Genomic DNA, 54,356 nt, shown 5'->3' on the forward strand with positions numbered 1-54,356 from the left:
CCTCGTCTTCAACGAGGAGCAGGGCTCCTACCTGGCCGGCGTCGCCGCCGCCAAGGCGTCCAAGACCGGCACGGTCGGCTTCATCGGCGGTGTCGAGGTTCCGCTGATCAAGAAGTTCGAGGCGGGCTTCGTCCAGGGCGTCAAGGACACCAACCCCAAGGCGAAGGTGCTCACCCAGTACCTGACCCAGCCCCCGAACTTCGACGGCTTCTCGAAGCCCGACCTCGGCAAGGCCGCCGCGCAGGGCCAGCTCGACAAGGGCGCCGACGTGATCTACGCCGCCGCCGGTCTCGCCGGCTCCGGTGCGATCGAGGCCACCGCCAAGGCCGGCAAGTGGGCCATCGGTGTGGACTCGGACCAGTACAACCAGAAGGGTCTGGCCGCCTACAAGGACCACATCCTGACCTCGGTCACCAAGGACGTGTCCGACTCCGTCTACAACCTGATCAAGTCGGTCAAGGACGGCAAGCCGCAGTCCGGTGAGGTCCGCTACGGCCTCGCGGCGGACGGCGTCGGCCTGGCCACGTCGAACCCGGCGTACTCCAGCATGACCGACCTCGTCGCCGCCGTGGACCAGGCGAAGAAGAACATCGTCGACGGCAAGATCACCGTCAAGACCGCGCCGTAACGGCACCCAGGTCCTGACCTGAGGCCGCGGGCCCGGTTCCAGTGACACCCACTGGAACCGGGCCCCGGCCCCATTCCCGTACGGGATTTCAATTTTCGGCAGTGCTACGCGCGTAGATGTCCCAGCGGCACGATAACTTCGCCCCGCCCTGCCCCTCCGCTCCGACTCCTTCCGGCCAAGGAGAGTGCGTCATCAACGCGTCCAGCCCCCCTGCCGTAGAACTTCACGGCATCACCAAGCGCTTCCCCGGCGTCGTCGCCAACAAGGACATCGCGATCACCGTTCGCAAGGGCACCGTGCATGCCCTGATCGGTGAGAACGGTGCCGGCAAGTCGACCCTGATGAAGATCCTCTACGGCATGCAGAAGCCGGACGAGGGCACCATCGCCGTCGACGGCGAGCAGGTCACCTTCTCCAGTCCCGGTGACGCCATCGCCCGCGGCATCGGCATGGTGCACCAGCACTTCATGCTCGCCGACAACCTCACCGTCCTGGAGAACGTCGTCCTCGGCGGCGAGAAGCTCTACGGCATCGGCGCCAAGGCCCGCCGGAAGATCCAGGAGATCTCCGACGCGTACGGCCTCGGCGTCCGCCCCGACGCGCTGGTCGAGGACCTCGGCGTCGCCGACCGGCAGCGGGTGGAGATCCTCAAGGTCCTCTACCGCGGCGCCAAGATCCTCATCCTCGACGAGCCGACCGCCGTGCTCGTCCCGCAGGAGGTCGACGCGCTCTTCGACAACCTGCGCGAGCTCAAGTCCGAGGGCCTGACCGTCATCTTCATCTCGCACAAGCTGGGCGAGGTCCTGAAGGTCGCCGACGACATCACCGTCATCCGGCGCGGCACCACGGTCGGCACCGCCGACCCGAAGACCGCCACCACCAAGCAGCTCGCCGAGCTGATGGTCGGCACCGAGCTGCCCTCGCCGGAGACCCGCGAGTCGACCGTCACCGACGTGCCGATGCTCCAGGTCCAGGGCCTCACCCTGACCGAGGCCGGCGCCGCCGCGGCCGCCCCGATCACCACCGCCGCCCCGGCCGACCCGTCCGCCGCGGTCACGGTGCACGAGGAGCCCGTTGCCGGCCGCAAGCTGCTCGACGACATCTCGCTCACCATCCACAAGGGCGAGATCCTCGGCATCGCCGGCGTCGAGGGCAACGGCCAGACCGAGCTCATCGAGGCCCTGATGGGCATGAACTCGCCCGACGCGGGCGTCATCACCCTCGACGGCCAGGACATCTCCAAGGTCTCGGTGCGCAGGCGCCGCGAGGGCGGCATCGGCTACATCCCCGAGGACCGCCACCGCCACGGCCTGCTCCTGGAGGCCCCGCTCTGGGAGAACCGCATCCTCGGCCACGTCACCGAGGCGCCCAACTCCAAGCGCGGCATCCTCGACCCGAAGGCCGCCCGCCAGGACACCGTGCGGATCGTGCGCGAGTACGACGTGCGCACCCCCGGCATCGAGGTCACCGCGTCCTCGCTGTCCGGCGGCAACCAGCAGAAGCTGATCGTCGGCCGCGAGATGAGCCACGCCCCGAAGTTCCTGATCGCCGCCCACCCCACCCGCGGTGTGGACGTCGGCGCCCAGGCGCAGATCTGGGACGCGATCCGGCACGCCCGCCGCGAGGGCCTGGCGGTGCTGCTGATCTCCGCAGACCTCGACGAGCTGATCGGCCTGTCCGACACCCTCAAGGTCATGTACCGCGGCAAGCTGGTCGCCGACGCCGACCCCGCCACCATCACGCCCGAGCAGCTGGGCTCCGCCATGACCGGCGCGGCCACCGGCCGGCTCGAAGGCACCGAGCAGCCCGAAGACGGTGACGCCCGATGAAGAAATTCGACAAGGACAAGCTGATCATCGGGGCCGCCGGCCCCGTGCTCGCGCTGGTCTCGTCCTTCGTGCTCACCGTCCTGGTGCTGCTCGCGACGGGCCTGGACCCGATCGAGCCGATCCGGCTGATGATCGAGAACGCCGGGTACTCCGACGTCCAGGTCCTCATCATCAACTACGCGGGAACCCTGTATCTGGCGGCCCTGGCCGTCGCCATCGGCTTCCGGATGAACCTCTTCAACATCGGCGTCGAGGGCCAGTACCGCCTCGCCGCGATGGTCTCGGCCCTGGTCGGTGCCGCCGTCGAGCTGCCCGGTCCGCTGCACATCCTGCTGATCGTGGTCGTCGCCATCGCGACCGGTGCCCTCTGGGCCGGTATCGCGGGCGTCCTGAAGACCACCCGCGGTGTCTCCGAGGTCGTCTCCACGATCATGCTCAACGCCATCACCACCTCTCTGGTGGCCTGGCTGATCCTGCCGAAGAACTTCGGCGTCCAGCCCGAGGGCTCCAACGACCTCACCACCGGTCAGATCGCCGAGTCCGGCTGGTTCCCCGGCATCGACATGGGCGCGGGCGCCGGCGAGATCTACGGCTTCACCTTCGTCGCGCTCGCCCTCGGCGTCGTCTACTGGTTCGTCCTCAACCGGACCCGCTTCGGCTTCGACCTGCGGGCCACCGGCGAGAGCGAGTCCGCGGCCCGGGCCAGCGGCGTCGACGCCAAGAAGATGATCCTCACGGCGATGCTGATCTCGGGAGGCCTCGCCGGTCTGGCCGGCATGCCGATCCTGCTCGGCGAGTCGCACACGTACAGCCTGGCCTTCCCGGTCAACGTCGGCTTCACCGCCATCACCGTCGCCCTGCTCGGCCGCAACCACCCGGTCGGCATCCTCTTCTCGGCCCTCCTCTTCGCGTTCCTCGACAAGGCGTCGTCGACCCTCGACATCGAGGGTTACCCGAAGGAGATCACGCAGATCATGCAGGGCATCATCGTGATCGCCGTGGTCGTCTCCTACGAGCTCGTCCGCCGTTACGGCCTCCGCCGCCAGCAGCAGAAGGTCGGCGAGGAACTGGCCGCCGGCGGCGCCCTCAAGACCGACAAGGAGGTGGCGGCATGAGCACCGGCACCGTTGCCAAGCCGAGCGCCGCGCCCAAGAAGGCGGGCGGCCGCCGCAAGCTGACCTGGCCCTGGATCCTGCTGATCGTCGCGGCCGGCCTCGTCCTCTTCTCGATGGTCCGGGTGATCTCCGGCGCCGACGACCTCACCTCCGTCGGCCAGGTCTCCGGCGCGCTCCAGCTCGCCGTGCCGATCGGCATGGCCGGTCTCGGCGGTCTGTGGGCCGAGCGGGCGGGCGTCGTCAACATCGGTCTCGAAGGCATGATGGTCCTCGGCACCTGGTTCGGTGCCTGGGCCGGCTACCAGTGGGGCCCGTGGACGGGTGTCGTCGTCGGCATCCTCGGCGGCGCGCTCGGCGGTCTGCTGCACGCGATCATCACCGTCACGTTCAACGTGAACCACATCGTCTCCGGTGTGGCGATCAACATCCTCGCGGTGGGCTTCACCCAGTACCTGTCGAACTTCACGTTCGCCGAGGCCGAGGGCGGCTCCTCCAAGCAGTCCCCGCGCATCGACCAGATCACCGACATCACCATTCCGGGGCTCTCGGACTGGCTGACGGACCTCCAGCAGAAGCACTGGTTCCTGATCTCGGACATCGCCGGCATCCTCGGCGGCCTGGTCACCAACCTGTCGCTGCTGACGGTCGTGGCCGTCCTGCTGGTCCCGGCCACCTGGTGGGTGCTGTGGCGTACGGCCTTCGGCCTGCGGCTGCGCTCCTGCGGTGAGAACCCGGTCGCGGCCGAGTCGCTCGGCGTCAACGTCTACAAGTACAAGTACATCGCCGTCGTCGTCTCCGGCGGCCTCGCGGGCCTCGGCGGCGCGTTCCTGGCGATCGTCTCCACCGGCATCTACCAGGAGGGCCAGACCGGCGGCCGCGGTTACATCGGTCTCGCCGCGATGATCTTCGGCAACTGGATGCCGGGCGGCATGGCGATGGGCGCCGGCCTGTTCGGCTTCACCGACAGCCTCAAGCTGCGCGGCGGCGCCGAGAACGTCCACGCGCTGCTGCTGCTCGTCGCGGCGCTGCTCGTGATCGCCTTCCTGTGGCAGCTGTGGAAGAAGAAGTACGTGTCGGCCGGCATCGCCGCCGCCTTCTCGGTCGCCTTCTTCCTCTGGTACGCGCTCACCGACGAGGTCCCGAGCCAGTTCGTGGACGCCGCCCCGTACATCACCACGCTGCTGGTCCTCGCCCTGTCGGCGCAGCGGCTGCGGATGCCGAAGGCGGACGGCCTGCCGTACCGGAAGGGCCAGGGCAAGTGACGACGGGCCTGGCCGAGGCCGACTGGGAGCAGCTGAGGGTCACGGCCCGGAAGGCGATGTCCCACGCCTACGCGCCGTACTCCGGCTTCCCGGTCGGCGCGGCGGCGCTCGTCGAGGACGGGCGGGTGGTCTCCGGCTGCAACGTCGAGAACGCCTCGTTCGGCCTCGGACTGTGCGCCGAGTGCGGTCTCGTCTCGCAGCTCCAGGCGACCGGCGGCGGGCGGCTCACGCACTTCGTGTGCGTGGACGGCAGCGGCGGCCCGCTGGTGCCGTGCGGCCGGTGCCGGCAGCTGTTGTACGAGTTCGGGGGCCCCGAGCTCGTCCTGGAGACGCCCGCCGGGTTCGTCACCCTGGCGGAGATGCTGCCGCAGGCGTTCGGCCCGGACCACCTGGCGAAGTAGTACCTCGGAGCGGCCCTTCCGGCACGATGGGAAGGGCCGCTCCTCCTTTCCCCCTCTATGCGCGTAGAAAGAGGCACCATCACATGGACGTCATCTCCGTCATCCGCACGAAGCGGGACAAGGGCGAGCTGAGCCCCGAGCAGATCGACTGGGTCATCGACGCCTACACCCGCGGGGAGGTCGCCGACGAGCAGATGTCCGCGCTCGCCATGGCGATCCTGCTCAACGGCATGAACCGCGAGGAGATCGCCCGCTGGACGGCCGCGATGATCGCGTCCGGCGAGCGCATGAACTTCGACTCGCTGTCCCGCCCGACCGCCGACAAGCACTCCACCGGTGGCGTCGGCGACAAGATCACCCTGCCGCTCGCCCCGCTGGTCGCCGCGTGCGGCGCGGCCGTCCCGCAGCTCTCCGGCCGCGGCCTCGGCCACACCGGCGGCACCCTGGACAAGCTGGAGTCCATCCCCGGCTGGCGCGCGCTGCTGTCCAACGAGGAGATGCTGCACGTCCTCGACACCACCGGCGCGGTGATCTGTGCGGCGGGCGACGGTCTGGCCCCGGCCGACAAGAAGCTCTACGCGCTGCGCGACGTCACCGGAACGGTCGAGGCGATCCCCCTCATCGCCTCGTCCATCATGTCGAAGAAGATCGCCGAGGGCACCGGCTCCCTGGTCCTCGACGTCAAGGTCGGCACCGGCGCCTTCATGAAGAACATCGACGACGCGCGCGAGCTGGCCTCCACGATGGTCGCGCTCGGCACCGACAGCGGCGTGAAGACGGTCGCGCTGCTCACCGACATGTCCACCCCGCTCGGCCTCACCGCCGGCAACGCCCTCGAGGTCCGCGAGTCCGTCGAGGTCCTCGCGGGCGGCGGCCCGAAGGACGTCATCGACCTGACGATCGCCCTGGCGGCCGAGATGCTGGCCGCCGCCGGCGTCAAGGACGCCGACCCGGCGAAGGCCCTCCAGGATGGCTCCGCGATGGACGTCTGGCGCCGCATGATCGCCGCCCAGGGCGGCGACCCGGACGCCACCCTCCCGGTCGCCCGTGAGCAGCATGTCGTCACCGCCCCTTCCACGGGCGTCCTGACCCGTCTCGACGCCTACGACATCGGCATCGCCGCCTGGCGCCTCGGCGCCGGCCGCGCCCGCAAGGAGGACCCGGTCCAGGCCGGCGCCGGCGTCGAACTCCACGCGAAGCCGGGCGACACGGTGACGGCGGGCCAGCCCCTGCTGACCCTCCACACGGACACCCCGGAGAAGTTCGACTACGCCCTGAAGTCCCTGACAGACGCCTGGGACATCGCGGAGCCGGGCGCGAAGTTCACGCCGAACCCGATCGTGCTGGACCGCATCGCGTGATGCCGTGATCGCCTCTGGCATGTGCCAGTGACACCTTCGGGTGAACGGGGCCGGTGGACCTGCACCGGCCCCGTTGGGCATGCTGGGATCGGTGACGACCGATTGAGGAGCACACCATGAGCGCACTCGCCGTCGAACCGGCGCCCGAAACGGGTGGCGGTTGGGACGAACTCGTCCGGATCTGGGAGGAGACGGACGCCCCCGAGGGCTGCAGGGTGGAGATCATCGAGGGGATCGTCACCGTGGCACCACCGCCCGCCAACCAGCACAACAGCGTCGCTGCCAAGATTCATCGGCGCTTGGTCCGGGGGATTCCGGAGGACTGGAACGTCTATCAGACTCTCGGCCTCGCCATGCCTGAACGGTCGGGCCTGTACATCCCCGACCTGGTCGTTGCTGCTGAGGCAGTCGTAGATGAGGATCCTGGGCACTTCGTCCCGGCTGCGGTGGCCGAACTCGTGGTGGAGATCACCTCGAAGTGGAACGCCAACCACGACAGGGTCGTGAAGCTGCAGGGCTACGCCACCGCGGGCGTGCCGCTCTACCTGCTCATCGACCGCTGGCACTCCGGCCGCCCCACCGCCACCCTCTACGGCGAGCCGAAGAACGGCCTGTACCGCGTGCTCGATGTCGTTGAGTTCGGCGGAGAGATCCACCTCTCCGAACCCTTCGGCCTCACGATTGACACCAGCGTCTTCCCGCTCGGCTGAGCTCCCGCCACGCCTCCCGGGCGACGGCGGCGACCTCCTCGTCCGGATGCTCCAGGAACTCCCGTACCCGGGACCGCAGTTCCGGGCGCAGGTCCAGGCAGTCCAATCCCGCCTTCACGAGGACCAGGTCGCCCGTGGCGTCCGCCTCGTCCCACAGGTCGACCTGGGTCTCCTCGTCCGCCGCCGCGTAGGCGGCCGTCCACTCCTCCGTCGGGGCCGCCGCCACCTCCGCGCGCAGCCGCTCCGCCTCCTCGTCGCCGATCCGTACGGCCGCGGCGACGTCCCGCACGAACGACAGCGCGAGCACCGGTGACTCCGCGATCCGGGCCGCCACGATGCGCAGCACCGGCGGGGTGGCCGGCCAGACCGAGCCCTGGTGCAGGATCGCCGACCACAGATGGCCCTTCGCGTCCCCCAGCGGGCCCGCCAGAACCTCCGGGGTGTCCGTCGCCGTGCCGTACGCGTGGAACACCCGCGACCAGTCGTAGGCGTGCGCCATGCGGTCGTTCGTCATGCGGGCCAGCCTAGGGCGTGTCCGGCGGCGGCTGCGCACCGATGAGTTCGGGGACCGGCGCGGGTCTGGTAGGTGTGGACACCCCTCAGCCGCCGTTCGTCCTGTATGTCTCCGGCCGGATCACCCGCGCCGACGTGCCGGGTCTCTGCGCCGATCTGGAGCGCCGGCTCGTGGGGCTCGGGCCCGGTGAGGTCGTGTGCGACGTGGGGTCGCTCGGGCAGGCCGATCTCGCCGTCGTGGAGGCACTCGCCCGGCTGCGGCTCACCGCCGTGCGGCTCGGGCACACGCTGCGGTTCCGGGGGGCGGGTCGGGAGCTGCGGCTGCTCCTGACCCTCGGCGGTCTGGACGGACTGCTGTGCTGAGCTACGCCTCCAGCCGCTCCGGCAGGTCGAACAGCGGGAACCAGCGCTTGGTGTCCAGGAAGAAGTCCATCCCGCCGACCTTGCCGTCGTGCAGCTGGAGCACGATCAGCGCCCACGGCGCGAAGCCGCCCTCCGGGTCCGGGTGGTAGTGGGCGAAGGCCGGCTGGCCGTTCGCCACGGTCGGGACCAGCTTCGAGCCGCGGCACACCTCGCCGACGCCGAGCATCCAGCCCACGATGTCGTCGTGACCGCGCAGCCACAGGTCGTACGGCGGCATGGACATCGTCGCGTCCTCGTGGAGGAGCGCGGTGAGCGCCTGCATGTCGTACCCCTCGAAGGCCGCCACATAGCGCTCCAGGAGGGCCTTCTGCTCCTCGTCCAGCGGGTCCGCCGCGTCCGAGGTGGCCGGGGCGTGCTCGGCGATGGTCGCGCGGGCCCGCTGCAGCGCGCTGTTGACCGAGGCGACGGTCAGACCGAGCAGCTCGGCGACCTCGGCCGCCTTCCAGGCGAGCACCTCGCGCAGGATGAGCACCGCCCGCTGCTTCGGCGGCAGGTGCTGCAGTGCGGCCACGAAGGCGAGCCGCACCGTCTCGCGCGAGACCGCGGTCTCCGCCGGGTCCGCCACCGAGGGCAGCACCCGCCCGTCCGGCACCGGCTCCAGCCAGGTGATCTCGGGCCGCTCGTTGAGCCGGGCCTGCGCGACCGGCGTCGGGTCGGTCAGATCCATCGGCCGGGCCCGCCGGTTCCCCGCGCTCAGCGAGTCCAGGCACACGTTGGTGGCGATCCGGTACAGCCAGGACCGCAGGGAGGAACGCCCCTCGAAGGAGTCGAGCGAGCGCCAGGCGCGCACCATGGTGTCCTGCACCGCGTCCTCCGCCTCGAAGGCGGAACCGAGCATCCGGTAGCAGTAACCGGTCAGCTCCGTACGGTACTTCTCCAGGTCGTCCGACTTCACGTCGCCGGTCGTCATGGCCATCGCGTCCACCCCGCTCGCCCCTCACCGGCGCCCGTTCGACGCCGATGAGGGGAAGCTATCGCAGCCCACCGACAGCCGGGACCGGTTCCGGCCGGACCGGTCGCCGGCCGACCGTCAGGTGCCCGGCTTCCGCCCGTACACGAACACGTCGTCACCGTTCCTGAGCAGGTTCCAGTACGCCTTCGCGTCGGCCGGCCGCATGTTGACGCAGCCGCCCGAACCCGGCGGGTTCCACATGGACTTGGTGGTCGAGTGGAAGGCCTGCCCGCCGTCGAAGAACTGCGAGTACGGCATCGAGACGTGGTAGAGCGTCGACCAGTGGTTGATGTTGCGCCAGTAGATCTTCTTGGCGCCGGTACGGGTCTCGGTCCCGTCCTTGCCGGTGCGCACCGGCACCGGGCCGTACTTCAGCCGGGCGCCGTCCTGGATCCAGCTGAGCTGGCGGGTCAGGTCGACGCAGGCGATCCGGCCCTTGTTCGTCGGACACCTGCGGTCCTTGTTGGGATTGGTCCCGGCCGCCTTCTGCGCCAGCATCGTCGACATGGTGCGCCAGGTGATCACCCCGGCGTACCCGGCGCTCGGCGTGATCCCGTGCTTGGCCTGGAAGGCCTGGATCGCCCGGCAGTCGGCGAGCGACTGGCGCCCGTCGACCGTCCGGCCGAGGAACTTCTCCACCTGCTTCTGGTACGGGCCGGTCGTCGTGTTGCAGTACGACGCCGCCTGCGCCGGGGCGGCGCCCAGGGCCACCGTCATCGGCACCACCAGGGACGTCACCGCGAGGCCGATGCCGGCTCTCCTCCGCCCCGTGCTTCCCATCGTCTTCATGATCGTCAACTCCCCCTAGAGTCCTGTCAGTCAAGACGACCGAGGGGGCCCGACGGTTGCGGTGCCGCATCCGGCCGATCGCGGACTGTCAGGCCGTCGCGAGGTGCTCGCGCCGCGCCGCGACGCGCGCGCTGTGCGTCCCGTACAGCGTGATCGAGACGACGCCGAGCACCGCCACCAGACCGATCACGACCGTGCCGGCCCAGCCGCCCGCGTGGAAGGCGACCGCGCCGAGCGTGCCGCCCGCGCTGCTGCCCAGGTAGTACGCGGACTGGTAGAGCGCCGAGGCCTGCGCGCGGCCCGTCTGGGCGGTCCGGCTCACCGAGGACGAGGCGACCGCGTGGCCGGCGAAGAAGCCCGCCGTGATGAGGACCAGGCCCGCCAGGACGGCCGGCAGCGCGTCGGCGAGGGACAGTAGCAGACCGGCCGCCGTGGTCGACACGGCGAGGTACAGCGCCCCGCGCCGGCCGAGCCGCCCGACCAGCCGGCCGGCCGCGGCCGAGGAGACCGTACCGACCAGGTAGACCAGGAAGACCGAGCCGACCACACCCTGCGGGAGCGAGAACGGGGCCTCGACGAGCCGGTAGCCGATCACCGTGTAGACCGCGCCGAACACCGTCATGAACAGCGCGCCGATCGCGTACAGGCGCACGAGCAGCGGGTCCGCGAGGTGCCCGCGCACGGTCTTCGCCAGCGCCTTCGGGTTCAGCGTCCCGGGCGCGAAGTGCCGGGCCTTCGGCAGCAGCGCCCGGAAGGCGAGCGCGCACACCGCCGCCATCAGACCGACCGCCGCCAGACCGGCCCTCCAGCCCCACAGCTGGGCGACCCAGCCGGTGACGATGCGGCCGCTCATGCCGCCGATGGAGTTGCCCGCCACGAACAGGCCGATCGCGGCGATCAGCGCCTTCGGCCGTACCTCCTCGGCCAGGAAGGCCATCGCCGAGGCCGGTACGCCGGCGAGCGCCGCGCCCTGGACGGCGCGCAGCGCGACCAGGGTCTCCAGGTTCGGCGCGAGCGGGACGAGCAGGCCGACCGCGACGGCGACCGCGAGGGAGACGGTCATCATCGAGCGGCGGCCGTAGCGCTCGGACAGCGCGCTGAGGGGGAGCACACACAGGGCGAGCGCGCCGGTCGCGGCGGAGACCGTCCAGGAGGCCGCCGACGCCGTGGCGCCGAACGCGGCCGAGACCGCCGGGAGCAGGGCCTGGGTGGAGTAGAGGAGGGCGAAGGCGGCCACTCCGGCGGCGAACAGCGCGAGGCTGAGCCGACGGAACTCCAGCTGGCCGGGGGAGAGGCGGGTGTCTTCGGTGGCAAGGCTTGCGTCGGCGACCGCGCGGGTGGCGGCCGCCTTGGTACTGGCGGAAGGCATGTCTCGAACGTAGGCCGCCCGGTTTCATGCGTCCAATGCACGGAACTGCTGTAATCGTTCCCATGGCGCATGAGTACAGGTCACAGCATCGGCTGTCATCGAACAGTAACGAAGAAGACATGGGACTGCTGCTCGCGCCCCGGCTCGCGTACTTCGCCGCCGTGGCCCGGCACGAGCACGTGACCAGGGCCGCGGCCGAGATGGGCGTGCCGCAGTCGACGCTCTCGCGGGCCATGGTCCGGCTCGAAGAGGACCTCGGCGTCGCGCTGTTCGCCCGCCGCGGGCGCACGGTCTCGCTCACCCCGGCCGGCCGCCGCTTCCTCACCGCCGCCGACCGCGCCCTCGCCGAGGTCGAGCGGGCCGCCGACACCGTACGGGCGGACGCCGACCCCACCGCCGGCCGGGTCGCCTTCGGCTTCCTGCACACCATGGGCTCCGAGACCGTGCCCGGCCTCATCCGGGCCTTCCGGGTCGACCACCCCAAGGTCCGCTTCACCCTGGTGCAGAACTACGGCGAGGCGATGATCGAACGGCTCCGGGCCGGCGACCTCGACCTCTGCCTCACCTCGCCGGTGCCCGACGCCCCCGACCTGGTCGCCCGCCGCCTCGACGAGCAGCGGCTGCGGCTCGTCGTCCCCGACGACCACCGGCTCGCGACCCGCAAGCGGATCCGGCTCGCCGAGGCCGCCGACGAGACCTTCGTGACCCTCGAACCGGGCTACGGCCTGCGCCGCATCACCGACGACCTGTGCGCCCGGGCCGGCTTCACCCCGCGCGTCGCCTTCGAGGGCGAGGAGGCGGAGACCCTGCGCGGCCTGGTCGCGGCGGGCCTCGGCGTCGCCCTCCTCCCGCCACCGGCCGTCGCCCGCCCGGGCGTCGTCGAGCTCGGCGTCACCTCCCCGCGCGCGGCCCGCGAGATCGGCGTGGCCTGGCTGGACGGCCACCCCGACACCCCGCCGGTCGCCGCCTTCAAGAAGTTCCTGCTGAGCAAGCGGGGGAGCCTGTTGCCCGAGTGACGGCCGTGACGGCCGGGCGCCCTGGAACGGGCCCGGAGGCCTACCGTACGGACCGGCCCGTGCCGAAGCCCGCCGCCAGCGGCATCCGCAGGCCCAGCGGCGGCGGCGCCGCCATCGCGTCCGCGAGCGGGCGGCTCTGCGGGTGGGCGAAGAGCGCCGAGAGGACGAAGTCCGCGGCCAGTGCCTGCACTTCGTCCTGGTACTGGCGCAGCGCGTGCCCGTCCGCGTGCACCTCGAAGCGGCAGGTGTCGCGGTTGGACTTCTTGGCCCGCTCGGCGAAGCGGTAGGACAACTCGGGGTCCGTACGGGCGTCGTTGGTGCCGTGGACCAGCAGTACCCGGCGCCCCACCAGCTGCCGGACCGGCTCCGGCTCCGCCGCGCGGTCGTCCTCGGGCAGCCACGGCCCGAGCGCCAGGACCGCCGACACCGCCGGGTGCCCGCCCGCGTGCAGCGCCGCCCGCGCCCCCATCCCGCGCCCGACCAGACAGACCGGGACGTCGCCGTAGCGCCGTACCGCCTCCGCGACCGCCCACCGGGCGTCCGCCGCGAGCTGCGCGTCCGTGCCGTTCCAGCCGCGGCCCCGGTAGCGCACCACGTGCGCCACCAGACCGTCCGCCCGCCCCGCCCGCGCGAGCCGCCGTCCCAGCGGCAGCGTCGCCGCGTGTGCCCGTACCGAGGCCCGCCGCCCGGACACGGTCTCGCCGTCCGGAAGCAGCAGCACCACCCCACCGGCCTCGGTGACCGCTGCCGTCGCCGCGACGGGCCGACCGAGCCGGGGTGTCCGGGAGGTGGCCGGTCCCACAAGTGCGTTGTGCGCCATGGCAGAACAGTCTCAGAAGCCGAGGTGTACGACAGTGGTACGCGCGGTCTCTGTTACGTATCGTCCGCCGAGCGAACGGCCGCACCCACTATGTCCGTTCGAACGATGCCCGTTCGAAGCAGTGCACCTCGCCCACCGGCACGAAGCCGCGGCGCTCGTACCAGTGGCGCGGCCAGTCGTCGGCGAGGGCGGTGAGGAAGACGGTGGTGCAGCCGGCGTCGGCGGCCAGCCGCAGGGCGGTGTCCAGGACGACTCCGGCGTGCCCCTGTCCGAGATGTGTCCCGGCGGTCACCAGGTCCTCGATCTGGGCCACGCCCGTGGCCGGGTCGACATAGAGGTCGGCCCACGAGGCGACCTCGCCGAACTCGTCGTGGGAGGCGAGGAAACGTACGTCGTCGGCGCCGCGCCGACGGGCCCGGCGGCGCTCCACGAGGGTGTGCACCACCTCGTCCCCGACGTCCGGCAGGAACCGCCGCCAGCTCTCGGCCACCGGAGCGCGCAGAGCCGGCAGATCCACCTCGCGCGCGCCGCCGAGCTCCGGGACCGGGCCGGTGTGGCTCATGAGGAGGACCCTGGCGCGGGTGTAGCCGGCGGCGGTGAGCGGCCCGGCACAGGCCTGCCCGACCGCCGCGTCCGGGATGTAGACCGTGCGGTGCGCCAGATGGGCCATGAGCTCGTCGACCACGGCGGGCAGGGTCTCGGGGTCGGGCGCGCCGTCCACCAGGACGTGGTTGTTGCCGTGGGACAGTGCGTAGGCGTCGTCGAGCGCGGCGAAGCCACCGCGGAAGTCGACCGTCCGCTCGGCCTGCCGCCGGGTGAAGTCCGACAGGAAGCCCTGGATCCGGCGCAGTTCGGGGTCGGTGGCGGGCGCGTCCGAGGAAAGGGTCATACGAGCAGGCTAGGCCGACGGATTTTCCGGCGTCCGATGCGGCGCCGAAGGGGCGCGCTCTACGCGCGTAGGGGCTAGAGTGCGGCAATGACGAGCCAGATCCCCAGCACCCCCTCCGCGGACCAGATCCGCCGCGCCCCGAAGGTCCTGCTGCACGACCACCTCGACGGCGGGCTGCGCCCCGGCACGATCATCGAACTCGCCCGTGAGCAGGGCTACGACAGCCTTCCGGAGACCGAGCCGGACAAGCTCGGCATCTGGTTCCGGGAGGCCGCCGACTCCGGCTCGCTCGAGCGTTATCTGGAGACGTTCGCGCACACCTGCGCCGTCATGCAGACCCGCGAGGCCCTGTTCCGGGTCGCCGCCGAGTGCGCCGTCGACCTCGCCGAGGACGGCGTCGTCTACGCCGAGGTGCGGTACGCCCCCGAGCAGCACCTGGAGGGCGGCCTCACCCTCGAAGAGGTCGTCGAGGCGGTCAACGAGGGCTTCCGGGAGGGCGAGCGGCGGGCCCGGGCGAACGGGCACCGGATCCGGGTGGGCGCGCTGCTCACCGCGATGCGGCACGCCGCCCGCGCCCTGGAGATCGCCGAACTCGCCAACCGCTACCGCGACACCGGCGTGGTCGGCTTCGACATCGCCGGCGCCGAGGCCGGCTTCCCGCCCACCCGCCACCTCGACGCCTTCGAGTACCTCAAGCGGGAGAACAACCACTTCACCATCCACGCGGGCGAGGCCTTCGGCCTGCCCTCGATCTGGCAGGCCCTGCAGTGGTGCGGTGCCGACCGGCTCGGCCACGGCGTGCGGATCATCGACGACATCGAGGTCGCCGACGACGGCTCGGTCGCCCTGGGCCGGCTCGCCGCCTACGTCCGGGACAAGCGCATCCCGCTGGAGATGTGCCCGACCTCCAACCTGCAGACCGGCGCCGCCACCTCCTACAAGGAGCATCCCATCGGGCTGCTGCGCAAGCTGCACTTCCGCGCCACGGTCAACACCGACAACCGGCTGATGAGCGGCACCAGCATGAGCCGGGAATTCGAATTCCTGGTCGAGGCATTCGGTTACACGCTCGACGACATGCAGTGGTTCACGGTCAATGCGATGAAATCAGCGTTCATTCCTTTCGATGAACGACTCGCCATGATCAACGACGTCATCAAGCCCGGATATGCCGAACTGAAGTCCGAGTGGCTGTTCCAGCAGACCGCCACCACCAGCGAGTCTTCCGTGCAGAAGGGCTGATCGCGGGCCTCGGGGCACGGAGAACGGCGGTCGGGCGCACCACGCCCGGCCGCCGTTCGGTGTTTGCGGACGGAACGTTCGCTGGCTAGGTTGCGTAGCCACTCTGCATTCCCCGCATTCCTGTGTTTTCCGCGTTTCCTGCGTTCCCTGAAATTCCCCCGCTCCCCGAGGAAGATTTTCTGATGAAGCAGTCTGCCGCCAAGACGCTCGGTGTCGCCGCCCTCGGTGCCGCCTTCGCCGCTGTCGCCGCCGGTACGGCCTCCGCCGCCCCGGCGCTGCCGGTCGGCCCCGACGCGCTCGGCCTGGTGACCAGCACCGTGCCGCTCGGCGACGACGTCACCACGCTCCCGGCGGGGGCGGGCGAGGCCCTGGCCGGCGGCGAGACCGCCGTCGGCACCGGTGTCGAGCAGGGCGCCAACACCCTCCCGGGCGCCGTCGAGCAGGCCCAGAACCTCCCGGGCGAGGTGCAGAAGCAGGCCACCGACCTGCCGCTGCAGGGCGCCCAGAGCGGCCTCGCCGCCACCCCGCTCGGTGCGGCCGGCGGGCTGCTCGGCGGCCTCCCGGTCGGCGGCCTCGGCGGCCTGCCGCTCGGCGGCCTCGGCGTCTGAGCCGCGGGCCCCGAGAAAGGCCGCGAGCCTCGCGCTCCGTACGTACGCCGAAGGGGCGCCCACCCGGACCGGATGGGCGCCCCTTCGGCGTACGCGTACCGCTGCCGCGGCCTACCAGGCCGCGCTCGCGGTCTTCTCTCCCGGCAGCAGCACCCACAGCGCCAGATAGAGCAGGAACTGCGGGCCGGGCAGCAGGCACGAGGCCAGGAAGATCACGCGCATCGTGGTCGCGGACATCCCGAAGCGCCGGGCCAGCGCCGCGCACACTCCGCCGAGCATGCGACCTTCGCGGGGGCGGACAACAGCGGCCATGGTGGGCTCCTTCGTTTCCGGGTGCTTCCGGGTCTCGGTCGTTCGTTCCTATCGGGCCTTCCCGATGTCTCCATGGTGCCGCCGACCGCCCGGACAAAGCGTCCCTCTACGGGGCGATCCCGACCCTGGGAATCGTCGGGGTCGCCCCCTGAGAAGCGACCCTGGGGCTCCTCCCCGAGGAGGAGGCCGGGCCCGCGCCCGGAGCGGCCCCCGCGGTCCGGCCCGCGGACCGCCGCCCGCCGCGCGGACCGCGCCGCAGCCGCGTCCGCGCCGCCGGCACGAACAGCAGATGCGCGAGCGCCACGCCCGTGGTGTTCAGAAGGACCGAGTCCACGTCCACGACCTGCCCGGGCACCGCCGTCTGCAACAGCTCGATGGCCAGTGACACCAGCGCCCCGGCCGCCGTGGTCCGGGTCAGCGACGCCCACGGCGAGACCGTGAGCCGCCCGTCGCACATCGGGAGCAGCACCCCGAGCGGGGCCAGGAGCAGCAGCCCGCCGCCGATCCGCCGGAACGCCTCGACCGGCCCGAGCGCCAGATCGCCCCGGATCCCCGCCAGCGGGGTCAGATTGGGCGCGGTCACCCAGGCGACGTCGCGCGGGCGAAGCGTCACCCAGGCGACGAGCAGCAGATGCGCGAGGAGAAGGACGAACCCCACCACGCGTACGACCACGGCGACACTGCCACCGGAACTGCCCGAACCGCCCGAACCTTGACGCTGCACGCCCCCCAAGACGCGCACCCCGGCGGAATCGGTTCCGCCGCGAACGGACCAGGTGACGCAGGCGACACAACGGACCGGGACGGCCCGCGTCAGGACGAGGGCGAGGGCGAGGACGCCGCCGACGGGACCGCCGTCTCCGGGCGCTCCTTCAGGTCGGCCGTGCAGCTGTAGCGGCGCGGCTGGTACGGGCCGGGGCCGCCCAGGACGACCGAGTCGCCGCCCGAGCCGCCGGGGGCGGACTCGCCCGCCGGGCTCTCCGCGAAGGTGCACACGATCTGCGCGAGGGCCGTCGGCGGCAGGTCCTCGGGCTGGCGGCTGAGCCGCAGCGCGCCCGCCGGGTCGCCCTTGTGCGGACCGGTCACCACCAGGGGGCCCTTCACCGCCGTGGCGAACCCGGCCCGGCGCTCGTCCTCCGAGGGCTCGGTCGCCAGCTGCGTGAGCAGCGCGGAGGCGGTGCGCACGGGGTCGCCCGACGTCTTCTCCTCGGGCAGCGGCGACCGGCGCTCCACCGGCTCCAACTGCGCCCCGCACAGCAGGTACACGCGCAGCGGCACCCCGCTCTGCGTCCCGGTCTCGGAGGCCGCGCCGGGCACGCTGCACGGCACCCGGGAGGGCGCCGCGCCCGCGTCGACCGGCACCGAGGTCGTACGGATGCCACAGCCCGCGAGCAGGACGGCGCCCAGGACCAGCAGGCCCGAACGGCGCGGGAAACTCCGCAGACCTCTCAACTCTCCTCCACCTCGCCCCGGGGCAGCCGCAGCACGAACACCGCGCCGTCCACCCGGCCTTCCGCGTCCGTGGAGTTGGCGGCCGTGATCGAACCGCCGTGGATCAGCGCGTTCTCCATGGCGATGGACAGGCCGAGGCCGCTGCCGTCCGAACGCGGCCGCGAGGCGCTGGCCTTGTAGAAGCGGTCGAAGACGTGCGGCAGCACCTCCACCGGGATGCCGGGCCCGTGGTCGCGTACGGAGATCACCAGCTCCTCGCCGGAATCGGAGCCGGCCTCCGTGCCCTCGGTCCGTACCGACACGCGCACCGGCGAACCGCCGTGCTTGAGCGCGTTGCCGATCAGGTTGGCCAGGATGACGTCCAGGCGGCGCGGGTCGAGCCGGGCCACGATGCCGCGCTCGGCGTCCAGGTCGACCGCGTCCAGCCAGGCCCGGGCGTCGATGCAGGCGGTGATCTGGTCGGCGATGTCGACGTCGTCGAGGACGAGGCGCGCGGTGCCCGCGTCGAAGCGGGTCACCTCCATCAGGTTCTCCACCAGGTCGTTGAGCCGCCGGGTCTCGCTGACGACCAGGGCGACCGCGGGCGCGATCATCGGGTCGAGGCCGTCCTGCTCGTCCTCCAGGACCTCGGTCACGGCGGTCAGCGCGGTCAGCGGGGTGCGCAGCTCGTGCGACATGTCGGCGACGAAGCGGCGGCTCGCCTCCTCCCGCGCGCTCATGTCCGCGACCTTCTTCTGCAGCGATTCCGCCGCGCTGTTGAACGTCCGTGACAGATCGGCCAGTTCGTCCGCGCCGGAGACCCGGAGCCGGGTGTCGAGCTTGCCCTCGCCGAGCTGCCGGGCCGCCTCGCCGAGCCGGTGCACCGGACGGAGCACGGTGGTCGCCGCGACCTGCGCGAGCAGCACCGAGCCGATCACGGCGAGGCCGGTGGCGATGCCGAGCGACCAGGACAGCGAGTTGAGGTCGGCCTTCTCCGCGGCGAGCGACTTGAACATGTAGCCGGTCGGCCCGCCGCCGTCGATCTTCGTCCCGCCCACCAGATACGGCGTGGAGCCGCGCTGGGTGCGCTGCCACACCAGGTGGTAGCGGTACGGGTTGGCGTCCGTCACAGCCCGCTCGGTCGACGCGGCGGTACGCAGCGACAGCGGCACGTCCGCGAGCGTGAAGCGGTCCGGGTCGGAGGCGCCGACGATCGGCTTGCCGGCCGCCCGCTCGCCGATGAGCAGCACGCTGTAGCCGGCGCTGCCGCCCGCCATCTGCTCGGCGGTGCGCCGCAGCTCCTCCTGGGTGGGCCGCAGCGGCAGCGTCGCCGCCCGGTTCTGCATCTCCTGCCGGAAGTCGTTGAGCGCCGCGTCCTGGGTGCGCTTGAGCACGGCCTCGCGGTTGAGCCAGTACGCGATGCCGGAGGCGGACACGGCCGCGGTGAGCGCGACCAGGGCGAAGACGACGACGAGTCGGAGCCGCAGACTGGTGAAGCGGAGCGCCGTGATGATCCCCTTGCTCACGCAGGGACGTCCAGCCGGTAGCCCACGCCCCGCACGGTGCGGATCAGGGTCGGCGAGGACGGCACGTCCTCCACCTTGGCGCGCAGCCGCTGCACACAGGCGTCGACGAGACGCGAGTCGCCCAGGTAGTCGTGTTCCCAGACGAGCCGCAGCAGCTGCTGGCGCGACAGGGCCTGGCCGGGCCGCCGGCTGAGCTCCAGGAGCAGCCGCAGCTCGGTCGGGGTGAGCTGCAGGTCCTCCCCGTTCTTCGTCACGGTCATCGCGGAGCGGTCGATCACCAGCGAGCCGAAGGTGGCCGAGTCGGTGGCCTCCCGCTCGCCGCGCCGCAGCACCGCGCGGATCCGGGCGTCCAGCACCCGGCCCTGCACGGGCTTCACCACGTAGTCGTCGGCACCGGACTCCAGGCCCACGACCACGTCGATGTCGTCGCTGCGGGCCGTCAGCAGGATGATCGGCAACTGGTCCGTGCGCCGGATGCGCCGGCACACCTCGAAACCGTCGATGCCGGGCAGCATCACGTCCAGCACGACCAGGTCCGGCCGCTGTTCCTTCAACAGCTTCAGGCCGTCCTCGCCCGTCGCCGCGGTGGCCACACGGTGGCCCTGGCGTGACAGGGAGAGTTCGAGGGCCGTGCGGATGGCGTCGTCGTCCTCGATCAGCAACAGGAAAGGCACGGCCTCATTCTGTCCCATGCGGCCGTCCGAGTTCGACCGTCCGGTCACGCCTCCCTTTCGCCCGTGCGATCAGCCGTCCGGTCCGCCGTCCGGTCCGCCGTCCGGTCGACCGTCCAGTCACGTCTCCGTACCGCCCGGGCCTGTGACACGCCTGTGACAGTCGGCGGACACCGCCATGAAGTGGGCCGGGCAAGCTTTTCGACATCAAGGACCTACGGATTCCGACCGACGGGGGGCGCGAGATGAACGCACTGCACAGCACCACCTCCAGCGCAGTTGTCACGCGTCTCCACGACGTCACGCGGAACACCGAGAAGTCCGGCGTAGCGGGCGGGCGGGGGTGCGCTCGCAGCGTCGGGCGTCAGTACAAGGCGCCGTACATGGTCGCCGTGACTGACGGGGGAGCGGCGTACGGGGAGGTCACGGGGGAGCGTTCCTGCTCGGAGGCCGAGTTCACGGCCTACGTGCAGGAGCGCCGGGCCTCCCTGTACGCCACCGCCTACCACCTGACCGGTGACCGCTTCGAGGCCGAGGACCTGCTCCAGAGCGCGCTGTTCTCCACGTACCGCGCCTGGGACCGGATCAGCGACAAGGCCGCGGTCGGCGGCTACCTGCGCCGCACGATGACCAACCTGCACATCAGCGCCTGGCGCCGGCGCAAGCTCAACGAGTACCCGACCGAGGAGCTCCCGGAGACGGTGGGCGAGACGGACGCGATGCGCGGCACCGAGCTGCGCGCCGTCCTGTGGCAGGCCCTGGCCCGGCTGCCCGAGCTGCAGCGCACGATGCTGGTGCTGCGCTACTACGAGGGCCGGACCGACCCGGAGATCGCGGAGATCCTGGACATCAGTGTCGGCACGGTGAAGTCGAGCATCTGGCGCTCGCTGCGGCGACTGCGCGAGGACGAGGTGCTGAGCTTCGGCCGTGACGAGGAGGAGTCCTTCGGCGAGCTCGTCGCCTGAGGGCACACGGGGGGAGTACGGGGGACGCACGGGGGAGCAACACGGGGGACCGTACGGGGGTACGGGGAAAACGGCGCGGGTCGGACAAGCGGGGGTCTTGTCCGGGCCGCGCCTTCCGTGTGTACGGCTCCGAGCCGCCCGTACGGGCCGTACGGGCAGGTTCTAGCGGGAGGCGGGCACCCGGCAGCGGCCGGCCGCTGCGGCGGCGAGCCGGCCGAGGGCCTCGTCCTTGGCGCACGGGTGGGCGCCCAGGGCGGTCTGGCGGGCCACGATCGCGCGCTCGGCGCGCATCAGGCGCCAGCCGCGGCGCAGCAGGAAGGGCACGGACTTGCGGCCCTCCTTGAGGTCCCGCAGCAGCCGGCGGCGGAAGGTCGTCGAGGGCCGGCCGCGCAGGCACAGCGCGTCGGCGAGCACGCCGAGCTCGCGGCAGCGCTCCACGATCTCGGCGGCGAAGATGCCCTCCGCCACGAACAGCGGGGTGCGCTCGATGTCGAGGGCCTCGTGGTCGACCCGGGAGCTGGTGGCGATGTCGTACACGGGCACGTCGGTCCGTCCCGTACGGCACAGCTGGACGATCGCGGCGACGGCGACGTCCGCGTCCCAGGAGAGCGGGGAGTCCCAGTCGATGTCGGAGCTGCCCTCGACCAGCGGCAGGGAAGGGTCGTCGCCCTCTTTGTAGAAGTCGTCGAGGCGCAGGACCGGAAGGCCGGTGCGGGCGGCGAGGGACGACTTGCCGGAGCCGGAGGGGCCCGCGAGCAGGACGACCCGGGTCGGGATCGGTTGGGAACTCACGGGACACCAGTGTGAACCATTCCCCCCATCAGGGGACCCCCGAGGTGACCCGTTGGTATCGAGCATCACACCTCTACTACTGTCGGTGCCCGCTCGACCACCCTCCGGAAGGAACTCCCCCCATGGCGAGTCACGCCGCTCCCCGAACCTCCCGACGCAGCGCCCTCTTGAAGGCCGGACTCACCGTCACGGCGGCCGGCGCCGCCCTGCTCGGCGCGGGCGCCGCGGCCCAGGCCGCCGAAGGGATCGGCGTGCCGCTCCCGCTGGACACGCTGACCCAGACCGACGGCGCCGCCGCCCTGGAGGGCGTCGGCCACGGTGTGGCCCCGCTGACCAAGCTCCAGATCGACCCGCTGGCCAACACCGGTGTGGACCCGCTGGACAACGGACTCGGCACCCAGGTCGCCGACTTCAAGCCGGTCGGCACCACCATGGCGACCGACCTCGTCACACAGGGCGGCGCGCTCGCCGACCTGCCGGTGGCGGGGCCGCTGACGCAGAGCCTGCTGCCGTAGCGGTACGACGAGGAGGCACCGACCGTACGCACGGTCGGGGCCTCCTCGTATGCGACCTAGTACGCGGAGCCGCTCGCGCCCAGCGAACCCGTCGGGTGCCAGACGGTCTTCGTCTCCAGGAACGCGGTCATGCGGTCCGTGCCCGGGGACTCGGTGAAGTCCTCGGTGCGCGGGCGCAGCACGCGCTTGAGGTTGTCCGCGGCGGCGATCTCCAGGTCGCGGGCCAGGTCGGCGTCCGCGCCCGTGAGGTCGATGGCGTTGACGTCGAGGTGGGCCGCGAGGTGCGGGCCCATCTCGGCGGCCTTGCCGGACAGGATGTTGACGACGCCGCCCGGCAGGTCGGAGGTGGCGAGCACCTCGCCCAGGGAGAGCGCGGGAAGCGGGGACTTCTCGCTCGCGATGACGACGGCCGTGTTGCCGGTGGCGATGACCGGGGCGATCACCGAGACCAGGCCCAGGAAGGTCGACTCCTGGGGCGCGAGCACGGTGACGACACCGGTCGGCTCCGGGGTGGACAGGTTGAAGTACGGGCCCGCCACCGGGTTGGCGCCGCCGACGACCTGGGCGATCTTGTCGGTCCAGCCCGCGTACCAGACCCAGCGGTCGATCGCGGCGTCGACGACCGCGGCCGCCTTCGACTTCGACAGGCCCTCGGCCTCGCCGACCTCGCGCACGAACTGGTCGCGGCGGCCCTCCAGCATCTCGGCGACGCGGTAGAGGATCTGGCCGCGGTTGTACGCCGTCGCGCCCGCCCAGCCGCCGAAGGCCTTGCGGGCCGCCACGACGGCGTCACGGGCGTCCTTGCGGGAGGAGAGCGGGGCGTTCGCCAGCCACTTGCCCTTCGTGTCCGTCACCTCGTACACCCGGCCGCTCTCGGAACGCGGGAACTTCCCGCCCACGTACAGCTTGTAGGTCTTGAAGACGCCAAGACGGGTCTGACTGTCAGACATCGAGGTAGGCCTCCAGACCGTGACGGCCGCCCTCGCGGCCGAAGCCCGACTCCTTGTAGCCGCCGAACGGCGAGGTCGGGTCGAACTTGTTGAACGTGTTGGCCCAGACGACACCGGCCCGGAGCTTGTTGGCGACCGCGAGGATGCGGGAGCCCTTCTCCGTCCAGATGCCCGCCGACAGGCCGTACTGGCTGTTGTTGGCCTTGGCGACGGCCTCGTCCGGCGTACGGAACGTCAGCACCGACAGGACCGGGCCGAAGATCTCGTCGCGGGCCACGGTGTGCGCCTGGGTGACGTTCGTGAAGAGCGTCGGGGCGAACCAGTAGCCGGACGACGGGATCTCGCACGCGGCGGTCCAGCGCTCGGCGCCCTCGGCCTCACCGGTCTCGACGAGCGAGGTGATCCGGGCCAGCTGCTCCTCGGAGTTGATGGCGCCGATGTCGGTGTTCTTGTCGAGCGGGTCGCCCAGGCGCAGCGTGGAGAGGCGGCGCTTGAGCGAGTCGAGCAGCTCGTCGTGGATCGACTCCTGGACCAGGAGGCGGGAGCCCGCGCAGCAGACCTGGCCCTGGTTGAAGAAGATGCCGTTGACGATGCCCTCGACGGCCTGGTCGATGGGGGCGTCGTCGAAGACGATGTTGGCGCCCTTGCCGCCCAGCTCCAGGGTGAGCTTCTTGCCGGTGCCGGCCACGGACTTCGCGATGGAGCGGCCCACGGCGGTCGAGCCGGTGAACGCGACCTTGTTCACGTCCGGGTGCTCGACGAGCGCGGCGCCCGCGTCCCCGTAACCCGGGAGGATGTTGACGACACCCTTCGGGAGCCCGGCCTGGCGGCAGATGTCCGCGAAGAACAGGGCGGAGAGGGGGGTGGTCTCGGCGGGCTTGAGGACCACCGTGTTGCCGGTGGCGAGCGCCGGGGCGATCTTCCACGCGAGCATGAGCAGCGGGAAGTTCCACGGGATGACCTGGCCGGCCACGCCGAGGGGGCGCGGGTTCGCGCCGTAGCCGGCGTGGTCGAGCTTGTCGGCCCAGCCCGCGTAGTAGAAGAAGTGCGCGGCGACCAGCGGGAGGTCCGCGTCGCGGGTCTCCTTGATCGGCTTGCCGTTGTCCAGGGTCTCCAGGACGGCCAGCTCACGGCTGCGCTCCTGGATGATCCGGGCGATCCGGAAGAGGTACTTGGCGCGCTCGGCGCCGGGCAGCGCCGACCACTTCTCGAAGGCCTTGCGGGCGGCCCTCACCGCGCGGTCCACGTCCTCGGCGCCCGCCTGGGCGATCTCGGAGAGGACCTCCTCGGTGGAGGGGGAGACGGTCTTGAAGACCTTGCCGTCGGCCGCGTCGACGAACTCGCCGTCGATGAAGAGGCCGTAGGAGGGGGCGATGTCGACGACGGACCGGGACTCGGGCGCCGGTGCGTACTCGAACGGGGAGGAGGGGGAGGTCATGATGATCAGTCCACCGTCACGTAGTCGGGGCCGGAGTAGTGGCCGGTCGCCAGCTTCTGACGCTGCATGAGCAGGTCGTTGAGCAGGCTGGAGGCGCCGAAGCGGAACCAGTGGTTGTCCAGCCAGTCCGGACCGGCGGTCTCGTTGACCAGGACCAGGAACTTGATCGCTTCCTTGGTGTTGCGGATGCCGCCGGCCGGCTTCACGCCGATCTGGACGCCGGTCTGGGCGCGGAAGTCGCGCACGGCCTCCAGCATCAGGAGCGTGTTGGCGGGGGTGGCGTTGACCGCGACCTTGCCGGTCGAGGTCTTGATGAAGTCCGCGCCGGCGATCATGCCGAGCCAGGAGGCGCGGCGGATGTTGTCGTACGTGGACAGCTCGCCGGTCTCGAAGATCACCTTGAGCCGGGCGCGGTCGCCGCACTCGGCCTTGATGGCGGCGATCTGCTCGTAGACCTCCAGGTAGCGGCCGGCGAGGAAGGCGCCACGGTCGATGACCATGTCGATCTCGTCGGCGCCGGCGGCGATGGCGTCGGCGGTGTCGGCCAGCTTCACGGGGAGGGCGGCGCGGCCGGCCGGGAAGGCGGTGGCGACGGAGGCGACCTTGACGCCGGAGCCCTTGAGGGCGGCCTTGGCGGTGGCCACCATGTCGGGGTAGACGCAGACGGCGGCGGTCGTCGGGGTCGTGCGGTCGGTCGGATCGGGGTTGACGGCCTTGGCGGCGAGCGCCCGGACCTTGCCCGGGGTGTCCGCGCCTTCGAGCGTCGTCAGGTCGATCATCGAGATGGCCAGGTCGATGGCATAGGCCTTGGCCGTGGTCTTGATCGAGCGGGTGCCGAGGGACGCGGCGCGCGCCTCCAGGCCGACGGCGTCGACGCCGGGCAGCCCGTGGAGGAAGCGGCGCAGCGTGCTCTCGGACGTGGTCACGTCGGCGAAAGCATGTGCTGCAGGTGCAGTGGTGGGCATGGTCACCAGTCGAGCATATCTACGCGCGTAGCGGCGTGTACAGGCCCCCGCTCGTCCGAGCGTGCGAAAGCGCAGGCGGGCGTGGGGAGATCGGGGGAGGGGTGAGTCCTGTCACATGCCCGGGACATGGGCCGGACGGCTCCGGCAGACCTCCGGAAGACCATCGGAAGGCCCTCCGGAGGTCTTCCCGGTGTGACCGCTGAGGCAGAATCGGGCCATGACCTCCGCCGAGCCGCCCGCACCGCAGCCCTCCGAGCCCTCCGAGCCCTCCGGGCCCGTCAAGGACCGGGTCTTCCGGTCACCCCTCGGGATCGCGGGCGGCGTGTTCCTGCTCGTGCTCGCCGTGGTGCTCGGCGGCGACACGATCCTGCGCGGGGCCGGGCGGGCGCCGTGGCTGGCGCTGGCCGCGCTGCTCCTGGTGATCCCGCTGATCGTCGCGTTCACCGTGCGGCCGGCCGTGTTCGCCGGGGCCGAGCTGCTGCGGATCCGCAACCCCTTCCGGACCATCACGCTGCCCTGGGGCGCCATCGCCGACGTGCGGGCCGGCTACTCCAGCGAGGTGTTCACCCAGGAGGGCCACAAGTACCAGCTGTGGGCCGTCCCCGTCTCGCTGCGCCAGCGCAAGCGCGCCGCCCGCCAGGCCGCACGCGCCTCCCAGGACGACCCGCACGGGCGCACCTCGGTGACCGCCGACGTCAGCGACAAGGCCCGGGTCGCGACCGCCGACCAGTCGGTGGCCGACCTGCGCGAGATGGCCGAGCACCGCGGCGGCCTGCCGGAGGCGCAGGGCGAGCCGCGGATCCGCTGGGCGTACGAGGTGATCGCCCCGGCCGTCGCCGGTCTTGTGCTGCTCGTGGTCCTCACGGCGACGGGCTGACGGCTTCACTGACGGGTTCGGTGACGGGTTCGGTGACGGGTTCGGTGACGGCTTCGCGGGCGGGTTCCGGAGGCGTACGCCGGTGCAGGGCTCACGGCGGGCCCTGCCACACCAGCAGCATGTACGCCCCCAGCCACGCCGAGGACAGCGCCGCGCCGCCGAGCACCAGGGCCGCCGCCGGGATCCGGGTCCGGGACAGGGACATCGCCGGCGGGAGCAGCAGGGGGAAGGCGGGCACCAGGAAGCGGGCGCGGGGGAAATAGACACCGCCGCTACCCAGCACCACCAGCAGCAGCACCCCGGTGAACACCAGCAGCGGCAGCGGCTGGCGGTCCGTCAGGCACAGGAACCAGAGCCCGGCCGCGACCACGAGCACCACCGACACCACCGCGAGGAAGAACTGCGGATCGGCGGAGTAGGCGAGGTACTGGCGCATCCGGTACCGGGTCACCGCGCCGCCGTCCCACACATTGCCCCACACCCGCTGCACCGCGAAGTAGCCGTCCCAGCGGCCCACCCGGAACCCCACCCAGCCCACGTACGCCAGCCAGCCCAGCGGCGCCGCCGACGCGGCGAGCAGCGGCGCCCGGCCCTGCCGGCGGGCGGCGAGCAGACCCGCCGCCGAGACGGCCGCCGCGACCGCGATCCCGGTCGGCCGGGTGAGCCCCGCGCCGATCGCCAGGCCCGCCGCCCAGGCCCAGCGCCCGGTGAGCACCGCGTACAGCGCCCACGCCGCGAGTGCCGTGAACAGCGACTCCGTATAGCCCATCCACTGCACCAGGGCGACCGGCGTCGCACCCCACAGGACCGCGAGCAGCGTGCCGGTGCGCCGCCCGCCCAGCCGGTCGCCGACCGCGAACACGCCCCAGGCGGCGGCGAACGAGCACAGCACCGCGAGCACCAGGCCCACCGAGGCCCGCGAGCCCGGCGTGACCGCCGCGACGGCCTTCACCAGGGCCGGGTAGAGCGGGAAGAAGGCCAGGCTGCGCGGGGGACCGGTGAGCCGGTCGCCGTGCTCGTGGGTGTAGCCGTGGTCGGCGATCCCCAGGTACCAGAGGGAGTCCCAGGAGGTCGCGAGCGCCCGCCAGACCCCGTGGCCCTTGAGATGCGTCCAGTGCGCGAGGACGAGCAGGCCGAGCAGCCGGACCGCGAGGTAGCCGAGCAGGGCCGGGGCCGCGTGACGCAGCGCCCGCAGCCTGGTGTCGCCGCGCGCCGGCGCGGGTCCCGGGGGCGGTGCGGTGGGGAGGGGGATGCGGATACGGGGGACGCGGGCGGTGCGGCGGCGGGTCAGCTGCGACGGCATGGGAGACACCGGGCCACCCTGCCCCGCCGGGTCGGACCCGCCCGCGCGTCGCGCTCGCCGTCGTACCCGAATCACCCGGAAGGGCGAGGGCCCGTCGGGAGGGCCCGTAGCGAGGGCGGACAGCGAGGGCGCACGCGGAGGGCGCATACGGAGCGTCCGTTAGCGAGGGCGCATACGGAGAGCCCGTAGTGAGCGCGCATACGGAGGGCCCGTACGGAATCGGTTCCGTACGGGCCCTCGCGCGACTGCTACAGACCGGCCGCCTCCGCCAGGTCCTTCTTGATCGCGCCCAGCACGGTGGTGGCCGTCGCCCGCGCCGTCGCGAGCCCGCTCGCGTCGGCGACCGGCACCACGACCTCCAGGTAGCACTTGAGCTTGGGCTCGGTGCCGGACGGGCGGACGATCACCCGGGCCTTGTACTCGCCCTCCAGGTGGTAGCGCAGGCCGTCGGTCGGCGGCAGCGACTCCGTGCCCTTGGTCAGGTCCTCGGCCGAGACGACCGTGAGACCGGCCAGGTGCACCGGGGGCTTCTCGCGCAGCGCCGCCATCGCGTTCGCGATGACGCCCAGGTCCTCCACGCGCACCGACAGCTGGTCCGTGGCGTGCAGACCGTGCGCCACCGCCAGGTCGTCGAGCAGGTCCGTCAGCGTGCGGTCCTGCTCCTTCAGCTCCGAGGCCAGCTCGGCGATGAGCAGCGCCGCCGTGATGCCGTCCTTGTCGCGGACGCCCTCCGGGTCGACGCAGTAGCCGAGCGCCTCCTCGTAGCCGTACCGCAGACCGTCGACACGGGCGATCCACTTGAAGCCGGTCAGCGTCTCCTCGTAGCCGACGCCGGCCGCCTCGGCGATCCGGCCGAGCAGGGACGACGACACGATCGACTCCGCGAACACGCCCGTCGCGCCCTTGTGCACCAGGTGCGCGGCGAGCAGCGCGCCCACCTCGTCGCCGCGGAGCATCCGCCAGCCGCCCTCGACGGACGCGTCCGGCACGGCCACCGCGCAGCGGTCGGCGTCCGGGTCGTTGGCGATCACGATGTCGGGGTCCACGGCCCGGGCCGCCTCGAAGGCGAGGTCCATGGCACCCGGCTCCTCCGGGTTCGGGAACGCCACCGTCGGGAACGCCGGGTCCGGGTCCGCCTGCTCGGCGACCAGCGCCGGCGGCGGGAAGCCGTGCCGGCCGAAGGCGGCGGTCAGGACGTCCTTGCCGACGCCGTGCATGGCCGTGTAGACGGTCCGCACGGTACGGGGGGAGCCGGGGGTCAGGACCGTGTCCGTACGGGCCAGATAGGCCTCCAGGACGCCGTCGCCGAGCACCTCCCAGCCCTCGGCCGGGCGGGGCACGTCGTCCAGCGAACGGACCGCGTCGATCTCGGCGGCGATCTCCGCGTCCGCGGGCGGCACGATCTGCGAGCCGTCGCCCAGATAGACCTTGTAGCCGTTGTCGCGCGGCGGGTTGTGGCTCGCCGTCACCTCGACGCCGGCGACGGCGCCCAGGTGCCTTATGGCGTACGCGAGGACGGGCGTCGGCAGCGGGCGCGGCAGCAGCGCGGCGCGCAGCCCGGCGCCGGTCATCACGGCGGCGGTGTCGCGGGCGAAGTCGGCGGACTTGTAGCGGGCGTCGTAACCGATCACGACGAGACCGCCGTCCTGGCCCTTCGCCTTCAGGTACGCGGCGAGGCCCGCGGCGGCGCGGATCACGACGGTGCGGTTCATCCGCATCGGGCCCGCGCCGAGCTCCCCGCGCAGCCCGGCGGTGCCGAACTGCAGGGTGCCGGCGAAACGGGCGGCGAGCTCGTCCCGGGCGGCCTCGCCGCGGTCGAGGAGCGCGCCGAGCTCCTCACGGGTCTCGGGGTCGGGGTCCTCGGCGAGCCACGCCTGGGCCCGGGCGAGGAGGTCGTCCTGCGTCACGGTGGTGTGCCTTTCGGGGGTGCGGGAGGGAGGGCGGTGGGTGGGTGGGTGCGGGTGCGGTGGGATGCGGTGCCGCTGCGCGGAGCCTTTCCCCACCCCGCCCCTTCCCGACTGTGACATCTGCGGCTCCGCCGCGTGGGGAGGCGCCCGGACCCCCGCGCCTCAAACGCCGGCGGGGCTGGAATTCCGCCCGCCGGGCGGAACATCCAGCCCGTCCGGCGCTTGAGGACACGGCCGCAGGCCGTACGGGGGGGCTTGCCCCCGGTTACGGGAAGGGGCGGGGTGGGGGACAAGCCCCGCGCAGCGGCCCCTGGCACCCCGGCGTCCCCCGGCGAGCCGGACGGCCCGGCGGTCGGAGGCCGCCGCAGCGCTCCGAAGCCCGATCGGCCCCCTGGGGCCGATCGGTGCGAGGGGCGCGGGAAGAACTCAGATCCGGTCGAGCACCCGGGTCAGCAGCTCACCCATCCGCGCCGCCGAGTCGCGGCCCGCCTGGAGGACCTCCTCGTGGTTCAGCGGCTCGCCCGAGAGCCCCGCCGCCAGGTTGGTGACCAGGGAGATGCCCAGGACCTCGGCGCCGGCCTCGCGGGCCGCGATGGCCTCCAGGACGGTGGACATGCCGACCAGGTCGCCGCCGAGCACGCGGACCATGTTGATCTCGGCCGGGGTCTCGTAGTGCGGGCCGGGGAACTGGACGTACACGCCCTCCTCCAGCGTCGGGTCCACCTCCTTGCACAGCGCGCGCAGCCGCGGCGAGTACAGGTCCGTCAGGTCCACGAAGTTCGCGCCGACGATCGGGGAGGCCGCCGTCAGGTTGAGGTGGTCGCTGATGAGCACCGGCTGGCCGGGGCGCATGCCCTCGCGCAGGCCGCCGCAGCCGTTGGTGAGGACGACGGTCTTGACGCCCGCGGCCACGGCGGTGCGGACGCCGTGGGCGACGGCGGCGACGCCGCGGCCCTCGTAGTAGTGGGTGCGGCCGAGGAAGACCAGGGCGCGCTTCTCGCCGATCTTGTACGAGCGGATCTTGCCGCCGTGGCCCTCCACGGCCGGCGGCGGGAAGCCGGGCAGCTCGGTGACCGGGAACTCGGCCTCGGGCGCGCCGAGCGCGTCGACGGCGGGGGCCCAGCCGGAGCCCATGACCAGGGCGACGTCGTGGTTCTCGACGCCGGTCAGCTCGCGCAGGCGCGCGGCGGCGGCCTCGGCGGCCTCGTACGGGGTGGCAGTAGCGTTCACTGACTCTCTCGCCTCGGGGAGGGGGGTCCGAGGAGGAGGCCCCGGACGGATTTGATACGCCCAGCAGCCTAGCCGGAGAATCCCTACGCGCGTAGATGACGTCGCGCACGGACCTGCGATCGTTGTCTTGTCGTTTCCGACGAAGAGATCGGCCGCCCGTGCCTCGTCGGATCGTCAGCAGGGGCGCTTGCGCAGCTCCATCACGTAGTCGTGCGGCGCGCCCGCCGACTCCGCCGCGTCCGCGACCTCGCCCAGATAGCGGGCCGAGGGCAGCCCGCCCTCGTACGCGTCGAGCACGTACACCCAGGCCGGTTCGTCGCCGTCCAGCGTGTGCACCCGGACCCGCATCCGCCGGTAGATGTCGAGCCCGACACCCTCCCAGCGGTCCATCGACTCCTCGTCCATCGGCGCGATGTCGTACAGGGCCACGAACACCTGGGAGCTCGGGGACTCCACGATCGTGGCCAGCGCGCCCTCCCAGCCCATCTGCTCCCCGCCGAAGGTGAGCCGCCAGCCGTTCAGCCAGCCGGTGCCGCGCAGCGGCGAGTGCGGAGCGCGGCGGGTCATCAGCCGCGCGTCGAGGTTGCCGGCGTACGCGGCGTAGAGCGACATGGGGTCGAGGGTACGGGAGCGGGCGGGGTGGATGACGACGTCCCGGACGACGGGGAGACGACGGGAGTACGGCGCCGGAAAGTGACCCACGAGTAGGCCCCCGGCACAGCCCCACCCGTCCCGGCACCACGCCTCCGGCGACCCCGCACCCCGTCCCCGGCGCACCCGTCCCCGCCCCCGGCACACCCGCGCCACGCCCCCGTTCCGCCCCCGGCGCGTGGCTCGCCCGTGCGTACGGGACAATGGGGTACGCACTTGAAGCGTGCGGGACAATGGCGTACGCACTGCAGCCCAGCGGGGGGACTCCCCGGCAGAACGAGAGCGCGAGGCGTAGATCCCAGTGACCCGGATCGTGATCATCGGCGGCGGACCCGGCGGCTACGAGGCGGCCCTGGTGGGCGCCCAACTCGGCGCGGAGGTGACCGTCGTCGACTGTGACGGCCTCGGCGGCGCGTCCGTCCTGACCGACTGTGTTCCCTCCAAGACCCTGATCGCCACCGCCGAGGTGATGACCACCTTCGACTCCTCCTACGAGGAGCTGGGCATCATCGTGGCGGACGACACCCCGCACATCGAGCAGGCGGCCCGCGTCGTCGGCGTGGACCTGGGCAAGGTCAACCGCCGTGTGAAGCGGCTCGCGCTCGCCCAGTCGCACGACATCACCGCGTCCGTCACCCGGGCCGGCGCCCGCGTGCTGCGCGGCCGCGGCCGGCTGTCCGGCCGGCAGGCCATGGACGGCTCCCGCCAGGTGATCGTCACCGCCGCCGACGGCACCGAGGAGACGCTGACCGCCGACGCCGTGCTCATCGCCACCGGCGGGCACCCGCGCGAGCTGCCCGACGCCAAGCCGGACGGCGAGCGGATCCTCAACTGGACCCAGGTCTACGACCTCAAGGAGCTCCCCGAGGAGCTCATCGTGGTCGGTTCCGGTGTCACCGGTGCCGAGTTCGCCGGCGCCTACCAGGCGCTCGGCTCCCGGGTCACCCTCGTCTCGTCCCGCGACCGCGTCCTTCCGGGCGAGGACCCGGACGCCGCCGCGGTCCTGGAGGACGTGTTCCGCCGCCGCGGCATGAACGTGATGGCCCGCTCCCGCGCCGAGTCCGCCAAGCGGGTCGGCGACCGGGTCGAGGTCACCCTCGCCGACGGCCGGGTCATCTCCGGCACCCACTGCCTGATGGCGGTCGGCGCCATCCCCAACACCGCGGGCATGGGTCTGGAGGAGGCCGGCGTCCGGCTGAAGGACTCGGGCCACATCTGGACCGACCGGGTGTCCCGCACCTCGGCCCCCGGCGTGTACGCGGCGGGTGACGTCACCGGCGTCTTCGCGCTCGCCTCGGTGGCGGCCATGCAGGGCCGCATCGCGATGTACCACTTCCTCGGCGACGCGGTGGCCCCGCTGAACCTGAAGACGGTCTCCTCCAACGTCTTCACCGACCCGGAGATCGCCACCGTCGGCTACACCCAGGCCGACGTCGACGCCGGCAAGATCGAGGCCAAGGTCGTCAAGCTGCCGCTGCTGCGCAACCCGCGCGCCAAGATGCAGGGCATCCGGGACGGCTTCGTCAAGATCTTCTGCCGTCCGGGCACCGGCATCGTGGTCGGCGGCTGTGTCGTCGCGCCGCGTGCGAGCGAGCTGATCCACCCCATCTCGATCGCGGTCGACAACAATCTGACGGTTGAACAGATCGCAAATGCTTTCACCGTGTACCCCTCCCTGTCGGGCTCGATCGCGGAAGTGGCACGGCAGTTGCACACCCGAAAGGCCGCGGGCGAGGCGTAACCGGGAGGCCGGGCACCGTCCCGGCCTGCGGGAACGGTTCGCCGACTCGGACAACCCCCGGCAAGGCGGGGCATAGTCCTGGCACGGTCCGGATCAATGGCGGGGTCTCCCATAGCACGTGGAGGCCCCGCCTGTGTGCATCTTCTGCAAATCGGCCCAAAGTGCCGTCGGTCACGTTACTGTCGGTTTCGTGTTCGCTGCAGAACGTCGCCAGTTGATCCTCGAAATGGTGCGCGCCAATGGAGCCGTGTCGCTCCGCGAGCTCGCCCGCGTCGTCCAGACCTCAGAAGTGACCGTACGGCGAGACGTGCGGGCCCTGGAGGCCGAAGGACTCCTCGACCGCCGCCATGGCGGTGCGGTACTGCCGGGCGGGCTCACCCGCGAGTCCGGCTTCCCGCAGAAATCCCATCTCGCCACCGCCGAGAAGACGGCCATCGCCGATGTCGCCGCGAGTCTCGTCGAAGAGGGCGAGGCCGTCGTCGTCGGTGCCGGCACCACCACCCAGGAGCTGGCCCGCCGGCTCGCCCGGGTGCCCGGGCTCACCGTCGTCACCAACTCCCTGCTCGTCGCCCAGGCCCTCGCCCACGCCAACCGGGTCGAGGTCGTCATGACCGGCGGCACCCTGCGCGGTTCCAACTACGCGCTCGTGGGCAGCGGGGCCGAGCAGTCGCTGCAGGGGCTCCGGGTCTCCCGGGCCTTCCTGTCCGGCAGCGGCCTCACCGCCGAGCGTGGCCTCTCCACGTCCAACATGCTCTCCGCGAGCGTGGACCGGGCGCTGGTGCAGGCGGCGGCGGAGGTCGTGGTGCTCGCCGACCACACCAAGCTCGGCACCGACACCATGTTCCAGACGGTGCCGACCGATGTGATCACCCGCCTGGTCACCGACGAGCCCCCCGCGCACGACGAGCGCGCCGCCACCGAGTTGCAGGCCCTGGCCGACCAGGGCGTGCAGATCGCGGTGGCCGGCACCGGCGCCGCCGCGCACGGGGGAGAGCAGCACCCCCCGGGCGGCCGCCCGCGCCGTGACGTGCCGCTGCCGGGGCAGCGCGGCCGGCTGCCGGGCGGACAGTTCCGCGGCGGTCCCGGCGGCCCGCTGGGTGCCGATGTGCTCGCCCCCGAGCGCTCGGCCGCCCGCGTCGCGGACCTGCGCCGGCGCTGAGCGGCCGGTATCCGCGAGGAGCTCAGTCCCGTCGGTACGGGACGGGGGCGGCGGAGACGTCGTCGCTCTCCGCGATCTCCGTGCGGCCCCGCGCGAAGTGGTGGGCGAACTCGACCGCGTCGTCGAGCACCAGGGTCATGACCGGCGCGTCGGCGTACGGCGGCGTCTCCGGGCCGATGCGGTAGCCGGTGCGGATCACCTCGTCGTCCGGGCCGTGATCGGTGACGGCCCCGAAGCCCCAGGAGGCCCCGGAGGGCGGCGGGTCCCAGGTGCCGCTGACCCGCAGGTGGTAGCGGAGCTCCAGGAGGCCGGGGGCCGGGCAGTGCCAGCGGAACCGGCCCACGCTCAACTCCGAGCTCGCGCTGGAGAATTCGCTCCAGCCGCGGCCGTCCGGCAGGAAGCCCAGGGCGCTGGTCTCCATCGCGCCCACGTCGAACGGGCTGCTGCCCCAGTGGCCCACCAGGGCCATGTCCGGATGTGTCACAGTCGGATGTGTCACGGCATGATCCCCCGTACCGTCAGATCCAGCAGCCGGTCCGCCAACTCCGGGTCCTCCGGGGAGCGTTCGGCGGCCAGTGCGATGGCGTGCGCCAGTTTCGTCAGATCCTCGATGGGCACCCCGGTGCGCACCGCGCCCGCCTCCCGGGCCCGCGCGAGCAGCCGGTCGCCCGCCGCCCGCAGCGGTTCGCCGCACTCGGCGAGCGTCGAACTCCGCCCGGGCGCCACGGACATGAGCGCCACCGACAGACCGCGGTACTCGCGGGCGTGGGTGATCAGGGCCCGCAGCCACGCCACCAGGGCGACGCGCGGATCGGGCGCCCCGGCCAGTTCCGCCGCGCGGTCGAGCAGGCCGGCGAGCCCGTCCCGTACGACCGCGCCGAGCAGTGCCTCCCGGGTGGGGAAGTGCCGGTACAGGGTGCCGATGCCGACCCCCGCTCGGCGGGCGATGTCCTCCAGGGCCGCGTCCGTGCCGTGCGCGGCGAAGGCGGCCCGCGCCTCGGCGAGCAGCCGCTCGTGGTTGCGGCGCGCATCGGCCCGCATGCGTACGCCCTCTTCCTCGTGGTCCCGGTACGGCGAAGGGCCCGCGGGCGGCGATCCGCCCGCGGGCCCTCCGTACCGTACCTGTGCGGACGTCAGTCCTTGATCTCGCAGATCGCCGCGCCCGAGGTCACCGAGGCGCCGACCTCGGCGCTCAGGCCCTTGACGGTGCCGGAGCGGTGGGCGTTGAGCGGCTGCTCCATCTTCATGGCCTCCAGGACGACGATCAGATCGCCCTCCTTGACCTCCTGGCCCTCCTCCACCGCGACCTTGACGATGGTGCCCTGCATCGGGGACGCGAGGGTGTCGCCGGAGGCCGTCGGGCCGGACTTCTTGGCGGCGCGGCGCTTGGGCTTGGCGCCGGCGGCCAGGCCGGTGCGGGCCAGGGTCATGCCGAGCGACGACGGGAGGGAGACCTCCAGGCGCTTGCCGCCGACCTCGACCACGATGGTCTCGCGGCCGGTCTCGTCCTCGTCGGCCTCGCCGCCCGCCGGGGCGAAGGGCTTGATCTCGTTGACGAACTCGGTCTCGATCCACCGGGTGTGGACGCGGAACGGGTCGGCGGTGAACGCCGGGTCGACCACGACGGCCTGGTGGAACGGAATGGCCGTGGCCATGCCCTCGACCTTGAACTCGGCGAGCGCGCGGGCGGCGCGCTGCAGCGCCTGCTCGCGGGTGGCGCCGGTGACGATCAGCTTGGCGAGCAGCGAGTCCCAGGCCGGGCCGATGACCGAGCCGGTCTCGACGCCCGCGTCCAGGCGGACGCCCGGGCCGGTCGGCGGCGCGAAGGTGGTGACGGTGCCGGGGGCCGGGAGGAAGTTGCGGCCCGGGTCCTCGCCGTTGATGCGGAACTCGAAGGAGTGGCCGCGGACCTCCGGGTCGCCGTAGCCGAGCTCCTCGCCGTCGGCGATGCGGAACATCTCGCGGACCAGGTCGATGCCGGTGACCTCTTCGGTGACCGGGTGCTCGACCTGGAGGCGGGTGTTGACCTCCAGGAAGGAGATCGTGCCGTCGACACCGACGAGGAACTCGACGGTGCCGGCGCCGACGTAGCCGGCCTCCTTGAGGATGGCCTTCGACGCGGCGTACAGCTCCGCGTTCTGCTCGTCGCTCAGGAACGGGGCGGGGGCCTCCTCCACCAGCTTCTGGTGGCGCCGCTGGAGCGAGCAGTCACGGGTGGAGACGACCACGACGTTGCCGTGGGAGTCGGCGAGGCACTGGGTCTCGACGTGCCGCGGCTTGTCCAGGTAGCGCTCGACGAAGCACTCGCCGCGGCCGAAGGCGGCGACGGCCTCGCGGACGGCGGAGTCGTAGAGCTCCGGCACCTCTTCGAGGGTGCGGGCGACCTTCAGACCGCGGCCACCGCCACCGAAGGCGGCCTTGATCGCGATCGGCAGGCCGTGCTCCTCGGCGAAGGCGACGACCTCGTCGGCGCCCGAGACCGGGTCCGGGGTGCCGGCGACCAGCGGCGCGCCGGCGCGCTGGGCGATGTGCCGGGCGGCGACCTTGTCACCGAGGTCGCGGATGGCCTGCGGCGGCGGGCCGATCCAGGTCAGGCCGGCGTCGATCACGGCCTGGGCGAACTCCGCGTTCTCGGAGAGGAAGCCGTAGCCGGGGTGGATCGCGTCGGCGCCCGAGTCGGCAGCGGCCTGGAGCACCTTGGCGACATCCAGGTAACTGGTGGCCGGGGTGTCACCGCCCAGGGCGAACGCCTCGTCGGCCGCGCGGACGTGCAGAGCGTCCCGGTCCGGATCGGCGTAGACGGCTACGCTGGCGATCCCGGCGTCCCGGCAGGCCCGGGCGACGCGGACAGCGATTTCGCCACGGTTGGCGATGAGCACCTTGCGCACGATGGCTCCCTCCTTGAAACAAGCTGAGTTTAGGGACTGCCGACACGGCACTTCGACCCGTCCCCAATGGTGAGCTTGCCCACACGGAGCGTGAATCGAGGCTCGCTCGGGTCGTGAAATCCCTTGTCGCACCACGGTACGCAGGGATTCTTTACGGCACAGTAGCTCCGAGGTGTGGCGCAGGTCTCTGTTCCCGCGGCCAGTCGCCAAATGGGTTTCTTTGTGGAGTCCCTACGAATGGCTCAATGATTCTTTGCGCTGTCGCCGGACGGGCACCCCGTGGAAACCCGGTGACACGAACCCTTGTCCGGCCCTTGTCCGGCGGTTTACCGGTCAGTAGCCTTCGCCGTGTCGTACGTACCGTAGGTAACAGCCGTATCCACGGGATCCAGGGGGTGGCCGAGGTGGCCCGCAGACCGATAGCACTCGTGACGGCGGCGGTGCTCTTCCTCGAAGCGCCCGGCATCGTCGCGATCAACGCGGTGATGGCCCGCTTCGTGAAGGCCCAGTCGATGTCCCTCGACGGGCTGGATCCGGACGTCATGTACACCGGCACCTGGGCCCTCGGCATCGGCTCCGGCGCGCTGCTGCTCCTGTGCGGCCTGGTCCCGCTGATCGCCGCGATCCGCGACCGCCGCCCCGGCCGCCCGGGCCGCGCGCTGCTCGTCGGCTGCGCGGTCGTGCACGGGGTGCTCGGCGCGGTGGCGGTGGGGCTGCTCGGCTGGGCGGCCTTCGCGTTCCTGATGGCCGTGGTCGCCCTGATCGTGCTCACGCTGGTGGCGTACGGGGAGACCACGGCGCGCCCGGAGCAGGTGCCGGACGCGCCGGAGGCCCCGGCCGCAGCCTGAGGGTGCCTGCTAGGCCCAGAGGTCGGTGATCGAGACGTCCAGCTTGCGCAGCAGCGTGCGGAGCAGCGGCAGCGAGAGGCCGATGACATTGCCCGGGTCGCCGTCGATGCCCTCGATGAACGGCGCCGAGCGCCCGTCGAGCGTGAACGCGCCGGCCACGTGGAGGGGTTCGCCGCTGGCCACGTACGCGTCGATCTCGGCGTCCGTCGGGTCGCCGAAGCGGACGACGGTGGAGGCGGTGGCCGAGGCGTAGCGCTTGGCCGTCGTGTCGTACACGCAGTGGCCCGTCTGGAGGATGCCGACCCGGCCCCGCATCGACTTCCAGCGGGCGGTGGCCTCCGCGGCGTCGGCGGGCTTGCCGAGCGCCTGCTTGTCCAGCTCCAGGACCGAGTCGCAGCCGATGACCAGGGCGCCGCTCGCCTCCGGCTTGGCCGCGACGTGCGCGGCCTTGGCCTCGGCGAGGGCGAGCGCCAGCTCGGCGGGGGTCGGCGCGTGCACCTTGTCCTCGTCGACACCGCTCACGATCACCTCGGGTGCGAGTCCGGCCTGCCGGAGCAGTCCGAGCCGGGCGGGTGAGGCGGAGGCGAGCACGAGGCGGCGGCGATCAGCAGTCATGGGGGCAGCGTAGCGAGCGACGGGCGGGTCCTCCTCCCGTCGGCGGACGGTCAGCGTGCGCCGACCACGAACATCCACACCACTAACGCCAGGGCGATGACGACGCCTGCGCGCCGCAGCATCGCCTGCATCTCGCGCATGTCCTTCGGCGGCTCGTCTTCGGGGTCGGACCAGAGCATGGTCCGATCGTGCGGGGCGGGGCCGCCGGGGCGCCTGAGTACGGGTACTCAACCGCCCCGGTGCCAAAGGACTATTCCGCCCCTCCCGGCCCTCCGGTGCGGAACGCGCCGGCCGCCGCCGCGGCCAGGGCGGCGGTCACGGCCCGCTCCGCGTCGGCGGGGGTCAGCGGCTCGTGGGTGATCGCGAAGCGGTAGTAGAGCGGGGCCGAGACCGCGCGGAGCAGTTCGAGGGCGTCGGTGCCCGCCGGGAGCTCGCCGCGCGCCTCCGCGCGGGCCGCGACCGGCGCCCATTCGGCCAGGCGGGTGCGGTAGAAGCCGCGCAGCGCCGCCGCGCACTCCTCGTCGCAGGCCGCCGCCGCGATCACGGCCCGGAACACGGCGCCCATCCGCGGATCCGTGAGGGTCTCCCGTACGAGCGCGGCGTTGGCCCGCAGGTCGCCCGCGAGGCCGCCGGTGTCGGCGGCGGGCACGGACTGCTCGGCCAATCGGGCGTGACGGAGGCCGTGAAGGCCAGTGGGTGCCCTCTTCGGCGACGCAGGTCGTCGCGACGCTGGTGCGGGACCCCGCTGCCCTGGTCCCCCAAAGCCTCCATGCACTCTCGCTGGTCTTCCTGTTGGCATCCCCCTCTCGTTAGCGAGAGGACTCCTACAGCTCGCGCCGTGGGGCTTTCTGCTTCGTCGCCGGCTGCCCGCCCGGAGTTCTCCGTTGGGGTCTTACGCCGGCTCCACAGACCGACACCGCCAGCCCGGCGGCCTTGAGGTTCTTCGCCGAGTTCACGTCCCGGTCGTGGGTCGTGCCGCAGCCCTCGCACGTCCAGGTACGGACGTGCAGCGGCATGCTCTCGGCGAGCCTGCCGCAGTGGGAGCACAGCTTGGAGGAGGGGAAGAAGCGGTCGACCGCGATCACTTCCCGTCCGTACCAGGCGGCCTTGTACTCCAGCATGCCCCGGAACTCCGACCACGCCGCATCGCTGATAGCGCGGGCCAGGCTCCGGTTCTTGACCATCGTGCGCACGGTCAGGTCCTCGATCACGAGCGTTTGGTTCTCACGCACGAGTCGAGTGGTCAGCTTGTGCAGGTGGTCGCGCCGCCGGTCGGCGATGCGGGCATGGATCTTCGCGACCTTCCGCCGGGCCTTGGCCCGGTTGGCGCCGTCGCCTTTGGCCTTGCGAGCAAGGCTCCGCTGGGCCCTGGCCAGAGCGGCACGGTCACGACGTTCATGCCGGGGGTTGGCGATCTTCTCCCCCGTGGAGAGCGTCAGGAGGTGATCCAGGCCGACGTCGATACCGACGGCTGCGTCCGTGGCCGGGAGCGGCTTCACGAACGGGTCCTCGCACAGCAGGGAGACGAACCAGCGCCCCGCCGCATCCTGGCTCACGGTCACCGTGGACGGATGCGCTCCCCCAGGGAGCGGACGCGACCACACGATGTCCAGCGGCTCTGACATCTTCGCCAGGGTCAGCGTGCCGTCGCGGAAGCGGAACCCGCTGGTGGTGTACTCGGCGGACTTCCGGGACCGCTTCCGCGACTTGAAGCGCGGATATTTCGCCCGCTTGCCGAAGAAGCCGGTGAACGCCGCCTGCAGGTGTCGCAAGGCCTGCTGGAGCGGCACCGAGGACACGTCATTGAGGAACGCCAGCTCCTCAGTCCTCTTCCAGGCCGTCAACATCGCAGAAGTGGCGTTGTAGTTCACCCGCTCCTGCCGGGCCCACGCCTCGGTACGAGCCGCGAGCGCCAGGTTGTAGACCTTGCGCACGCACCCGAAGGTGCGCGACAGCTCGGCTGCCTGCGCATCAGTCGGATAGAAGCGGTACTTGAACGCCCGCCTCGCATGCGGCGTGGCCATGTTCACAAGGTAGCCAACCTGTGACTAAGCGACAAACCTGCTGGTCAGAGTGCCACACCGGCGGTATCGGCAACATGCTCGCCATCGTCGCCTTCATGGTCACCGCCACCTCCGGCCTGCCCGACGCCGAGCAGGGCATGGCCACCGGCATCGCCACCATGACCCAGCAGATCGGCATCACGCTCGGCACCCCGGTGATGAGCGCCGTCCTCGTCACGGCGACCGAGCTCCCGGACGGCATCTCCCGGGCGGTCCTCGTCAACGCGGCCCTGGTCCTGGCGGGCGCCCTCGCCTCGGCCGTCTTCCTGCGCCGCCGGTGAGTCCGGTGAGTCCGGTGAGTCCGGTGACCCCGGCGACCGCGCGTACGGCGAAGGCCGGATCCCCCGCACAAGGGATCCGGCCTTCGCCGTACCGGAACGCGTCGGTGTCTACACCGGCCAGTAGGACCGCGCCCAGGAGCGCGGGCCCGGGCGGTGGCGGACGCTGCGCGCGATGCGTGCCGGGTCCGACCAGCCCTCGGGAGCCGACGGGCCGCCGCTCTCGGCGGCTGCCGCCGCCGTCGCCGCGGCCCGGGCCTGGACCACCGCCAGGGCGGCGGCCAGCTCCTCGGGGGTCGGGTTGCCTCGTACGACCTTGATCACAACGGCTCCTTGAGGTCTAGGTCCTAGAGGGGGATGTTGCCGTGCTTCTTCGGAGGCAGGGATTCCCGCTTCGTACGCAGCTGACGCAGGCCCTTCACGATCTGCGGACGGGTCTCGGACGGCAGGATCACACCGTCGATGTACCCGCGCTCGGCCGCGATGTACGGGTTGAGCAGGGTGTCCTCGTACTCCTGGATGAGGCGGGTGCGCACCGCCTCGATGTCCTCGCCGTTCGCCTCCGCCTCGGCGATCGTGCGCCGGTGCAGGATGTTGACCGCGCCCTGCGCACCCATGACCGCGATCTGCGCGGTCGGCCAGGCCAGGTTGAGGTCGGCACCCAGGTGCTTGGAGCCCATGACGTCGTAGGCGCCGCCGAAGGCCTTGCGGGTGATGACCGTGATCAGCGGGACGGTCGCCTCGGCGTACGCGTAGATCAGCTTCGCGCCGCGCCGGATGATGCCCTCGTGCTCCTGGCCGACGCCCGGCAGGAAGCCCGGCACGTCGACGAAGGTGAGCACCGGGATGTTGAAGGCGTCGCAGGTGCGGACGAAGCGCGCGGCCTTCTCGCTCGCGCCGATGTCCAGGCAACCGGCGAACTGCATCGGCTGGTTGGCGACCACGCCGACCGGGAAGCCCTCGACGCGGCCGAAGCCGGTCAGGATGTTCGGCGCGAACAGCGCCTGGGTCTCCAGGAATTCGCCGTCGTCGAGGACGTGCTCGATGACGGTGTGCATGTCGTACGGCTGGTTCGCCGAGTCCGGGATCAGCGCGTCGAGCTCGCGGTCCTCGTCCGTCGCCTCGGTGTCGGCGACCTCCGGGTAGGCCGGCGGCTCGGAGAGGTTGTTCGAAGGCAGGTAGGACAGAAGGGACTTGACGTACTCGATCGCGTCCTTCTCGTCGCCCGACATGTGGTGGGCCACGCCCGAGGTCGTGTTGTGGGTGCGGGCGCCGCCCAGCTCCTCGAAGCCCACGTCCTCGCCGGTCACCGTCTTGATGACGTCGGGCCCGGTGATGAACATGTGCGAGGTCTGGTCCACCATCACCGTGAAGTCGGTGATCGCGGGCGAGTACACCGCGCCGCCCGCGCACGGGCCGACGATCAGCGAGATCTGCGGGATGACGCCGGAGGCGTGGGTGTTGCGGCGGAAGATCTCGCCGTACATGCCGAGCGCGCTCACGCCCTCCTGGATGCGGGCGCCGCCGGAGTCGTTGATGCCGACGACCGGGCAGCCCGTCTTCAGGGCGAAGTCCATGACCTTGATGATCTTCTGGCCGTACGTCTCGCCGAGCGCGCCGCCGAAGACGGTGAAGTCCTGCGAGAACACCGCGACCGGGCGCCCGTCCACGGTGCCGTAACCGGTCACCACGCCGTCGCCGTACGGGCGGTTCTTCTCCAGGCCGAAGTTGGTCGACCGGTGCCGGGCCAGCTCGTCCAGCTCCACGAACGAACCTTCGTCGAGCAGCAGTGCGATCCGCTCGCGCGCGGTCAGCTTCCCCTTCGCGTGCTGCTTCTCCACCGCCCGCTCGGAACCGGCGTGGGTGGCCTCGCCGATCCGGCGCTGCAGATCCGCGATCTTGCCCGCGGTCGTGTGAATGTCGATCTGGTGCTGCTCTGCCGGCTCGGACATCGGGATGCGGCTCCCTGCCTGGTCACGGGGGGTTCGTTGACTACGAATGGGCTACTGCCCTGCTACTGACCCGTAGCGTATCGGCGTCGATACGGTTCGGCAGTGCGGCGTTTGCCACACCTACGCTGGCTTGCATGACGTCCTCCCAAGGCTCCGCGGGACGCTGGTCCGACCTCGACCGGCCCCCTCTGAACGCTCCCGCCCTGCGCCACGCACTCGTGCTCCCCGGCGGACTGTGGACCTCCCTCGATGTCGTCGAGTCCACCGGCTCCACCAACTCCGACCTCGCCGCCCGCGCCGACGAAACCCCCGAGGGCGCGGTGCTCGTCGCCGAGCAGCAGACCTCCGGACGCGGCCGGCTCGACCGCACCTGGACCGCCCCCGCCCGCTCGGGCCTCTTCGTCTCCGTCCTCCTCAAGCCCGCCGTGCCCGTGCACCGCTGGGGCTGGCTGCCGCTGCTCACCGGAGTCGCCGCCGCGAGCGGCCTCGGGAAGGCCGCCGGCGTCGACCTCTCCCTCAAGTGGCCCAACGACCTCCTGGTGAAGGTCGGCGGCGAGGAGCGCAAGACCGGCGGCATCCTCGCCGAGCGGGCCGGCGCCGACGGCGTCGTCGTCGGTCTCGGCATCAACGTCACCCTCCGTGCGGACGAGCTCCCGGTGCCCGCCGCCGGCTCCCTCCTCCTCGCCGACGCCGTCTCCACCGACCGCGACACCCTGCTGCGGGCCGTCCTGCGCTCCCTGGAGCAGTGGTACGGCACGTGGGTACGGGCCGACGGCGACCCGGCCGCGTCCGGCCTCCAGGAGGCGTACACGGCCGGCTGCGCCACCCTCGGCCGCCGGGTCCGCGCCGACCTGCCGGGCGAGCGGATGCTGGAGGGCGACGCGGTCGGCGTCGACGGCGACGGACGGCTCGTCGTGGAGACCGAGGGCGGCGGCACCGAGGCGGTCGCGGCCGGCGACATCGTCCATCTGAGGGCCGCCGACTGACGAGGGTCTGGGGTTCACGCCCGTTCCGGGTGCGGTTCGGGCGTGAGCCAGCACACACCTGTCGTATCGTTGAGCGCGATCCACGCGACAGATCGGCAGGACAAGTGGGCAGGGAACGGGCAGGAGGCGGCCGGTGACCGTCGACGACGCGCACAACGGCGCCGACGACCCGAACGACGGCGCCGACGACCCGAACGGCGGTGCCGGGGCCGAAGAGCCGGCACCCGCCAACCCCACGTACCCCACCCCCCACCATGTCGTCGACCACACGGCCGAGCCGACCGACGACCCCCTCGCGATCCGCCTCGAACAGCTCATCCTCGGCGCCGACCGCCGCTACACGCCCTTCCAGGCCGCCCGCACCGCCGGCGTCTCCATGGAGCTCGCCTCGCGCTTCTGGCGCGCCATGGGCTTCGCCGACATCGGCCAGGCCAAGGCGCTCACCGAGGCCGACGTCCTCGCGCTGCGCCGGCTCGCCGGTCTCGTCGAGGCCGGACTGCTCAGCGAGCCGATGGCCGTCCAGGTCGCCCGCTCCACCGGCCAGACCACCGCGCGCCTTGCGGAATGGCAGATCGACTCCTTCCTGGAGGGCCTCACCGATCCGCCCGAGCCCGGCATGACCCGCGCCGAGGTCACGTACCCCCTGGTCGAACTGCTCCTGCCCGAGCTGGAGGAGTTCCTGATCTACGTGTGGCGCCGCCAGCTGGCCGCCGCCACCGGCCGGGTCGTGCAGGCCGCCGACGACGAGGAGATGGTCGACCGCCGGCTCGCCGTCGGCTTCGCCGACCTGGTCGGCTTCACCCGGCTCACCCGCCGCCTGGAGGAGGAGGAGCTCGGCGAACTCGTCGAGGCCTTCGAGACCACCTGCGCCGACCTGGTCGCCGCGCACGGCGGCCGGCTCATCAAGACCCTCGGCGACGAGGTGCTCTACTGCGCCGACGACGCCGGCACGGCCGCCGAGATCGGCCTGCGGCTCATCGAGACCCTCAGCCACGACGAGACCATGCCCGCGCTCCGGGTCGGCCTCGCCTTCGGCGCGGTCACGACCCGGATGGGCGACGTCTTCGGCACGACCGTGAACCTGGCCAGCCGGCTCACCTCGATAGCCCCCAAGGACGCCGTCCTGGTCGACAGCTCCCTCGCCGAGGAGCTGACCAGGGCCGGCGCGGCGCCCGTCTCCGAGACGCAGGCGGCGGAGGAGGCCGCCCGCGCCGAGAAGGAGGGCGACAAGCCGCCCACGTACCGCTTCGCGCTCCAGCCCATGTGGCAGCGGCCGGTGCGTGGACTGGGTGTCGTGGAGCCCTGGCTGCTGAGCCGTCGTCCGTCCTAGGATCTCCGGTGAACAGCCGTTAACAACCGTTAACCGGCTCCGACCGGGAGGGCCCTCAGGATGTCCGAGCAGCGTTTTGGTGAGTTCGTGGCGGTACGGAGGGACGAGCGCGGCCATGTCGCCGAGCTCGTCCTCGACCGGCCCAAGGCGATGAACGCGGTCTCCTCGGAGATGGCCCGCTCCATCGGCGCCGCGTGCGCCGCGCTCGCCGCCGACCCCTCCGTACGGGTCACGGTGCTGACCTCCTCCAACGACCGGGCCTTCTGCGTCGGCGCCGACCTCAAGGAGCGCAACTCCTTCAGCGACGCCGAGCTCGTCCGGCAGCGGCCGGTCGCCCGCGCCGCGTACACCGGCGTCCTGGAGCTGCCGATGCCGACCGTCGCGGCTGTGCACGGCTTCGCGCTCGGCGGCGGCTACGAGCTGGCGCTCGCCTGCGACGTGATCGTGGCCGACGCGAGCACCGTCGTGGGCCTGCCCGAGGTCTCGGTGGGCGTGATCCCCGGCGGTGGCGGTACGCAGCTGCTGCCGCGCCGGGTGGGCGCCGCGCGGGCCGCCGAGCTGGTCTTCACGGCCCGCCGGGTGGAGGCCGCCGAGGCCCGTGAGCTGGGGCTCGTGGACCTCGTGGAGGACGACGCCAAGGCCGCCGCGATGGAGCTGGCCGCCCGGATCGCGGTGAACTCGCCGGTCGGCCTGCGCGCCGCCAAGAAGGCCATGCGGCTCGGCCAGGGACTGGACCTGCGGGCGGGCCTGGAGGTCGAGGACGCGGCCTGGCGCTCGGTGGCCTTCTCCGGCGACCGCGCCGAGGGCGTCGCGGCCTTCAACGAGAAGCGGAAGCCGGAGTGGCCGGGCGAGTGAGCCTCGCCGGTGGGTGCGGGGGCGCCGGTCGTGCGCGCGCCAGTCGTGTGCAATTGCTCCCGATTTTCACCATATGTAACTTTCTGTGACGTCTCGGAAGGGAAAACGGATCAATCCTCCCTAAGCTGGAGGAATGGGTGAGGATGTGCGGCTGCGGGCCGTAGTGGCGCTGGCTCAGGCGATGGCGGCGGCGCACACTCCGCGGGAGTTCTGGCGGGCCGCCGCGCTGGGCGCCTGCGAGGGGCTCGGCGGCAGCTTCGCCGCGCTCTCCGTCTGGGAGCGGGACCACGGCCGGCTGAAGGTCCTGGTGAACGCCGGGTCGCGGGCGGAGGGGGAGGAGGAGTTCCCCGACGCCGAGACGTACCCGGTGCACCAGTTCCCGGAGATCACCGAGTTCCTGCACGAGCAGTGGGCGGGCGGCGGCGAGCCCGACGCCTGGGTCGAGACCGCCGACGACCGCGTCCCCACCGGCCGGGTCACCGGCCTTCGCCGGCGCGGGCGCGGCTGCTGCGTGGTCGCGCCGATCGTGCTGCACGGGCGGGCCTGGGGCGAGCTGTACGTGGCCCGGCCGGCGGGCGCGGCGCCCTTCGACCGCGAAGACGCCCAGTTCGCCACCGTGCTCGCCGCCGTCGTGGCGGCGGGCATCGCCCAGGCCGAGCGCCTGGAGGAGGTCCGCAAACTGGCCTTCACGGACCCGCTGACCGGCCTCGCCAACCGCCGGGCGGTCGATGCCCGGCTCGACGAGGCGATCGAGCGTTACCGCGAGGACGGCTCTGTGGTGAGCCTCCTCGTCTGCGACCTCAACGGCCTCAAGCGCGTCAACGACACCCACGGCCACGCGGTCGGCGACCGCCTGCTCGAACGGTTCGGCTCCGTCCTCTCCCGCTGCGGCGCCATGCTCCCGGGCGCCCTCGCGGCCCGCCTCGGCGGCGACGAGTTCTGCCTGCTGTCGGTCGGCCCGACGGCCGACGAGGTCGTCGCCGTCGCCGAGGAACTGTGCGTACGGGCCGCGGAGCTGGAGCTCGGCGAGGGCGTCGCCTGCGGCGTCGCCTCCACCGGCGACCCCATCGGCCCCCTCAAGTCCGCCCGCCGCCTCTTCCGCCTCGCCGACGCCGCCCAGTACCAGGCGAAGGCCGCCCGCTCGGTGAAACCGGTCGTGGCCGGCCGCGACGGCACGGTGATCCGCCTGGCGGACGCCCCGCCGGGGGCGCGGGACCGGAGGAGGTTCAGGGACGCGCCGCCGGTGTGAGGGAGGGGGTGCACAGGTCGCACAGCGTCTCGTCGCCGACGGGCCGGAAGAGTCTGGTGTGGTCGTGCCCGCCGCCTTCGCATTCCCGCATCGCGGCGATCCGGGCGGAGAGCCGGGGGCCGGTGGGCGGTGGGGGCTGCGGGGGCTGCGGGGGCTGTGGGAGCGCCACGGGTGGGACCTCGCGCAGGAGGTACCGGACGAGTCCGCCGGGTCGGTGTACGGGCGTGCCGCCGCCGGGCAGGCTGCGGAGGATGTGGGCGTGGACGTCGGCGGGGGTGTGTCCGGCGGCGAGCCAGGCGGCGGCGAGGCGGGCGAGTTCGTCGCGCATGCCGGGTGGGATGTGCCGGAGGGCGGGGGAGAGGAGGTGGAGCGTGCCGATGAGGGCGCGGGCCTCTTCGGGGACGTCGTTCGGCTCGGGATCCGGCTCGGGCGGACGGTTGGAGGTGTCTGCGGCAGGGTCTTGCTTTGGATGACCGTCGGTGGGCGGGGGTGTCGGCTCACCGACGGCCGGATTCACGGGACTCGGTGGGGTGACGTTGGGGGCGGGTGTCCGCCCGAGCAGCTTGGCGGCCTCGCCCTCGGTCAACGGCCGGTTGGACACGAGCTGTTGGGTGACCCATCGCCCACCGGGCCCTTGCACTCGCCGTTCGTGGACGAAGCCTTCTTCCTTCAGTTGTCGCTTCGCCCGGGTGAACGCGCATGCCCCGATCCGGGCACGTTCGGCCGTTCGGGACAATGACTCACGAGCCCCGTCGGGAAGGGAAAGCTGCCAGGTCAGAAGCCGTACGGCGTCGGAGCTGAGGCGTGGATGCCGGATGAGCTCGTGGGAGAACTGGGTGAAGCCGCGCGAGGGCGCGATAAAGTGCCGGTACATCACTGGTGGAGTCGCTTTCCACTGGTGGTCGAGGCCCTCGCTGATGGTTCCAGCCATCGCGGGGGCCGATTTGTTTGAACCGTACCGCACGGAGAGTGGCGATATGAACGCATCAAGTGAATATGCCACTTGTGGGTGACCGCCCTAGCGATCCAGCCAGAGCGTCTGCGCTGCCCCCGACCCCACGGTCAGCCCGAACCGCCCGAACCCGGGCCGCCCTTCCCGCACCCACCACTCGTACGCCGCCTCCGTCTCGTTCCACAGCCGCCGAGGCCCGGCCTGCACGACCTCGAACTCCCTTGCGCCAGGCTCGAAGTCGGCTGAGGCCCACGACTCCGTGTCGTCTGCGTCGTACGTCCACAGCGTGTACGCGCCCTCGTCGTACCGCTCGACCGTCCAGAACGCGCCGGGCACGCGCAGCCCGATCACGAACTGCTCCAGCCACCCGCCGACTTCGGCGGGTGACAGCGTCGTCGTGCTCCGGACGCCGTCCGCCGGCCATGCCCTCCCTTTGAAGTAGGCGTCATGCGGAGGTGGTTCGGCGCGCTGCTGGCGGAGTCGCATGAACGCGCTGGAGCGGGTGAAGTGCCCACTCGCGGTCCCGTCCTCGCGGACGGTGAGCCGGACGATGGCTTCGCCGCCGTAGGTCGTGCCCCAGGGGGCGACGATGAGCCCGCCGGGGGCCGTCTGCTCGATCCAGGCGGTTGGGACCTCGCCGATGGAGCAGGTGGCGATGACCCGGTCGTAAGGTCCGCCGCTCGCGTATCCGTTCCGTCCGTCTCCGGTGATCAACAGGGGCGAGAGCCCGGCCGCTCGCAGATGCCCGGCGGCCATGCGTGACACCTCGGGGTCGTACTCGACCGAGACGACGCGACCCGACGACCCGAGCCGGTGGGAGAGCAGCCCGGCGTTCCAGCCCGTACCGGTGCCGATCTCCAGGACCTTGTGCCCGTCCCGGACGTGGAGATCGGCCAACATCGCGCAGACCATGCTCGGTTGTGAGCTGCTGCTCGACGGGCGGGTGCCGAGGGAATCCCCGGTGTGCGCGCCGTCGTCCCACTGGGTGGTCAGCGGGATGTCGGAGTAGACGGCCTTCCGCCAGCCGGCGGGGTCGGCGGCGCGGTCCACCATGGCCGTCTGGCGGGTGCCGTCCGCGATCCCCGGCCAGATCCGGTCGGGTACGAATAGCTCCCGCGGGGCGGCCTCGAAGGCGGGCAGCCACTCGGGCCGCAGAGCGCCGGAGGCGACGAGCGCGGAGGCGAGCTCCGAGGGGCCCGCCTCCTCCGTACGCGCGTACACCGGCGGCTACTTCGCGGGCCCGGAACCGTCGGACGGATTCCCACCGCTCGTCTCCGAGCCCCCGCCCCCGTGCCCGCGTCCGCTGCTGCTGTCGTCCTGCTGGCTGCCGCCCTGCCCGCTGCCGGTACCGCCCCCGTGCTTCGCCATGTCGTGCACTCCGTTCGTGTTGATGACTCGTACAGCCCCGCGCGGGGTCAGGCTCTGACGTTCCTCCGGGCTCGCCGTCCAGCACTGACTGACGGCCGCCTCCCAGGTGTGCCCACTGGGGCGGACCAGGATGACGGAGTCCCCGTGCACACAGTGCACCTTCCCCGTCAGGGCGCGGGCCGCGTCCGTCACGATGTCGCCCGTCCGGTACCTCACCGCGACCGCCGCCCTGCGTGCAGCACGGCCGCCAACCGCTTGGCCGCCCCCACGGACACGACCCCGAGCCCGTACGCGTGCGTGTCGCCGCCCGGCCCCCGCGTCACGTCGCGATACAGGCCGTTCGCGGGGAGGCCGGCGCCTTCCATGGCGGCCTTGAGCTCACGGAAGACCTGGGCGGCCTCGGCCTCCGAGACGGGCCGGATGAGGGGCCGTGCGTGCCCGGGCCCTTCGCTGTCCTCGACCCATCGGTCGAGGAACCTCTCCCATCCGGCTTCAGCGCGAGCGCGCAGGGCCGGGCTCAGACCGGTCGGCGGTACGGGAGCCTCGTGCCGCTGTTCGTTGGAGTCAGGAGTTCGGTGGGGGAGTGGCTTGTGCATGGAGGCCTTCTTCCCTGTGGTGACCGTGTTTTCCACGCAACGCACCTTAGGGGCAAGTGGCTGTAAGCGGCAAGCACTTAAGGTCTCGCTCTTGGTCGACGGGACGAGCAAGTAAGGTCGCCCACAACGAGTCAGCTGGAGGTACGAGCATGTCGGGCGATGCGTGGATCAGTGAGACCGAGCCGTACCTGGCTCCACGCGACCCTGGCCAGAGCGATGCATGGACCGAGGAGGCCGGCCGCCGGGGGCGTCGTGGCGGTCAACGTCTCCTCCAGGCGGGCGAAGTGGAGGCCCCCGACGTCGTCCGTGCGGCTCTGCGACTCCCTGCCGGTGAGCGCGTGATCGTCAGGCGTCGGCTGATCCTGCTCGATGACCGGCCCGTAGAGCTGGCCGACTCGTACTACCCCGTCTCCATCGCGGGTGGCACGCCACTCGCGGAACAGCGCAAAGTGCCCGGCGGTGCGGTCACTCTGCTCAAGGAGCTGGGATACACCGGCGCCGACGTGGTGGAGGACGTGAGCGCTGACCTCGCCAGTGCGGATGAGTGCGAGCTCTTGGGCCTGCCTGAGGGAAGTGCCGTCCTGCGTCTGCTCCGTCTGACCCGGACCGCCGACGGGACTCCGATGGAGGCCTCCCTCATGACCATGCCGGATGGCAGGCATCTCACGTATCGGCTCGGGAAGCAGGGCGTGTGATGGCGAAGGAGTTCAAGGATCCGCGATCGCCGCACCAGAAGATCGCAGCGGAGATCCGACGCCGGATCACCCGAGGAGACCTCCCTCCGGGCAGCAAGCTGGGGTCGACGGCCGAGCTGATGGAGGAGTTCGGCGGCGTGGCCAACACGACCGTCCAGAAGGCCCTCCAGATGTTGAAGGCGGAGGGGCTTCTCGAAGGACTCCCTGGTAAGGGCGTGTACGTGCAGCAGCACGCGCAGCAGGTCGTCGAGCCGATCGCCTACATGCAGTCGGCCGCACCGGGCGAGCCTTACCCGTGGGTGTCCGAGGCCGTGAAGCGGCAGCAGGTCGGCAGGTCGCAACTGCTCGATGTCGAAGTCGTCTTCCCGCCGAGGGAAGTGGCCGAAGCCCTGCGGCTGGAGAACGGCGAACGAGCCGTGCTCCGCAGGCAGATCCTGTTCCTGGACGAGGAGCCGACAGAACTCGCGAGGTCGTACTACCCGCTGAGTCTGGTCGAAGGCACGGCGATCCTGGAGAAGAGGCGGATTCGCGGCGGTACGCCGGCGCTGCTCGATTCGATGGGCTTTCCGCCGCGGGAGTTCGTGGACGAGCTGTCGTCGGAGATCCCGACGGAGGAAGAGGCCGTCGCCCTGGAGCTGCCGAAGGACATGCCGGTTCTGGTCGCCTTCCGGGTGGTCTACTCCGATGGCGGGCGTCCGATCGAGGTCACGCTGATGACGAAGGCCGCGCACCGGTACCGCATGCGGTACCGGCTGTCCGTGGATGAGCGATCTCCCGCCGGGGGTCGGTAGGAGATTCGTTTCCCCGCATCAAGAGCGAGCTCACCGCCACTCCTGCCGCCGACCGCCCTCCTCGCGAGATCGCTCTGTCGTGGGCTGGTGGGAGAGTGCGGCCATGGAGATTGCCAACCGCACGCTGACGGCCGACGTGATCGCGGCGCTGACGTACTGGCCCGGCATCATCTGGGGAGGTCAGAAGAATCCTCCGGATCCGGTGGATGTCGGTGTTCTGCCCCCTTTCTTCAACGAGGTGCTGCGGGACCTTCCCTGGTGGAACCGCGACTGGAAGGTCAGCCACGTCGAGCCCGGTCTTCCCCTGGATACCGGGAGTGATCATCACGGTCACCTTTCGACGTTCATCGAGGTGTCAGTGCCGGGCGCGGTCGGTTCCGGCGCTGATGAGAGCCTGCCCTTCGTCGCGAAGGTCGGGTTCGCGGGTGACCGCCTGATCCGCTTTGAAGCCAAGGTCGGCGACGTGATCCTCGGTCCGGCCGTTGCCCCTGCCGGGCAGCTGGAGCCGCATCCGTTCGCGAGGGCGCTCACCGGGTTGATGGACCTGCGCGGGATTTCAGTCCGGGTGATGGCAAGGGAAACCGGGCGATCGATGTCCACCGTCCACATGCTTCGCAGCGGAAGGCTCAACCCCAAGCCGATTCTTGTCCAGGAGGTCGCCAAGGTCCTGGGCATGTCCGAAGCGGACGTCAGAGTCGTCGCCGGCCTCGACGACGGCAGTTCGCAGTAGCTGGGGGCGGCGGCGTCGCGACGTGGTGTCGGGACTGCGCCACGTGGTGCGCGCCGCGACCTGCGTCGCGGTCGGCCGGACGCTGCGCCTTGCCCGTATGGTGCGCGGTCCTGGACTTCAAGGTCATCGACCGGAGCGAGGACAAGGTCGAGATCGGCTCCTGGGAGCCGACCGTCGAGGAGGTCCGGGCCCGGCGGATGGCGCCCACCGTGGTGTTCATCCGGGTGCCCGAGGGCAAGGCGGTGCCGAAGAACCGGCGCCGCCACGGTCGACGTGGGCCAGGGCCCCGGCCGGAGCTGGGTGCCCATGGCGGACCCAGAGGGCAACGAGTTCTGCGTCCTGCGCACCCTCGCGCACTGAGGCGCGGAAGGGCCTCAGGGGCGGCGGTGGTGAGCGTCGCCGGCCGTGGGCGGCGCGTTGTGCACGCTCCTGGCGTTGAAGGAAACACGGTTCTGTGCTGCCTGTATACGGGCCTGCTCCTCGACCCGGAGTCCCTCGGCGGTCTCCGTCGGGCGCCCGTTGCGGCGCAGGAGCGTGACGATCAGCAGCAGGCACAGGCCGCCCAGAACACCGAAGAACACCACGAACGCCATTGTTGCCTCCCCGTATCGGCGTGATCCGAGTATGAGTGCCCTCCCGATGCCCGGCCATGCCCTCCCCGGCCGGGCGTACGGCGACTTCGCGCCAAGGCCCGGGCCCGGGCGGCCCCGGGCCGTATGCGCGCCGACCCCTCCGGCGGCGCCCGCTGCGCCGCCGGGCGCCCCGCACGTCAGACTGGAATCGCTCTCTCCGCCCGTACCTCCGCCCGCTCCCGCGCCCGAGCGCCCGCTCTCTCGCCCCCCGCCTCCGCCCCGTGCCCGTAAGGGGCCCATCGCCGCCGGACCGATGACGAAGTCACCTAGTGACAGGTCGCTCTTCAATCCGTAAGGTTCTGAATATGGATATGCAGACTGTCGTCCTTGGGACGTCCGGCACCACCCCGCAGGACGTCGTCGACGTCGCCCGCCACGGCGCGCGCGTCGAGCTGTCATCCGACGCCGTCCAGGCGCTCGCCGCCGCCCGCGCCACCGTGGACGCGCTCGCCGCCAAGCCCGAGCCGGTGTACGGCGTCTCCACCGGCTTCGGCGCCCTCGCCACCCGGCACATCGGGCATGACCTGCGCACCCAGCTGCAGCGCAACATCGTCCGCTCGCACGCCGCCGGCATGGGCCCGCGGGTCGAGCGCGAGGTCGTCCGCGCGCTGATGTTCCTGCGGCTCAAGACCGTCGCCTCCGGCTACACCGGCGTCCGCCCCGAGGTCGCCCAGACCATGGCCGACGTGCTCAACGCCGGCATCACCCCGGTCGTCCACGAGTACGGCTCCCTCGGCTGCTCCGGCGACCTCGCCCCGCTCTCCCACTGCGCGCTCGCGCTCATGGGCGAGGGCGACGCCGAGGGCCCCGACGGCGAGGTGAAGCCGGCCGGCGAGCTGCTCGCCGCCGCCGGCATCGAGCCGGTCGAGCTCCGCGAGAAGGAGGGCCTCGCCCTCCTCAACGGCACCGACGGCATGCTCGGCATGCTGATCATGGCCCTCGCCGACCTCGACAACCTCTACAAGTCGGCCGACGTCACCGCCGCCCTCTCCCTGGAGGCCCTGCTCGGCACCGAGAAGGTTCTCGAACCCGAGCTGCACACCGTCCGCCCGCACCCCGGCCAGGGCGCCTCCGCCGCCAACATGCTCGCCGTCCTCAAGGGCTCCGAGCTCACCGGCCACTACCAGAGCGGCGAGGCCCCCCGGGTCCAGGACGCCTACTCGGTGCG

Annotated in this window: 57 protein-coding genes and 3 pseudogenes (2 of these 60 cut by a window edge); 27 read left to right on the forward strand and 33 right to left on the reverse strand. The window is 71.9% G+C overall.

Annotated features, from left to right (window positions below):
* The 7 genes from AB0M18_RS02540 to AB0M18_RS02570 form a co-directional block, all read left to right on the forward strand.
* A protein-coding gene (locus AB0M18_RS02540; protein ID WP_365754836.1) for a BMP family ABC transporter substrate-binding protein crosses the window boundary here: on the forward strand, nt 1–628 show its 3' portion. It extends 428 nt beyond the left edge of the window; only the last 628 of its 1,056 coding nucleotides appear in the window; its start codon lies off the left edge, out of view; it ends in the stop codon at nt 626–628.
* 116 nt (nt 629–744) lie between these two features.
* Complete coding sequence (locus tag AB0M18_RS02545) at nt 745–2,457, forward strand: ABC transporter ATP-binding protein (protein WP_365754837.1); 1,713 nt, start codon at nt 745–747, stop codon at nt 2,455–2,457.
* Nucleotides 2,454–3,572, forward strand: a complete 1,119-nt coding sequence (locus tag AB0M18_RS02550) for an ABC transporter permease (protein ID WP_365754839.1) — start codon at nt 2,454–2,456, stop codon at nt 3,570–3,572. The genes AB0M18_RS02545 and AB0M18_RS02550 overlap by 4 nt, the downstream gene beginning before the upstream one ends.
* Nucleotides 3,569–4,834, forward strand: coding sequence for an ABC transporter permease (locus AB0M18_RS02555; protein WP_365754841.1), 1,266 nt, complete (start codon nt 3,569–3,571; stop codon nt 4,832–4,834). Before AB0M18_RS02550 ends, AB0M18_RS02555 begins: the two co-directional genes overlap by 4 nt.
* A complete protein-coding gene (locus AB0M18_RS02560) occupies nt 4,831–5,235 on the forward strand; it encodes a cytidine deaminase (RefSeq protein WP_365754843.1) in 405 nt (134 codons plus the stop codon). Before AB0M18_RS02555 ends, AB0M18_RS02560 begins: the two co-directional genes overlap by 4 nt.
* Nucleotides 5,236–5,318: 83 nt before the next feature.
* Complete coding sequence (locus tag AB0M18_RS02565; RefSeq protein ID WP_365754845.1) at nt 5,319–6,596, forward strand: thymidine phosphorylase; 1,278 nt, start codon at nt 5,319–5,321, stop codon at nt 6,594–6,596.
* Between the two features lie 116 nt (nt 6,597–6,712).
* Complete coding sequence (locus AB0M18_RS02570) at nt 6,713–7,306, forward strand: Uma2 family endonuclease (RefSeq protein ID WP_365754847.1); 594 nt, start codon at nt 6,713–6,715, stop codon at nt 7,304–7,306.
* Here the strand turns inward: AB0M18_RS02570 and AB0M18_RS02575 are convergent.
* A complete protein-coding gene (locus AB0M18_RS02575; protein ID WP_365754848.1) occupies nt 7,272–7,820 on the reverse strand; it encodes a hypothetical protein in 549 nt (182 codons plus the stop codon). The genes AB0M18_RS02570 and AB0M18_RS02575 overlap by 35 nt on opposite strands.
* A 74-nt stretch (nt 7,821–7,894) precedes the next feature.
* Here AB0M18_RS02575 and AB0M18_RS02580 point away from each other — a divergent pair, with 74 nt between their 5' ends.
* Nucleotides 7,895–8,182, forward strand: coding sequence for an STAS domain-containing protein (locus tag AB0M18_RS02580; RefSeq protein ID WP_365754850.1), 288 nt, complete (start codon nt 7,895–7,897; stop codon nt 8,180–8,182).
* A 1-nt stretch (nt 8,183) separates the two neighbouring features.
* On the opposite strand, the gene AB0M18_RS02585 is transcribed toward AB0M18_RS02580, so the two are convergent.
* From AB0M18_RS02585 to AB0M18_RS02595, 3 genes are all read right to left on the reverse strand, one after another.
* Nucleotides 8,184–9,158: a sigma-70 family RNA polymerase sigma factor gene (locus tag AB0M18_RS02585; RefSeq protein ID WP_365754852.1), complete on the reverse strand. Its 975-nt coding sequence runs from the start codon at nt 9,156–9,158 to the stop codon at nt 8,184–8,186.
* 114 nt (nt 9,159–9,272) lie between these two features.
* Complete coding sequence (locus tag AB0M18_RS02590; protein ID WP_365754854.1) at nt 9,273–9,983, reverse strand: L,D-transpeptidase; 711 nt, start codon at nt 9,981–9,983, stop codon at nt 9,273–9,275.
* An 88-nt stretch (nt 9,984–10,071) separates the two neighbouring features.
* A complete protein-coding gene (locus tag AB0M18_RS02595) occupies nt 10,072–11,352 on the reverse strand; it encodes an MFS transporter (protein ID WP_365754856.1) in 1,281 nt (426 codons plus the stop codon).
* Nucleotides 11,353–11,414: 62 nt separating this feature from the next.
* Here AB0M18_RS02595 and AB0M18_RS02600 point away from each other — a divergent pair, with 62 nt between their 5' ends.
* Nucleotides 11,415–12,368 carry a LysR family transcriptional regulator gene (locus AB0M18_RS02600; protein WP_365754857.1) on the forward strand — a complete coding sequence of 318 codons (954 nt, stop codon included), beginning with the start codon at nt 11,415–11,417 and terminating at the stop codon, nt 12,366–12,368.
* 40 nt (nt 12,369–12,408) lie between these two features.
* Here AB0M18_RS02600 and AB0M18_RS02605 read toward each other — a convergent pair whose 3' ends face one another.
* Together AB0M18_RS02605 and AB0M18_RS02610 are read right to left on the reverse strand one after the other, a co-directional pair.
* A complete protein-coding gene (locus AB0M18_RS02605) occupies nt 12,409–13,188 on the reverse strand; it encodes an alpha/beta hydrolase (RefSeq protein ID WP_365754858.1) in 780 nt (259 codons plus the stop codon).
* 88 nt (nt 13,189–13,276) lie between these two features.
* Nucleotides 13,277–14,077 (reverse strand): GNAT family N-acetyltransferase, encoded by an 801-nt coding sequence (locus AB0M18_RS02610; RefSeq protein WP_365754860.1) that lies wholly within the window; start codon nt 14,075–14,077, stop codon nt 13,277–13,279.
* 87 nt (nt 14,078–14,164) lie between these two features.
* Between AB0M18_RS02610 and AB0M18_RS02615 the strand changes: the two genes are divergently transcribed.
* Nucleotides 14,165–15,319: an adenosine deaminase gene (locus AB0M18_RS02615; RefSeq protein WP_365754861.1), complete on the forward strand. Its 1,155-nt coding sequence runs from the start codon at nt 14,165–14,167 to the stop codon at nt 15,317–15,319.
* A 182-nt stretch (nt 15,320–15,501) separates the two neighbouring features.
* Nucleotides 15,502–15,927, forward strand: coding sequence for a hypothetical protein (locus AB0M18_RS02620; RefSeq protein ID WP_365754863.1), 426 nt, complete (start codon nt 15,502–15,504; stop codon nt 15,925–15,927).
* A 111-nt stretch (nt 15,928–16,038) separates the two neighbouring features.
* On the opposite strand, the gene AB0M18_RS02625 is transcribed toward AB0M18_RS02620, so the two are convergent.
* The 5 genes from AB0M18_RS02625 to afsQ1 form a co-directional block, all read right to left on the reverse strand.
* Nucleotides 16,039–16,239: a PspC domain-containing protein gene (locus AB0M18_RS02625; protein WP_365754865.1), complete on the reverse strand. Its 201-nt coding sequence runs from the start codon at nt 16,237–16,239 to the stop codon at nt 16,039–16,041.
* A 106-nt stretch (nt 16,240–16,345) separates the two neighbouring features.
* Nucleotides 16,346–16,900, reverse strand: a complete 555-nt coding sequence (locus AB0M18_RS02630; RefSeq protein ID WP_365754866.1) for a VanZ family protein — start codon at nt 16,898–16,900, stop codon at nt 16,346–16,348.
* A gap of 152 nt (nt 16,901–17,052) precedes the next feature.
* Nucleotides 17,053–17,691, reverse strand: coding sequence for a hypothetical protein (locus AB0M18_RS02635; protein ID WP_365754868.1), 639 nt, complete (start codon nt 17,689–17,691; stop codon nt 17,053–17,055).
* On the reverse strand, nt 17,688–19,196 hold the full coding sequence (locus tag AB0M18_RS02640) for a HAMP domain-containing sensor histidine kinase (protein ID WP_365754870.1): 1,509 nt from the start codon (nt 19,194–19,196) through the stop codon (nt 17,688–17,690). The genes AB0M18_RS02635 and AB0M18_RS02640 overlap by 4 nt, the downstream gene beginning before the upstream one ends.
* Complete coding sequence (afsQ1, locus tag AB0M18_RS02645) at nt 19,193–19,870, reverse strand: two-component system response regulator AfsQ1 (protein ID WP_265869013.1); 678 nt, start codon at nt 19,868–19,870, stop codon at nt 19,193–19,195. Before afsQ1 ends, AB0M18_RS02640 begins: the two co-directional genes overlap by 4 nt.
* A 242-nt stretch (nt 19,871–20,112) precedes the next feature.
* Here afsQ1 and AB0M18_RS02650 point away from each other — a divergent pair, with 242 nt between their 5' ends.
* Complete coding sequence (locus AB0M18_RS02650; protein ID WP_365754872.1) at nt 20,113–20,832, forward strand: SigE family RNA polymerase sigma factor; 720 nt, start codon at nt 20,113–20,115, stop codon at nt 20,830–20,832.
* A 162-nt stretch (nt 20,833–20,994) separates the two neighbouring features.
* Here AB0M18_RS02650 and AB0M18_RS02655 read toward each other — a convergent pair whose 3' ends face one another.
* A complete protein-coding gene (locus tag AB0M18_RS02655) occupies nt 20,995–21,690 on the reverse strand; it encodes a uridine kinase (RefSeq protein WP_365754874.1) in 696 nt (231 codons plus the stop codon).
* 56 nt (nt 21,691–21,746) lie between these two features.
* Here AB0M18_RS02655 and AB0M18_RS02660 point away from each other — a divergent pair, with 56 nt between their 5' ends.
* Nucleotides 21,747–22,139 (forward strand): hypothetical protein, encoded by a 393-nt coding sequence (locus AB0M18_RS02660; protein WP_365754876.1) that lies wholly within the window; start codon nt 21,747–21,749, stop codon nt 22,137–22,139.
* Between the two features lie 56 nt (nt 22,140–22,195).
* Here AB0M18_RS02660 and AB0M18_RS02665 read toward each other — a convergent pair whose 3' ends face one another.
* The 3 genes from AB0M18_RS02665 to deoC are packed head-to-tail and all read right to left on the reverse strand — an operon-like array spanning nt 22,196 to nt 25,492.
* Nucleotides 22,196–23,089, reverse strand: coding sequence for an aldehyde dehydrogenase family protein (locus AB0M18_RS02665; RefSeq protein ID WP_365754878.1), 894 nt, complete (start codon nt 23,087–23,089; stop codon nt 22,196–22,198).
* Nucleotides 23,082–24,527 carry an aldehyde dehydrogenase family protein gene (locus tag AB0M18_RS02670; RefSeq protein ID WP_365754880.1) on the reverse strand — a complete coding sequence of 482 codons (1,446 nt, stop codon included), beginning with the start codon at nt 24,525–24,527 and terminating at the stop codon, nt 23,082–23,084. The genes AB0M18_RS02665 and AB0M18_RS02670 overlap by 8 nt, the downstream gene beginning before the upstream one ends.
* A 5-nt stretch (nt 24,528–24,532) precedes the next feature.
* On the reverse strand, nt 24,533–25,492 hold the full coding sequence (deoC, locus tag AB0M18_RS02675) for a deoxyribose-phosphate aldolase (RefSeq protein WP_365755040.1): 960 nt from the start codon (nt 25,490–25,492) through the stop codon (nt 24,533–24,535).
* A gap of 217 nt (nt 25,493–25,709) precedes the next feature.
* Here deoC and AB0M18_RS02680 point away from each other — a divergent pair, with 217 nt between their 5' ends.
* Nucleotides 25,710–26,369, forward strand: a complete 660-nt coding sequence (locus AB0M18_RS02680) for a PH domain-containing protein (RefSeq protein ID WP_365754882.1) — start codon at nt 25,710–25,712, stop codon at nt 26,367–26,369.
* Between the two features lie 91 nt (nt 26,370–26,460).
* Here AB0M18_RS02680 and AB0M18_RS02685 read toward each other — a convergent pair whose 3' ends face one another.
* From AB0M18_RS02685 to AB0M18_RS02700, 4 genes are all read right to left on the reverse strand, one after another.
* A complete protein-coding gene (locus AB0M18_RS02685; protein ID WP_365754884.1) occupies nt 26,461–27,672 on the reverse strand; it encodes a hypothetical protein in 1,212 nt (403 codons plus the stop codon).
* 248 nt (nt 27,673–27,920) lie between these two features.
* Nucleotides 27,921–29,579, reverse strand: a complete 1,659-nt coding sequence (locus tag AB0M18_RS02690) for a phospho-sugar mutase (protein ID WP_365754886.1) — start codon at nt 29,577–29,579, stop codon at nt 27,921–27,923.
* Nucleotides 29,580–30,005: 426 nt separating this feature from the next.
* Entirely contained in the window at nt 30,006–30,809 is an 804-nt protein-coding gene (locus tag AB0M18_RS02695; protein WP_365754888.1) for a purine-nucleoside phosphorylase, read from the reverse strand.
* Nucleotides 30,810–30,983: 174 nt separating this feature from the next.
* Complete coding sequence (locus AB0M18_RS02700; protein WP_365754889.1) at nt 30,984–31,421, reverse strand: gamma-glutamylcyclotransferase; 438 nt, start codon at nt 31,419–31,421, stop codon at nt 30,984–30,986.
* 340 nt (nt 31,422–31,761) lie between these two features.
* Here AB0M18_RS02700 and AB0M18_RS02705 point away from each other — a divergent pair, with 340 nt between their 5' ends.
* A complete protein-coding gene (locus tag AB0M18_RS02705; RefSeq protein ID WP_365754891.1) occupies nt 31,762–33,201 on the forward strand; it encodes an NAD(P)H-quinone dehydrogenase in 1,440 nt (479 codons plus the stop codon).
* A gap of 190 nt (nt 33,202–33,391) precedes the next feature.
* On the forward strand, nt 33,392–34,360 hold the full coding sequence (locus AB0M18_RS02710; protein WP_365754893.1) for a DeoR/GlpR family DNA-binding transcription regulator: 969 nt from the start codon (nt 33,392–33,394) through the stop codon (nt 34,358–34,360).
* Between the two features lie 22 nt (nt 34,361–34,382).
* On the opposite strand, the gene AB0M18_RS02715 is transcribed toward AB0M18_RS02710, so the two are convergent.
* From AB0M18_RS02715 to AB0M18_RS02725, 3 genes are all read right to left on the reverse strand, one after another.
* Complete coding sequence (locus tag AB0M18_RS02715) at nt 34,383–34,859, reverse strand: hypothetical protein (protein ID WP_365754895.1); 477 nt, start codon at nt 34,857–34,859, stop codon at nt 34,383–34,385.
* Nucleotides 34,856–35,401, reverse strand: coding sequence for a helix-turn-helix domain-containing protein (locus AB0M18_RS02720; RefSeq protein WP_365754897.1), 546 nt, complete (start codon nt 35,399–35,401; stop codon nt 34,856–34,858). The genes AB0M18_RS02715 and AB0M18_RS02720 overlap by 4 nt, the downstream gene beginning before the upstream one ends.
* 92 nt (nt 35,402–35,493) lie before the next feature.
* Nucleotides 35,494–37,248 carry a biotin carboxylase N-terminal domain-containing protein gene (locus tag AB0M18_RS02725; protein ID WP_365754899.1) on the reverse strand — a complete coding sequence of 585 codons (1,755 nt, stop codon included), beginning with the start codon at nt 37,246–37,248 and terminating at the stop codon, nt 35,494–35,496.
* Between the two features lie 404 nt (nt 37,249–37,652).
* Here AB0M18_RS02725 and AB0M18_RS02730 point away from each other — a divergent pair, with 404 nt between their 5' ends.
* Nucleotides 37,653–38,096: a hypothetical protein gene (locus tag AB0M18_RS02730; RefSeq protein ID WP_365754901.1), complete on the forward strand. Its 444-nt coding sequence runs from the start codon at nt 37,653–37,655 to the stop codon at nt 38,094–38,096.
* Nucleotides 38,097–38,105: 9 nt separating this feature from the next.
* On the opposite strand, the gene AB0M18_RS02735 is transcribed toward AB0M18_RS02730, so the two are convergent.
* From AB0M18_RS02735 to AB0M18_RS02750, 4 genes and pseudogenes are all read right to left on the reverse strand, one after another.
* On the reverse strand, nt 38,106–38,711 hold the full coding sequence (locus tag AB0M18_RS02735; protein WP_365754903.1) for a nucleoside triphosphate pyrophosphatase: 606 nt from the start codon (nt 38,709–38,711) through the stop codon (nt 38,106–38,108).
* A 50-nt stretch (nt 38,712–38,761) separates the two neighbouring features.
* Nucleotides 38,762–38,890: a hypothetical protein gene (locus tag AB0M18_RS02740; RefSeq protein ID WP_365754905.1), complete on the reverse strand. Its 129-nt coding sequence runs from the start codon at nt 38,888–38,890 to the stop codon at nt 38,762–38,764.
* A 71-nt stretch (nt 38,891–38,961) separates the two neighbouring features.
* A pseudogene (locus AB0M18_RS02745) lies at nt 38,962–39,375 on the reverse strand (TetR-like C-terminal domain-containing protein); the annotation flags it as partial.
* 160 nt (nt 39,376–39,535) lie between these two features.
* Nucleotides 39,536–40,735 carry an RNA-guided endonuclease TnpB family protein gene (locus tag AB0M18_RS02750; protein ID WP_365754907.1) on the reverse strand — a complete coding sequence of 400 codons (1,200 nt, stop codon included), beginning with the start codon at nt 40,733–40,735 and terminating at the stop codon, nt 39,536–39,538.
* A 59-nt stretch (nt 40,736–40,794) separates the two neighbouring features.
* On the opposite strand from AB0M18_RS02750, the pseudogene AB0M18_RS02755 reads away from it, so the two are divergent.
* Nucleotides 40,795–41,055 (forward strand): annotated as a pseudogene (locus AB0M18_RS02755) (MFS transporter); the annotation flags it as partial.
* A gap of 108 nt (nt 41,056–41,163) precedes the next feature.
* On the opposite strand, the gene AB0M18_RS02760 reads toward AB0M18_RS02755, so the two are convergent.
* Both AB0M18_RS02760 and AB0M18_RS02765 read right to left on the reverse strand, forming a co-directional pair.
* Entirely contained in the window at nt 41,164–41,376 is a 213-nt protein-coding gene (locus AB0M18_RS02760; RefSeq protein WP_365754908.1) for an acyl-CoA carboxylase subunit epsilon, read from the reverse strand.
* A 23-nt stretch (nt 41,377–41,399) separates the two neighbouring features.
* Nucleotides 41,400–43,004: an acyl-CoA carboxylase subunit beta gene (locus tag AB0M18_RS02765; protein ID WP_365754910.1), complete on the reverse strand. Its 1,605-nt coding sequence runs from the start codon at nt 43,002–43,004 to the stop codon at nt 41,400–41,402.
* Between the two features lie 134 nt (nt 43,005–43,138).
* Here AB0M18_RS02765 and AB0M18_RS02770 point away from each other — a divergent pair, with 134 nt between their 5' ends.
* From AB0M18_RS02770 to AB0M18_RS02785, 4 genes are all read left to right on the forward strand, one after another.
* Nucleotides 43,139–43,990 carry a biotin--[acetyl-CoA-carboxylase] ligase gene (locus AB0M18_RS02770; protein ID WP_365754912.1) on the forward strand — a complete coding sequence of 284 codons (852 nt, stop codon included), beginning with the start codon at nt 43,139–43,141 and terminating at the stop codon, nt 43,988–43,990.
* Nucleotides 43,991–44,123: 133 nt separating this feature from the next.
* A complete protein-coding gene (locus AB0M18_RS02775) occupies nt 44,124–45,320 on the forward strand; it encodes an adenylate/guanylate cyclase domain-containing protein (RefSeq protein ID WP_365754914.1) in 1,197 nt (398 codons plus the stop codon).
* A 60-nt stretch (nt 45,321–45,380) separates the two neighbouring features.
* On the forward strand, nt 45,381–46,175 hold the full coding sequence (locus AB0M18_RS02780; RefSeq protein WP_365754916.1) for an enoyl-CoA hydratase-related protein: 795 nt from the start codon (nt 45,381–45,383) through the stop codon (nt 46,173–46,175).
* Nucleotides 46,176–46,308: 133 nt separating this feature from the next.
* Nucleotides 46,309–47,424 (forward strand): sensor domain-containing diguanylate cyclase, encoded by a 1,116-nt coding sequence (locus tag AB0M18_RS02785; RefSeq protein WP_365754918.1) that lies wholly within the window; start codon nt 46,309–46,311, stop codon nt 47,422–47,424.
* Here AB0M18_RS02785 and AB0M18_RS02790 read toward each other — a convergent pair.
* The 4 genes from AB0M18_RS02790 to AB0M18_RS02805 form a co-directional block, all read right to left on the reverse strand.
* On the reverse strand, nt 47,402–48,025 hold the full coding sequence (locus tag AB0M18_RS02790; protein WP_365754920.1) for a hypothetical protein: 624 nt from the start codon (nt 48,023–48,025) through the stop codon (nt 47,402–47,404). The genes AB0M18_RS02785 and AB0M18_RS02790 overlap by 23 nt on opposite strands.
* 417 nt (nt 48,026–48,442) lie before the next feature.
* Nucleotides 48,443–49,597: a methyltransferase domain-containing protein gene (locus tag AB0M18_RS02795; protein WP_365754922.1), complete on the reverse strand. Its 1,155-nt coding sequence runs from the start codon at nt 49,595–49,597 to the stop codon at nt 48,443–48,445.
* Nucleotides 49,598–49,603: 6 nt separating this feature from the next.
* Nucleotides 49,604–49,960 carry a hypothetical protein gene (locus tag AB0M18_RS02800; protein ID WP_365754924.1) on the reverse strand — a complete coding sequence of 119 codons (357 nt, stop codon included), beginning with the start codon at nt 49,958–49,960 and terminating at the stop codon, nt 49,604–49,606.
* The gene (locus AB0M18_RS02805) at nt 49,957–50,340 is read right to left on the reverse strand and encodes a hypothetical protein (RefSeq protein WP_365754926.1); all 384 of its coding nucleotides are present in this window, start codon (nt 50,338–50,340) and stop codon (nt 49,957–49,959) included. Before AB0M18_RS02805 ends, AB0M18_RS02800 begins: the two co-directional genes overlap by 4 nt.
* Before the next feature lie 149 nt (nt 50,341–50,489).
* Here AB0M18_RS02805 and AB0M18_RS02810 point away from each other — a divergent pair, with 149 nt between their 5' ends.
* The 4 genes and pseudogenes from AB0M18_RS02810 to AB0M18_RS02825 all read left to right on the forward strand — a co-directional run bounded on the left by AB0M18_RS02810 (nt 50,490) and on the right by AB0M18_RS02825 (nt 52,916).
* On the forward strand, nt 50,490–51,035 hold the full coding sequence (locus AB0M18_RS02810) for a UTRA domain-containing protein (protein ID WP_365754927.1): 546 nt from the start codon (nt 50,490–50,492) through the stop codon (nt 51,033–51,035).
* A complete protein-coding gene (locus tag AB0M18_RS02815; protein ID WP_365754929.1) occupies nt 51,035–51,826 on the forward strand; it encodes a GntR family transcriptional regulator in 792 nt (263 codons plus the stop codon). Before AB0M18_RS02810 ends, AB0M18_RS02815 begins: the two co-directional genes overlap by 1 nt.
* Before the next feature lie 103 nt (nt 51,827–51,929).
* Nucleotides 51,930–52,556 carry a helix-turn-helix transcriptional regulator gene (locus AB0M18_RS02820; RefSeq protein WP_365754931.1) on the forward strand — a complete coding sequence of 209 codons (627 nt, stop codon included), beginning with the start codon at nt 51,930–51,932 and terminating at the stop codon, nt 52,554–52,556.
* Between the two features lie 89 nt (nt 52,557–52,645).
* Nucleotides 52,646–52,916: pseudogene (locus AB0M18_RS02825) on the forward strand (VOC family protein).
* 14 nt (nt 52,917–52,930) lie between these two features.
* On the opposite strand, the gene AB0M18_RS02830 reads toward AB0M18_RS02825, so the two are convergent.
* Nucleotides 52,931–53,149: a hypothetical protein gene (locus tag AB0M18_RS02830; protein WP_365754933.1), complete on the reverse strand. Its 219-nt coding sequence runs from the start codon at nt 53,147–53,149 to the stop codon at nt 52,931–52,933.
* A gap of 350 nt (nt 53,150–53,499) precedes the next feature.
* Here AB0M18_RS02830 and hutH point away from each other — a divergent pair, with 350 nt between their 5' ends.
* Nucleotides 53,500–54,356, forward strand: partial view of a histidine ammonia-lyase gene (gene hutH, locus AB0M18_RS02835; RefSeq protein ID WP_365755041.1) — the 5' portion only. It continues 685 nt past the right edge of the window; 857 of the gene's 1,542 nt are visible here — the first part of the coding sequence; its start codon is at nt 53,500–53,502; the stop codon falls past the right edge of the window.

Origin of the sequence: Streptomyces sp. NPDC051909, from assembly GCF_040681095.1 — a bacterium.
GTDB lineage: Bacteria > Actinomycetota > Actinomycetes > Streptomycetales > Streptomycetaceae > Streptomyces.

Bases quoted from the DNA above. Each gene is read 5' to 3' on its own strand.
- AB0M18_RS02660 (WP_365754876.1), top strand. From the start codon at position 21,747: ATGGCGAGTCACGCCGCTCCCCGAACCTCCCGACGCAGCGCCCTCTTG.
- AB0M18_RS02585 (WP_365754852.1), bottom strand. From the start codon at position 9,158: ATGGCCATGACGACCGGCGACGTGAAGTCGGACGACCTGGAGAAGTAC.
- AB0M18_RS02820 (WP_365754931.1), top strand. From the start codon at position 51,930: ATGGAGATTGCCAACCGCACGCTGACGGCCGACGTGATCGCGGCGCTG.
- AB0M18_RS02575 (WP_365754848.1), bottom strand. From the start codon at position 7,820: ATGACGAACGACCGCATGGCGCACGCCTACGACTGGTCGCGGGTGTTC.
- AB0M18_RS02680 (WP_365754882.1), top strand. From the start codon at position 25,710: ATGACCTCCGCCGAGCCGCCCGCACCGCAGCCCTCCGAGCCCTCCGAG.
- AB0M18_RS02700 (WP_365754889.1), bottom strand. From the start codon at position 31,421: ATGTCGCTCTACGCCGCGTACGCCGGCAACCTCGACGCGCGGCTGATG.
- AB0M18_RS02655 (WP_365754874.1), bottom strand. From the start codon at position 21,690: ATGCTCGATACCAACGGGTCACCTCGGGGGTCCCCTGATGGGGGGAAT.
- AB0M18_RS02810 (WP_365754927.1), top strand. From the start codon at position 50,490: ATGTCGGGCGATGCGTGGATCAGTGAGACCGAGCCGTACCTGGCTCCA.
- AB0M18_RS02595 (WP_365754856.1), bottom strand. From the start codon at position 11,352: ATGCCTTCCGCCAGTACCAAGGCGGCCGCCACCCGCGCGGTCGCCGAC.
- AB0M18_RS02600 (WP_365754857.1), top strand. From the start codon at position 11,415: ATGGCGCATGAGTACAGGTCACAGCATCGGCTGTCATCGAACAGTAAC.
- AB0M18_RS02625 (WP_365754865.1), bottom strand. From the start codon at position 16,239: ATGGCCGCTGTTGTCCGCCCCCGCGAAGGTCGCATGCTCGGCGGAGTG.
- AB0M18_RS02550 (WP_365754839.1), top strand. From the start codon at position 2,454: ATGAAGAAATTCGACAAGGACAAGCTGATCATCGGGGCCGCCGGCCCC.
- AB0M18_RS02615 (WP_365754861.1), top strand. From the start codon at position 14,165: ATGACGAGCCAGATCCCCAGCACCCCCTCCGCGGACCAGATCCGCCGC.
- AB0M18_RS02765 (WP_365754910.1), bottom strand. From the start codon at position 43,004: ATGTCCGAGCCGGCAGAGCAGCACCAGATCGACATTCACACGACCGCG.
- AB0M18_RS02565 (WP_365754845.1), top strand. From the start codon at position 5,319: ATGGACGTCATCTCCGTCATCCGCACGAAGCGGGACAAGGGCGAGCTG.
- AB0M18_RS02815 (WP_365754929.1), top strand. From the start codon at position 51,035: ATGGCGAAGGAGTTCAAGGATCCGCGATCGCCGCACCAGAAGATCGCA.
- deoC (WP_365755040.1), bottom strand. From the start codon at position 25,492: ATGCCCACCACTGCACCTGCAGCACATGCTTTCGCCGACGTGACCACG.
- AB0M18_RS02740 (WP_365754905.1), bottom strand. From the start codon at position 38,890: ATGCTCTGGTCCGACCCCGAAGACGAGCCGCCGAAGGACATGCGCGAG.
- AB0M18_RS02735 (WP_365754903.1), bottom strand. From the start codon at position 38,711: ATGACTGCTGATCGCCGCCGCCTCGTGCTCGCCTCCGCCTCACCCGCC.
- AB0M18_RS02610 (WP_365754860.1), bottom strand. From the start codon at position 14,077: ATGACCCTTTCCTCGGACGCGCCCGCCACCGACCCCGAACTGCGCCGG.
- AB0M18_RS02780 (WP_365754916.1), top strand. From the start codon at position 45,381: ATGTCCGAGCAGCGTTTTGGTGAGTTCGTGGCGGTACGGAGGGACGAG.
- AB0M18_RS02830 (WP_365754933.1), bottom strand. From the start codon at position 53,149: ATGGCGTTCGTGGTGTTCTTCGGTGTTCTGGGCGGCCTGTGCCTGCTG.
- AB0M18_RS02665 (WP_365754878.1), bottom strand. From the start codon at position 23,089: ATGTCTGACAGTCAGACCCGTCTTGGCGTCTTCAAGACCTACAAGCTG.
- AB0M18_RS02750 (WP_365754907.1), bottom strand. From the start codon at position 40,735: ATGGCCACGCCGCATGCGAGGCGGGCGTTCAAGTACCGCTTCTATCCG.
- AB0M18_RS02805 (WP_365754926.1), bottom strand. From the start codon at position 50,340: ATGCACAAGCCACTCCCCCACCGAACTCCTGACTCCAACGAACAGCGG.
- AB0M18_RS02785 (WP_365754918.1), top strand. From the start codon at position 46,309: ATGGGTGAGGATGTGCGGCTGCGGGCCGTAGTGGCGCTGGCTCAGGCG.
- AB0M18_RS02590 (WP_365754854.1), bottom strand. From the start codon at position 9,983: ATGAAGACGATGGGAAGCACGGGGCGGAGGAGAGCCGGCATCGGCCTC.
- AB0M18_RS02720 (WP_365754897.1), bottom strand. From the start codon at position 35,401: ATGCGGGCCGATGCGCGCCGCAACCACGAGCGGCTGCTCGCCGAGGCG.
- AB0M18_RS02770 (WP_365754912.1), top strand. From the start codon at position 43,139: ATGACGTCCTCCCAAGGCTCCGCGGGACGCTGGTCCGACCTCGACCGG.
- AB0M18_RS02545 (WP_365754837.1), top strand. From the start codon at position 745: ATGTCCCAGCGGCACGATAACTTCGCCCCGCCCTGCCCCTCCGCTCCG.
- AB0M18_RS02670 (WP_365754880.1), bottom strand. From the start codon at position 24,527: ATGACCTCCCCCTCCTCCCCGTTCGAGTACGCACCGGCGCCCGAGTCC.
- AB0M18_RS02570 (WP_365754847.1), top strand. From the start codon at position 6,713: ATGAGCGCACTCGCCGTCGAACCGGCGCCCGAAACGGGTGGCGGTTGG.
- AB0M18_RS02650 (WP_365754872.1), top strand. From the start codon at position 20,113: ATGAACGCACTGCACAGCACCACCTCCAGCGCAGTTGTCACGCGTCTC.
- AB0M18_RS02685 (WP_365754884.1), bottom strand. From the start codon at position 27,672: ATGCCGTCGCAGCTGACCCGCCGCCGCACCGCCCGCGTCCCCCGTATC.
- AB0M18_RS02555 (WP_365754841.1), top strand. From the start codon at position 3,569: ATGAGCACCGGCACCGTTGCCAAGCCGAGCGCCGCGCCCAAGAAGGCG.
- AB0M18_RS02605 (WP_365754858.1), bottom strand. From the start codon at position 13,188: ATGGCGCACAACGCACTTGTGGGACCGGCCACCTCCCGGACACCCCGG.
- AB0M18_RS02620 (WP_365754863.1), top strand. From the start codon at position 15,502: ATGAAGCAGTCTGCCGCCAAGACGCTCGGTGTCGCCGCCCTCGGTGCC.